Origin of the sequence: Butyrivibrio sp. XPD2006, from assembly GCF_000420865.1 — a bacterium.
GTDB lineage: Bacteria > Bacillota > Clostridia > Lachnospirales > Lachnospiraceae > Butyrivibrio.
On sequence record NZ_ATVT01000008.1, the window covers coordinates 115,343 to 173,013 of the forward strand.

Annotated in this window: 46 protein-coding genes, 1 tRNA gene and 1 pseudogene (2 of these 48 running past the window's edge); 46 read left to right on the forward strand and 2 right to left on the reverse strand. The window is 40.8% G+C overall.

Annotation, left to right across the window (positions count from 1 at the left end):
- From G590_RS0110755 to G590_RS0110785, 7 genes are all read left to right on the forward strand, one after another.
- On the forward strand, positions 1 to 140 hold the 3' portion of the coding sequence (locus G590_RS0110755; RefSeq protein WP_022765672.1) for an ABC transporter ATP-binding protein. The gene continues 1,591 nt to the left of window position 1, outside the view; 140 of the gene's 1,731 nt are visible here — the last part of the coding sequence; its start codon lies off the left edge, out of view; it ends in the stop codon at positions 138 to 140.
- A 46-nt stretch (positions 141 to 186) separates the two neighbouring features.
- Positions 187 to 1,065 carry a tRNA 2-thiocytidine biosynthesis TtcA family protein gene (locus G590_RS0110760; protein WP_022765673.1) on the forward strand — a complete coding sequence of 293 codons (879 nt, stop codon included), beginning with the start codon at positions 187 to 189 and terminating at the stop codon, positions 1,063 to 1,065.
- Between the two features lie 8 nt (positions 1,066 to 1,073).
- Positions 1,074 to 2,726: a putative manganese-dependent inorganic diphosphatase gene (locus G590_RS0110765; protein ID WP_022765674.1), complete on the forward strand. Its 1,653-nt coding sequence runs from the start codon at positions 1,074 to 1,076 to the stop codon at positions 2,724 to 2,726.
- A 32-nt stretch (positions 2,727 to 2,758) separates the two neighbouring features.
- Positions 2,759 to 3,055: a hypothetical protein gene (locus G590_RS0110770; protein ID WP_022765675.1), complete on the forward strand. Its 297-nt coding sequence runs from the start codon at positions 2,759 to 2,761 to the stop codon at positions 3,053 to 3,055.
- On the forward strand, positions 3,052 to 3,789 hold the full coding sequence (locus G590_RS0110775; protein ID WP_022765676.1) for a tRNA threonylcarbamoyladenosine dehydratase: 738 nt from the start codon (positions 3,052 to 3,054) through the stop codon (positions 3,787 to 3,789). The genes G590_RS0110770 and G590_RS0110775 overlap by 4 nt, the downstream gene beginning before the upstream one ends.
- A gap of 13 nt (positions 3,790 to 3,802) precedes the next feature.
- The gene (locus tag G590_RS0110780) at positions 3,803 to 4,402 is read left to right on the forward strand and encodes an NUDIX hydrolase (RefSeq protein ID WP_022765677.1); all 600 of its coding nucleotides are present in this window, start codon (positions 3,803 to 3,805) and stop codon (positions 4,400 to 4,402) included.
- Positions 4,403 to 4,440: 38 nt separating this feature from the next.
- A tRNA-Leu gene (locus G590_RS0110785) sits at positions 4,441 to 4,523 on the forward strand.
- A gap of 62 nt (positions 4,524 to 4,585) precedes the next feature.
- On the opposite strand, the gene G590_RS0110790 is transcribed toward G590_RS0110785, so the two are convergent.
- A complete protein-coding gene (locus G590_RS0110790; RefSeq protein WP_022765678.1) occupies positions 4,586 to 5,791 on the reverse strand; it encodes a tyrosine-type recombinase/integrase in 1,206 nt (401 codons plus the stop codon).
- A 323-nt stretch (positions 5,792 to 6,114) separates the two neighbouring features.
- Here G590_RS0110790 and G590_RS0110795 point away from each other — a divergent pair, with 323 nt between their 5' ends.
- From G590_RS0110795 to G590_RS21925, 7 genes and pseudogenes are all read left to right on the forward strand, one after another.
- Positions 6,115 to 6,354, forward strand: coding sequence for a hypothetical protein (locus G590_RS0110795; RefSeq protein WP_022765679.1), 240 nt, complete (start codon positions 6,115 to 6,117; stop codon positions 6,352 to 6,354).
- Between the two features lie 235 nt (positions 6,355 to 6,589).
- On the forward strand, positions 6,590 to 8,047 hold the full coding sequence (locus G590_RS20655) for a plasmid recombination protein (protein ID WP_022765680.1): 1,458 nt from the start codon (positions 6,590 to 6,592) through the stop codon (positions 8,045 to 8,047).
- Positions 8,048 to 8,471: 424 nt separating this feature from the next.
- The gene (locus G590_RS20660; protein ID WP_022765681.1) at positions 8,472 to 10,127 is read left to right on the forward strand and encodes a Rep family protein; all 1,656 of its coding nucleotides are present in this window, start codon (positions 8,472 to 8,474) and stop codon (positions 10,125 to 10,127) included.
- Between the two features lie 189 nt (positions 10,128 to 10,316).
- A complete protein-coding gene (locus G590_RS19230; protein ID WP_081641058.1) occupies positions 10,317 to 11,408 on the forward strand; it encodes an HD-GYP domain-containing protein in 1,092 nt (363 codons plus the stop codon).
- A 167-nt stretch (positions 11,409 to 11,575) separates the two neighbouring features.
- Positions 11,576 to 13,048 carry a DUF6937 domain-containing protein gene (locus G590_RS0110815; RefSeq protein ID WP_022765683.1) on the forward strand — a complete coding sequence of 491 codons (1,473 nt, stop codon included), beginning with the start codon at positions 11,576 to 11,578 and terminating at the stop codon, positions 13,046 to 13,048.
- 89 nt (positions 13,049 to 13,137) lie between these two features.
- A pseudogene (locus G590_RS21920) lies at positions 13,138 to 13,596 on the forward strand (MFS transporter); the annotation flags it as partial.
- 6 nt (positions 13,597 to 13,602) lie between these two features.
- Positions 13,603 to 14,931, forward strand: a complete 1,329-nt coding sequence (locus G590_RS21925; protein ID WP_442852345.1) for an MFS transporter — start codon at positions 13,603 to 13,605, stop codon at positions 14,929 to 14,931.
- Positions 14,932 to 14,936: 5 nt separating this feature from the next.
- On the opposite strand, the gene G590_RS0110825 is transcribed toward G590_RS21925, so the two are convergent.
- A complete protein-coding gene (locus G590_RS0110825; protein ID WP_022765685.1) occupies positions 14,937 to 15,689 on the reverse strand; it encodes a helix-turn-helix domain-containing protein in 753 nt (250 codons plus the stop codon).
- A 175-nt stretch (positions 15,690 to 15,864) separates the two neighbouring features.
- On the opposite strand from G590_RS0110825, the gene G590_RS20665 reads away from it, so the two are divergent.
- The 32 genes from G590_RS20665 to G590_RS19265 all read left to right on the forward strand — a co-directional run.
- Complete coding sequence (locus G590_RS20665) at positions 15,865 to 19,116, forward strand: carbohydrate binding domain-containing protein (RefSeq protein WP_022765686.1); 3,252 nt, start codon at positions 15,865 to 15,867, stop codon at positions 19,114 to 19,116.
- Between the two features lie 187 nt (positions 19,117 to 19,303).
- A complete protein-coding gene (locus G590_RS19250) occupies positions 19,304 to 19,612 on the forward strand; it encodes a zf-HC2 domain-containing protein (RefSeq protein WP_196802486.1) in 309 nt (102 codons plus the stop codon).
- 12 nt (positions 19,613 to 19,624) lie between these two features.
- The gene (gene polA, locus G590_RS19255) at positions 19,625 to 21,814 is read left to right on the forward strand and encodes a DNA polymerase I (protein WP_022765688.1); all 2,190 of its coding nucleotides are present in this window, start codon (positions 19,625 to 19,627) and stop codon (positions 21,812 to 21,814) included.
- Positions 21,801 to 22,430 carry a dephospho-CoA kinase gene (gene coaE, locus G590_RS0110845; protein WP_022765689.1) on the forward strand — a complete coding sequence of 210 codons (630 nt, stop codon included), beginning with the start codon at positions 21,801 to 21,803 and terminating at the stop codon, positions 22,428 to 22,430. The genes polA and coaE overlap by 14 nt, the downstream gene beginning before the upstream one ends.
- Entirely contained in the window at positions 22,430 to 24,613 is a 2,184-nt protein-coding gene (locus G590_RS0110850; RefSeq protein WP_022765690.1) for a cell division protein FtsA, read from the forward strand. The genes coaE and G590_RS0110850 overlap by 1 nt, the downstream gene beginning before the upstream one ends.
- Complete coding sequence (locus tag G590_RS0110855; RefSeq protein WP_022765691.1) at positions 24,613 to 25,410, forward strand: MBL fold metallo-hydrolase; 798 nt, start codon at positions 24,613 to 24,615, stop codon at positions 25,408 to 25,410. The genes G590_RS0110850 and G590_RS0110855 overlap by 1 nt, the downstream gene beginning before the upstream one ends.
- A 26-nt stretch (positions 25,411 to 25,436) precedes the next feature.
- Entirely contained in the window at positions 25,437 to 25,709 is a 273-nt protein-coding gene (locus G590_RS0110860) for an ACT domain-containing protein (protein WP_022765692.1), read from the forward strand.
- A gap of 36 nt (positions 25,710 to 25,745) precedes the next feature.
- On the forward strand, positions 25,746 to 27,110 hold the full coding sequence (locus G590_RS0110865; RefSeq protein ID WP_022765693.1) for a PFL family protein: 1,365 nt from the start codon (positions 25,746 to 25,748) through the stop codon (positions 27,108 to 27,110).
- A 24-nt stretch (positions 27,111 to 27,134) separates the two neighbouring features.
- The gene (locus G590_RS0110870; protein ID WP_022765694.1) at positions 27,135 to 27,890 is read left to right on the forward strand and encodes an SIMPL domain-containing protein; all 756 of its coding nucleotides are present in this window, start codon (positions 27,135 to 27,137) and stop codon (positions 27,888 to 27,890) included.
- Positions 27,891 to 27,913: 23 nt separating this feature from the next.
- A complete protein-coding gene (locus G590_RS0110875) occupies positions 27,914 to 30,244 on the forward strand; it encodes a glycoside hydrolase family 9 protein (RefSeq protein WP_022765695.1) in 2,331 nt (776 codons plus the stop codon).
- Positions 30,245 to 30,279: 35 nt separating this feature from the next.
- On the forward strand, positions 30,280 to 32,760 hold the full coding sequence (locus tag G590_RS19260) for an MMPL family transporter (RefSeq protein WP_022765696.1): 2,481 nt from the start codon (positions 30,280 to 30,282) through the stop codon (positions 32,758 to 32,760).
- Position 32,761: 1 nt separating this feature from the next.
- Entirely contained in the window at positions 32,762 to 36,829 is a 4,068-nt protein-coding gene (locus G590_RS0110885) for a hypothetical protein (RefSeq protein WP_022765697.1), read from the forward strand.
- A 39-nt stretch (positions 36,830 to 36,868) separates the two neighbouring features.
- Complete coding sequence (locus G590_RS0110890) at positions 36,869 to 37,543, forward strand: F0F1 ATP synthase subunit A (RefSeq protein WP_442852346.1); 675 nt, start codon at positions 36,869 to 36,871, stop codon at positions 37,541 to 37,543.
- Between the two features lie 15 nt (positions 37,544 to 37,558).
- Positions 37,559 to 37,777 (forward strand): ATP synthase F0 subunit C, encoded by a 219-nt coding sequence (gene atpE, locus G590_RS0110895; RefSeq protein WP_022765699.1) that lies wholly within the window; start codon positions 37,559 to 37,561, stop codon positions 37,775 to 37,777.
- A gap of 25 nt (positions 37,778 to 37,802) precedes the next feature.
- The gene (locus tag G590_RS0110900) at positions 37,803 to 38,294 is read left to right on the forward strand and encodes a F0F1 ATP synthase subunit B family protein (protein WP_081641060.1); all 492 of its coding nucleotides are present in this window, start codon (positions 37,803 to 37,805) and stop codon (positions 38,292 to 38,294) included.
- Positions 38,287 to 40,023, forward strand: a complete 1,737-nt coding sequence (gene atpA, locus G590_RS0110905) for a F0F1 ATP synthase subunit alpha (RefSeq protein WP_242829768.1) — start codon at positions 38,287 to 38,289, stop codon at positions 40,021 to 40,023. Before G590_RS0110900 ends, atpA begins: the two co-directional genes overlap by 8 nt.
- A 1-nt stretch (position 40,024) precedes the next feature.
- Positions 40,025 to 40,948, forward strand: a complete 924-nt coding sequence (gene atpG / locus G590_RS0110910) for an ATP synthase F1 subunit gamma (protein WP_022765701.1) — start codon at positions 40,025 to 40,027, stop codon at positions 40,946 to 40,948.
- On the forward strand, positions 40,935 to 42,326 hold the full coding sequence (gene atpD / locus G590_RS0110915) for a F0F1 ATP synthase subunit beta (protein ID WP_022765702.1): 1,392 nt from the start codon (positions 40,935 to 40,937) through the stop codon (positions 42,324 to 42,326). The genes atpG and atpD overlap by 14 nt, the downstream gene beginning before the upstream one ends.
- Positions 42,327 to 42,328: 2 nt before the next feature.
- Positions 42,329 to 42,754, forward strand: coding sequence for an ATP synthase F1 subunit epsilon (atpC, locus tag G590_RS0110920; RefSeq protein ID WP_022765703.1), 426 nt, complete (start codon positions 42,329 to 42,331; stop codon positions 42,752 to 42,754).
- 23 nt (positions 42,755 to 42,777) lie between these two features.
- Positions 42,778 to 43,302, forward strand: coding sequence for a hypothetical protein (locus tag G590_RS0110925; RefSeq protein WP_022765704.1), 525 nt, complete (start codon positions 42,778 to 42,780; stop codon positions 43,300 to 43,302).
- Positions 43,303 to 43,333: 31 nt separating this feature from the next.
- A complete protein-coding gene (locus G590_RS0110930; protein ID WP_022765705.1) occupies positions 43,334 to 44,419 on the forward strand; it encodes an acyltransferase family protein in 1,086 nt (361 codons plus the stop codon).
- Positions 44,406 to 46,871: a homocysteine S-methyltransferase family protein gene (locus G590_RS0110935; protein WP_022765706.1), complete on the forward strand. Its 2,466-nt coding sequence runs from the start codon at positions 44,406 to 44,408 to the stop codon at positions 46,869 to 46,871. Before G590_RS0110930 ends, G590_RS0110935 begins: the two co-directional genes overlap by 14 nt.
- A 20-nt stretch (positions 46,872 to 46,891) precedes the next feature.
- Positions 46,892 to 48,517 carry a biosynthetic-type acetolactate synthase large subunit gene (ilvB, locus tag G590_RS0110940; protein ID WP_022765707.1) on the forward strand — a complete coding sequence of 542 codons (1,626 nt, stop codon included), beginning with the start codon at positions 46,892 to 46,894 and terminating at the stop codon, positions 48,515 to 48,517.
- A gap of 18 nt (positions 48,518 to 48,535) precedes the next feature.
- On the forward strand, positions 48,536 to 49,021 hold the full coding sequence (gene ilvN / locus G590_RS0110945) for an acetolactate synthase small subunit (RefSeq protein ID WP_022765708.1): 486 nt from the start codon (positions 48,536 to 48,538) through the stop codon (positions 49,019 to 49,021).
- Positions 49,022 to 49,361: 340 nt separating this feature from the next.
- Positions 49,362 to 49,874, forward strand: coding sequence for an acetolactate synthase small subunit (gene ilvN, locus G590_RS0110950; protein ID WP_022765709.1), 513 nt, complete (start codon positions 49,362 to 49,364; stop codon positions 49,872 to 49,874).
- Positions 49,875 to 49,919: 45 nt separating this feature from the next.
- Complete coding sequence (ilvC, locus tag G590_RS0110955) at positions 49,920 to 50,948, forward strand: ketol-acid reductoisomerase (RefSeq protein WP_022765710.1); 1,029 nt, start codon at positions 49,920 to 49,922, stop codon at positions 50,946 to 50,948.
- 97 nt (positions 50,949 to 51,045) lie between these two features.
- The gene (locus tag G590_RS0110960; protein ID WP_022765711.1) at positions 51,046 to 53,463 is read left to right on the forward strand and encodes a YfhO family protein; all 2,418 of its coding nucleotides are present in this window, start codon (positions 51,046 to 51,048) and stop codon (positions 53,461 to 53,463) included.
- A gap of 87 nt (positions 53,464 to 53,550) precedes the next feature.
- A complete protein-coding gene (gene leuC / locus G590_RS0110965; protein ID WP_022765712.1) occupies positions 53,551 to 54,822 on the forward strand; it encodes a 3-isopropylmalate dehydratase large subunit in 1,272 nt (423 codons plus the stop codon).
- Between the two features lie 12 nt (positions 54,823 to 54,834).
- Entirely contained in the window at positions 54,835 to 55,323 is a 489-nt protein-coding gene (gene leuD, locus G590_RS0110970; protein WP_022765713.1) for a 3-isopropylmalate dehydratase small subunit, read from the forward strand.
- 140 nt (positions 55,324 to 55,463) lie between these two features.
- A complete protein-coding gene (locus G590_RS0110975; RefSeq protein WP_022765714.1) occupies positions 55,464 to 56,423 on the forward strand; it encodes a glycosyltransferase family 2 protein in 960 nt (319 codons plus the stop codon).
- 25 nt (positions 56,424 to 56,448) lie between these two features.
- The gene (locus G590_RS0110980) at positions 56,449 to 57,270 is read left to right on the forward strand and encodes an Mrp/NBP35 family ATP-binding protein (protein WP_022765715.1); all 822 of its coding nucleotides are present in this window, start codon (positions 56,449 to 56,451) and stop codon (positions 57,268 to 57,270) included.
- A gap of 30 nt (positions 57,271 to 57,300) precedes the next feature.
- Positions 57,301 to 57,671, forward strand: the 5' end (the start) of a protein-coding gene (locus tag G590_RS19265; RefSeq protein WP_022765716.1) for an AI-2E family transporter. Its footprint extends 982 nt past the window's final position; the window shows 371 of its 1,353 coding nt (coding positions 1-371); the start codon lies at positions 57,301 to 57,303; its stop codon lies beyond the right edge, outside the window.

Consider the following 57,671-nt stretch of genomic DNA (forward strand, 5'->3'; position numbering starts at 1 on the left):
CCCACAGGCTTTCGACCATTCGAGAGGCCGATCTTATCCTTGTCATGAAGGACGGACATATAATTGAACAGGGAATACATTTTGAACTGGTCGCCAAGAGAGGATTTTATTACGAACTATATACATCTCAGTTCGGATGATGTATTATTGTCGATACATCGCTTTATTTGAAAGGAAACACTATCTATGAGAAACCCTGATATATCCGGGGCATACGATGAGCAGCGATGCAAAGACATCGAGCGCAGCATCATCAAGAAATACAGAAAAGAAATATGGTGCAAGTTTACAAAGGCCATAAATACCTATAAACTTATAAATGACGGTGACAAGATTGCTGTCTGTATATCCGGTGGCAAGGATTCCATGCTGATGGCCAAGCTTTTTCAGGAGATTCTAAGGCATGGGAAAAAGAACTTTGACGTTATTTTCCTTGTTATGAACCCGGGATACAACAAGCTCAATTATGACCTGATCATGACAAACGCTACCATCATGAACATTCCGGTACAGGTTTTTGAATCGGATATTTTTGATGTCACCAGCAGCGTAGTAGAAGGGTCTCCATGCTATCTTTGTGCAAGGATGAGGAGAGGAGCTCTTTATGCCAAGGCCAAAGAACTTGGCTGCAATAAAATAGCTCTTGGCCACCACTATGATGACGTAATTGAGACAATTCTTATGGGAATGCTCTACGGCGGACAGATACAGACCATGATGCCCAAGCTTCACTCCACTAATTTCGAGGGGATGGAGCTTATAAGACCCATGTATCTTATAAGAGAAGAAGATATCAAGCACTGGTGCAATTACAATGAGCTGAAGTTCATTGCCTGCGCCTGCAAGATGACTGAAAAGAGAGATACCGCTGTAAATCCCGGCGATGTCAGTAAGAGGGCTGAAACAAAAGAGCTGATAAGACAGCTTCGGGAAAAGAGCCCCTATATTGAGTCAAATATTTTTAAAAGTGTGGAAAATGTCCACCTTAATGCGATAATATCATATAAGACGAACAAGACAGGCAGACATCATTTCCTGGATACCTATGACGAAGATGATTTGTAAGGAGATATATGAGCGAACAGGAAAACGTAAGACCAATATTTATAATAGGACACAAGAATCCGGATACGGACTCAATCTGCGCAGCTATTACATATGCCAATCTCAAGAATAAGGTTTTTGGCGGCAACTATATAGCATGCAGAGCGGGACATCTCAATGAAGAAACTCAGTTTGTGCTTTCACACTTCGGAGTGGATGTTCCGGCATATATTAAGGATGTGAGAACTCAGGTAAGAGACATGGAGATAAGGCGTCTTGACGGCACCAGCGGTAAGATGTCTCTGAAGAACGCCTGGGCCAAGATGCGTGATGCGGATGTTGTCACACTTTGTGCAACTGAGGGCGACGAGCTGGCAGGCATCATCACCACCAACGATATCGTTGAGACATATATGGATGTTATAGATCCGCATATCCTCTCACAGGCGGGGACTTCCTACAAGAATATTGTTGAGACGCTGGACGGAGAACTTATTGAGGGTGATATAAACGAAGAGCTGACAAGCGGTAAAGTTGTTATTGCTGCAGCAAGCCCTGAGATGATGGAAAACGTGATCGAAGCAGGTGACGTTGTAATCCTCGGTAACAGATATGAAACTCAGCTCTGTGCCATCGAGATGGATGCAGCCTGCATAATAGTCTGTGAAGGTGCTGAGGTAGCAAGGACCATTAAAGCGCAGGCTTCAGAGCATGGTACCAAGATAATCACAACTCCTCATGACACATTCGTTGTAGCAAGGCTTATCAACCAGAGTATGCCGATTGAGCATATCATGAAAAAAGACAATCTGGTTACCTTCCACATGGATGATTATATCGAGGATATACAGGAAGTAATGGCTTCCATGAGGCACAGATACTTCCCGGTTCTTGACAAGAATGATCACTATATCGGAATGATCAGCCGAAGGAATTTCCTTGGTGCTCACAAGAAACAGCTTATTCTTGTGGATCACAATGAGAAAAACCAGGCTGTAAACGGAGCAGATGCTGCTGATATCAAGGAAATTGTAGATCATCACAGACTTCGTACAATCGAGACTGCAGGACCGGTATACTTCAGGAATATGCCTTTGGGATCAACATGTACGATCATATATCTGATGTACAAGGAATACGGACAGGAAATTGATCCTACAACAGCAGGTCTTTTACTTGCAGCTATACTTTCGGATACTTTGATGTTCCGTTCGCCCACATGTACCAAGGTGGACAGGGACGCAGGAGAAGAACTTGCAAGGATTGCAGGAATAGACTACGAAGAATTTGCAAAAGAGATGTTCCATGCCGGATCAAATCTCGGAAGCAAGACAGCTGATGAGATAATCCATCAGGATTTCAAGAAATTCACTGTGGATGATATGACCATTGGAATCGGTCAGATCAATTCCATGAGCGCTGAGGAGCTCATAGAGATCAAGGATAAGATAATGCCGGAGCTCAAGGAAGTGGCAGAGTCAGACGGCCTTGATATGCTGTTCTTTATGCTTACAAATATCATTGACGAGTCTTCACAGGTTGTCTTCTCGGGGGCGAAGGCGCTTCATACGCTGAACTCGGCATTTGGTATAAATTCAGAGGGGGATGTGGTTTCACTTCCGGGAGTTGTATCTCGTAAGAAGCAGCTCTTACCGGCCATAGTTGAAACCATTCAGCAGTAAAACAAAACTATTTAACGGGGGTTAATGGGGATATGGAAGAACTGAGAACGCTTCTTCTGCACGAAATTGTAAGGGTCTATGGACCACTTCAGGGGCAGGGAATCGGTGCTATTGTAATACCTGCATTTATAGGAGATTTCAAAAAGGTATTGGATGGCAGCGAAAGCTTTGATGAAATCTCTGAGGAATATATGACAGAGGACAAGAAGGTGCATCTGATCCTGGAAGGCAGGAGAAAGCTTGGAAGAAAAGGCGTAAAACTGGAGATAACAGGAGCTGTTGTAAATGACAAACGGCTTCATCTTACAGAAGAACACTGTTACGTATGAAGGATGAACTTGTAAGAACAAAATTAGTTCTGGGAACACAGGCGCTTGAGAAGCTAGCCGGCTCAAGGGTCTGTGTTTTTGGTGTGGGCGGAGTCGGAGGATACGTCGTAGAAGCTCTTGCCAGAAGCGGCGTTGGTGCCATAGATATTGTTGATAATGATTCGGTGGCTGTTTCTAATATAAACAGACAGATAATTGCACTTCACAGCACTGTGGGAAAAGATAAAGTAGACGTAGCCAGAGACAGGATTCTTGATATAAATCCTGGTTGCAAGGTTGAATGCCATAAGTGTTTTTATCTTCCGAAGAACAGCATGGAATTTGAATTTGAGAAATACGATTATGTCGTGGATGCAATAGATACCGTTACAGCCAAGATCGACATAATCATGAAGTGCAAGGAACTTGGAGTACCTGTGATAAGCTCCATGGGAACCGGCAATAAGCTTGATCCGACCAGGGTTCAGGTTACTGATATCTACAAGACCGAGATTGATCCTCTTGCTAAAGTCATGAGGAGAGAACTCAAGAAACGCGGAATCAGAAAGCTTAAGGTTGTATATTCGAATGAAGAACCGATAAAACCGGATAAAGAGCTGGTACAGGAAGAACTCATTTCTTCCGGATCATCTAAGAGAACAATCCCTGGCAGCACAGCTTTTGTTCCGCCTGTTGCAGGACTTGTTATTGCCAGAGAGGTTGTAATGGACCTTATCAAAAATACAGAGAAGTAATTGAGGCGTAAAAATGAACGATGATAATTTAAGATGGAAACTGGTAAAGGAAGAGCATCTTAAGCAGGATAAATGGATTGATTTCAGACAGAACATATATGAGCTTCCGGATGGAACAGATATAGGTCCTGTTTACAATTTTTCCAAACACAGCTTTTCGGTTGTGGTTGCAAAAGACGAAAAGGGAAGATACATCTGCGTAAGACAGTATAGGCACGGAATAGATGAGATAACAACAGAATTCCCTGCCGGTGGCATTGAGTATAAAGAGTCTGAAGATCATCCGTACATAACAGTGAAGAATACTATAGCAACTGAAGATGAAGCATTTGAAGCAGCAAAAAGAGAGCTTGAGGAGGAGACAGGATATGTTTCCGATAACTGGAAGCATCTTTTGAGTCTGCCGGCCAATGCAACTCTTGCCAGTAACTATGTTCACATATATGCAGCAAAAAACTGCAAAAAGGTGACAACTCAGCATCTTGATGATTCGGAGTTTTTGAATGTTGTTCTTCTTTCAGAGGATGAGCTTAGAAAGCGTATCTTTGGTGGAGATTTCAAACAGGCGCACCATGTACTTGCGTGGTATCTGTCCAAAGAATTTGATACTTGAATATACAAAAACCCTGTGATAAACTAATAAAGTTGTTAGCCGGCATGTCGGAATGGCAGACGATGCAGACTCAAAATCTGTTGTGGGTAACCACGTGTGGGTTCAAGTCCCACTGCCGGCAGACTGAAGACCCGTATTTATGCGGGTCTTCTTTTTTATGCCTTGTGTGACTATGTGTGACCTTTAATCAAATATTTCATCAATATAGTCTTCTATGCCACTCTGAGCCGCATTCATATATCTCTGGGCTGTACCTTTATTCAGCCATGCACCAAGCTCTTGAGTAACAAGTATGCCGCCTATGCGTGCGCCTTTTGTAGCTGCCCATGCTCTTGCAGCATGTGTGCCGTGATACTTTCTGTATTTAATTCCCGTTTCTGCACATGCTTTTTTTAAGTGTTCCCTGATAGTATCTTCTCGAAGTGCTCTTCCCGTTCTGCTCTTGAAGACATATCCTGTATCATCATCAGGGCGCTCAGCTCTCCACTTTTTGAGAAGATTGATTCCTTTCTTAGAAAAATGAAAGACCTTTACCACTCCCGTTTTGGTGGCTTCTATTTCGGTTATGTATGATTCTTCACCTCTGACAATCTGTCTTTTTACATACATAACTTTCTTATCAAAGTCTATATCTTCCCATTTAAGGGCTCTGACTTCTCCAAGTCTGTCACATACATAGAAAAGAAGAGTTATCGCTTCATCATACGGGTCTGTAGAATCTTTAAAATAGTCAATAATCTTTCTTCTTTCTTCATCAGTGTAAGCCACTTCCCCGACTTGAGTTTCTGACTTGCACTTGATATTAGTTGTGGTTACTTGACGCGCCTTATTAAAAGTAACAATCTCTTTATCAATGGCATAATCGTATATCCCATTAATAATACTTTTGATATTCCCAAGAGTTGTCCTAGTTATGGAAGTACCAAAAGATGCAAGAAATACCTTTATATCATGAGCAGTTATATCTGTTATAGGCTTTGATATAAAGTCCTTATTCGGAAGATAATATCTCTTCCAAAAATAGAAATTTCTTCTCTCGGTCTGTTTGTTGTTTCCTATCTCATCCATGTGATAGGAAGTCCATAAAGGAAATAACTCTTCAAGGCTATATACCTGTGGTGAAGTATACCATGCAAGAAGCTTTTCACGTAAAAGAGGTAGATTGTTAGCTGTTATAGGCATCCTTCCATCAGGTCTAACACTTTTTGGAACTTTTACAAAAGTGCGAAATAAATAACCTTTATAATTCGGTTTCTCTGGTAATTCCTTTGGATGAAGTTCACTTATTAATTTTTCAATGTCCATAAAATCTGCAAGCTCTGCAGAGTCAATCATATCATTTTTTAATAAGTTCATCATCAGTTCTTTTTTACTAAAAATTTTATTCATAATCGAATATCTCCTTTCGGAGATATATGTTTCTGAATTAATCAAAAGGTAGACTAAAACGATTAATCCCTTAACCATGCGGCTTTCAAGCTCTAAAAATTCAAAAATTAATCCAATTCTTTAAAAAATATCAATTTAAAAATTTAAAAATAAAATCTATTTTTACCCCCTGATTAATAAAAACGCAAAAGTTAAAAATTAATGACTTTTTAAAATCTCCTCAAAATAAATTTTAAAAATTCAAAACATCACCACTTTTGCGAGAACTCCTTACATATATACATGAGGAAACTAAAAACACTTTTTAAAAGGAGATTAAAAATATGAAGAAAACAAGTGTTAAGGATTTACAGCGCATTCTTTCAGAGAAAGAAGCAGATATTGAGAAAACAAAAAAACAGCTTCAAGAAGCTATTGAGAAAGAAAGACAGGAAGAGGATAAGCAAATTGTTCAGTATATCAGAAAAGCATTTTCTGATTCACATACTGAAAAAGATATCCTCGCATGGCTTACTGAAGACTTTCAGAAGGCACTTGAAAAGGTATCAGAAGATGATATCTGACCCTCATAGCGTAGCGTGGAAATGTATTGGTTTCGATTCCTTTTTAAAGGAAGGGGGCCCCGAATCAATGTGTCGATGATGGCAAGCGTAGCGCAGACATCTTCGCACATTGGTTAAGGGGTTAACTCCAACAAGTTGGAGCGTATAAATAACCCGCTGATAAGGAGCGGTGTTATTTATGAAAGCGGAACGTTGGAGTTGTGTTTGTTCTCGAGAGAGAAGGAAGGATTGACTTATGGAATATACGACAATGACTCATACTGAGGGGGATAAGATGAAGCGTGACCATAATAGAAGAAAACACTATAAAAATCACACGCCTCAAAATATCCATCCTGATAGACCACATGAAACTGTGGTTGATAAAGATATTGCTTCTGTTTATGAAGAGATTTTTGAAGAAGTTATAAAAGAATATAACGCCAAGCAAATTAGGAATAGGCATCCTGATAAAGTCATCCCTGATGCAAAAGCTTACTATAAATCTTTAAAGAAAGATGATATACAACACGCTGTATATGAGCAGCTTGTTTATATAGGAAATAAAAATAATCATCCTGACTATGAGACTTCTAAAAAGATTTTAAAAGCATACCTTGAAGCTTTTCAGGAGAAGTTTCCTAACTTGAAAGTCATCGGATTCTATATACATGGAGATGAAGAAGGTGCTACACATGCTCATCTTGACTTTATCCCTGTATCTTATGAAGGCAAAAAAGGACTTTCTACTAAAGTGAGCTTTCATGGAGCTCTTAAAGAAATGAAAATAAAACCAAAAAAGCTTCCTGATGGCAGTAAAAGTAATCCTGTGGCTATGTGGGAAGCTTCTTGTTTACAGACCCTTGATGACCTCTGTGCAAAGTATGGGATATGTGTAAAAGAGCATACCCATAAACCTAAAGAAGAGCGTAGAGGCTGGCAGACTACAGAAGAATATGTAAAGCAAAAGCTACAAGCAGAAGTCCAGGAAATAAAGGAAGAAAAAAATAAGCTTGTGGATAAAACAACTTCACGGAATGCTACAGTACATAAAATCCCTTTAACTAATAAAGAATATATAACACGAGACCTTGATGAGGATTTAGCTCTTTTATCTGAAGTAAACGAAGCTCAGACTATAAAGGCTAATCAGAGTAAACGGGATAAGGAATTTAAAGCCAAGGAAGATGCTTTTCATAGAGAGAAAGCAGCCTTTAATCATCAAAAGGCTACTCTTCAATGGGAATTTGAAGGCAAGTATAAAGAAAAGGCTGAAAAGGCTGATACATGGAAAAAAGCCTTTATGAAAACCTTAAACAAAATGCCAGCTGGAAGTCTTTCTGAAGTCCTTGTATCAGACCTTGGCATCACTCCTGACAAGTACCTTAAAAAGAAGCTTGAAGCTCTTGATAAGCTTGACGCTTTTTATCATAAGTGTGTACCTGATGACCCGTATAAGTTCAGGAAAGTCATTATAACTGAGTATAAAAAGATAATAGATAATCCTGAAGACCGTTCTTTTTGGCATGATGATATCACATGGTTATGGGCTGACTGCAAGAAGAATATAAATTCCTATTATCAAGCAAAAAGAGATAAAAAAGAGCTTGATAAGATTATCCGTGAAGGAAAAACCACAGTAATACAGGCTTTCAAGTCATATAATCAGCTGATACAAGAAGCACAGAAACAATATGAAGACCATGAAAGATGATTCTATCTCGAGAAGGATGAATAAAACCATAAAATACATTGAATAAAACACTAATTATTTTATATTAAATGCTTTTGGGGTTCATGTTCTTTCCTCTCGAGAAGACCGCACGGGGAATATGATATGCAGTTTTTAATCCACATACCCCGTGCAAAAGACTTTTCTGAAAAATACTGTTAAATATTCCCCTCTATACAATAAATATATATTTTTATAATAGCGGGCGGAGTAGGGCTTGTCGATACTCCGCCCAGTATTTTCAAGGGTTCTCAGACTTTTAACTCTTTGAAAATTCTTTGTTTTTCTATGGGGATATTTAAAGGGTTATTTAGGGGCGATTTAAAAAAAATGAGCAAAAAATGAGAAAAATCAAAATTAAAATCACAGTATATAATATAAGGATTTATTTTAAGGAGGATATATTATGGCAAGAACTGAATCCGATTTAACTGCATGTGGTATAGCTCAAGAACTTAACCCTGAGTTATGGGACTGGACTGATGAAGAAAAAGCTGCCTTTCCTGACTTACAAAGGGTGACAGCCATTATTGCTAAAAGACTTGAAGACAAAGGCATTCAGCTTAAGTCTCTTCGTGGTGTTATTCATGACTCTGATACACAGCAAAAATGGAATGAAGCTATGAAAACTTATGATGTTACTCTAAAGCATTTACATGCTCATTGGGTAATTGAATTTAAAAAAGGAGCTAAGCTCACTGATATAGCCTTAGCTATTGGACTTGCTTCTCAGTATGTAGAAAAGCCTAAAAAGGGACGATATGCAGTAGATAACATGCTTGCTTATCTTATACATATCAAGTACCCTGATAAATACCAGTATAGTCCTACTGCTGTATATACTTATTGTGGTAGAGACTACATGGATATATATGCAGAAAGAGAATCTGTTTGGAAAAAAGGTATTGCTACGGTCAAAAAGTTAGCTGCTGCAGAAGATATTGACTGGCTTGAAGAGCAAATTCTTGAAGGAAAAATTAAAAAAACTCAGATTTTCCTTACAGACTCATACTTTAAGACATACTCACACTATCGTCAAAGATGTGAAGATGCTTTTGCTTGCTATACCGATAAAAAAATATACACAGCTATTGAAGCTATGAAAAATAAGGAATTTTTGCTTACTACTTATTTTATTACTGGAGCTTCAAGAAAAGGAAAGTCTCGTTTTGCTGAAGACCTTGCACAAAGAATCATAGATGAAAATGAAAAAAGAACAGGTATCACTTGGAGCTACTGTCGTACACCTACTTCTAATCCTTTAGATGACTACGCAGGAGAAGAAATTATTATCATGGATGACTCAAGAGGATGCACTCTTACAGCAGAGGCATGGCTGACTTTTCTTGACCCTAACTTCTGCAATCCAGCTGGTGCAAGGTATCATAATAAGCCTGGCATCCCTGCAAAAGTCCTTATCATTACAAGTACAAAGTCAATGCTTGAATTTTTCTTTTATACAAAAGGCATTGGTGGCGGTTCACGTTCAGAAGCGATGGACCAGTTTTTTGCAAGAGTTTTCAGTAGAATTGAGGTTATAGACTTTGATACATATATTATTGATAAGATTGAAGAAAAAGCTGAGTCATATACACTTACACAAGATGGAGAAGAACTTGAACTTCGCTATGCTCCTGTATCTCTTGGAACGGCTACTAAAGAAGAAGCTATATCTCTCCTTTCAGAAGCAGTCCTTGCAAGATGTGGTAAAGAAAATGTACAGCATATAAATTATGCATCAGATAAAAAAAGAGCTAAAATAAACGAAGAACGTGAAAAACACAAGGAAGAACAGGAACAAAAGAAAATAATTGTTGAAAACTCTAAAATTCAAGAAGTCCCATTATATGATGCAGTACGGACTAAAGAATTAGATACAGCTTATGCAATTTATAAGCTATATAGAGATGGACTGATGCCGAAAGAATCTTTTGAAAAATATCTTAAAGAAGAATATCATCCTACTCTTCAAGTCAAAACTATAGAAGATTTTGAAATATTACCTTATTGGGCTTCTCAGACTGTAAAAGAATTTTATGAAGATAAACCTTGCTTAGACTGATAAAACACATTTGTGTTACTTATTGTGTGACTTGGAGGAGCAGAGCTTGCAAACCTCCTTTCCATGCGGTTTTCATATACGTGTGTTCCTTCAAGTCCCACTGCCGGCATTATAAACCTCGGAGCATTGCTTCGAGGTTTTCTTTTATTGTTTTACGCAATTCCGTTAATAGTATGCTATAATTAGTTTATGAAATTAGTATCCGTAGACAAATTAATACCCGGAATGGTCGTATCAGAGAACGTCTATACTCTCGATGACAGGCTCGTAGCGCCAAAAGACACTGTTCTTACCCAAAAGGATATAGACAGGATAAGGTCTTTCTCCCTTTATAACATCTTTGTTGAAGAAGAGATGAAAGCGGTTCCTGAGGATAAGGAAGCGTCAGGAACAACCGATCTTGAGCCTTCATATTCCGAGAGACTTAGAAACACTCAGGAGTTCATTATTTTCAAGCAGCATATAGAGGATTGTGCTGAAGAGCTTGAGGAGTCCTTTAGAATGCTTGCCAATGAGTCCATTCCTCTTGATGTGGATAAGCTGACTGAACCTGTTTATCACCTGTTTGTAGAAGCCGGTGGTACAGCAGGTATATTTGATATGCTCCATAATCTGCGAGACAATTCTGATGCTGTTTTCATGCATTCTCTTAATGTATCCCTTATAAGCAATACGCTTGCAACATGGATGAGACTCCCTGAAGACAAGATTCAGGTTGCAACTGCTGCAGGTCTTTTACATGACATAGGCAAAATGCTGATTCCTTCATATCTGCTGAATAAAGACAAGCAGCTTACGGACTATGAGCAGAAAGCCATGAACGAGCATGTGCTTAAGGGTTATGAACTGGTCAAGGATAAGGACATTGATGTCCATATTAAAAATACAATCCTGATGCACCATGAGATGAGAGACGGAAGCGGATTCCCGCTCCATCTGAAGAATGAAAAGATTGATGAAATATCATCTATTGTTACCATTGCAAATGTTTATGACAATTTGACAGCCAGAAGAGCACACAGGGATCCGATATGTCCGTTTGCTGTTATTGAGCATTTCGAGAAAAGCGGACTTGAGAAATACGAGCCCAATGCAATCATGACATTTATGGGTAACATCGTTAATACATTTATAGCTAACAGGGTTATGTTAAACACCGGCCAGGTTGGCGAAATCATCTTTATAAATCCCGATCATCTTTCAAAGCCTACGATCAAATGCGGAGATGAGTTTATTGATCTTGCAAAAAAACGTGGACTTTCTATAGTTTCAGTCATCTGAAGTCAATTTGCACAAAAGCCGGAAACGAAATTTGTTAAAAGCGTTTCTTGTTATAAACATGGCGTTTTGTTACTATAAACATAAGGAAACCGATTGCTTAATACGGGTTTCCGAAACGTAACAATTTCTATTATAGCCGTCATGTTTCGGCAGAACGGAAGGCAAGAATGACTGATAAATCTAAAGTTATTTTCGGCAATGTGATCGATGCAAAAGATTACAATAAAGCACTGAAATCTAAAAAGAAATTCATAAGAAAATACGGAGATGACTCATCTGTAGATTACAAGATCCGCATATCCGACAATGAAGTGATAGGACCTATTCTTGGAGTAAAAAATATTGATGTTACTGCTAAGATAAAGGAAAACGAAGGAAATATCGATCCGGACAAGTCCATAATAGTAGGAAACATAAGAATGGGCTTCGGGCATTATCGTATTTCAATGGCTATGGCATCTTATGCAAAGCACCTGGGATATGTACCGTATTGGCTCGACCTTAATTCCTTCAAAGAAACAACCTGTACCAAAGTAATAAGTGCTCAGAACGATCTGTATTCACTGGGATCAAGACTTTCTAAAAACCCGATATTCAATAAGCTCGTATGGGAGCCTACCAATTATGAAGGATTCAGAGCTCTTACCTACAATTCATCAGATCAGAAGAACGCGGAGCTGATGGCTCCTGTTTATAAGAATATTGATAAAGACATTCCTGTTATTGCTACACACGTATGGCCTGCTCAGGCAGCAATCCATGCAGGAATGAAATACGTAGTTAATGCTATTCCTGACAACTGGCCTATGGCACTTCATCTTTCTGAAGGCTCACTTCATACTATCCAGTGCAGGAATGCTTACATGGGATATCGCATACTTAACGGAATGAACAAAAAGAAGGTATGCAGCCCGATGCCTCAGAATTCTCTTGTTTACACCGGTCATTACATCGACTATGAGCTTGTTTCCAACATCGAGAAAGACTGCGAAGCACGTGTGGCGAGAAGAGAGATGAGAAAGCCCATGAGATTTCTTTTGACCATCGGCGGAGCCGGAGCTCAGAAGGAGATATTTGCTGAGATAATCAAACACCTTATACCGTACATAAGAGACAATAAGGCAGCTCTTTATGTTAATGTAGGTGATTACAGAAATGTATGGGACGAGCTGATAAAAGAGATTCCTGAAATGAAGGAGCTTTCCAAAGAGCACATGGACAACTGGGAAGACACCTGCAGATTTGCTGAGGATGCTCTGGATGAGAGCACAACAGTAACAGGAATACACGGTTTTTATCACGCAGATATATTTAAGGCTGTTTACACAACCAACCTTCTTATGAGAAGCTGTGATGTTCTTGTTACAAAGCCCAGTGAACTCGCGTTTTATCCTGTTCCGAAGCTTTTTATAAAGAGAGTTGGCAAGCATGAGATGTGGGGGGCAATTCATTCGGCTGAGATAGGAGACGGAACTTTAGAGTGCAGAGACATACCTCACACAATTCAGATGCTTGAGCAGTTCCTTAAGACAGATCTGTTAAATGAAATGTGCAGCAACATCATTGAAAATAAAAAAGCCGGAATATACGACGGAGCCAAAAAAGTTGTAGAGCTGGCTGTAGCTATGAAAAATAAGTAAGCGTAAGGCTGAGGGAGACAATCGTGGAAAAGAGAACTTTAACAGGACTTGAAAAATTTGCATACGGAATCGGTGCAGTCGGAAAAGACATGGTTTACATGCTTTCTGCATCATATGTACTTTACTATTTCCAGGACATCATGGGTGTTAGTGCCATTGCAATGGGCATAATACTTCTGGTTGCCCGTGTATTTGATGCGTTCAATGACCCTATCATGGGTGTTATTGTAGCCAAGACCAAAACAAAATGGGGTAAGTTCAGACCATGGCTTATGATTGGTACGATAACCAATACAGTGCTGCTTATCATGATGTTTGCAGCACCACCTTCACTGTCACCTAAGGGACTTATAGCTTATGCAGCTGTTACTTATATCATGTGGGGCGTTACCTATACAATGATGGACATCCCATATTGGTCAATGGTTCCTGCGTTTACAGAAAGCGGTAAGGAAAGAGAGGGACTTTCAGCGCTTGCACGTTCCTGTGCCGGTGTTGGTTCAGCCATCATCACTATTGTTACCGTAATGAGCGTATCTGCCATCGGTTCAAGCATGGCAGCCCAGAGTACCGAAAATATTGTAAAAGAGTATGATGCATCAAATACCTCTTTTACCTACTATGTGATTGAGAGAGATGCAGACGGAAATGCAACATCAAATAAGACAGAGCTTAACGGTGAACGCGTAGATGTTGTTATCACAGGAACACAGAAAGTATTTGACGGCGCTGTGGGAGATGAAGACACAAAGGCAGGCGTCATTTATCTTAACAACGACAATACGGACTACACATTTACAGCTTCCGGATTAACAATGGCAAAGTCTGACGGAAATAATGCTATTGAGATTTCAATGGACAGTCAGGATTGCGGAGAAGGAGTTGTTGCAATTTACGTGCCTTCAGAGGAGTACAATGCAATTACATCGGCATCTGACACTAATCTTAAGATCATGGCTGCATCAACTCTTGAAGTAGAGAGACTTGGTTTCAAATATTTCTCAATCATCATAGGTATTCTGTTTGTTCTCTTTATCACGATCACATGTGTATGCATCAAAGAGAAGTCGACAGTAGACATGAAGACTGCATCCATCGGTGAAATGTTCAGAGCTCTTGTTCAGAACGATCAGGCTATGACTATCGTTATAACCATTGTTCTTGTTAACACTGCACTCTACATTACATCAAACCTTTTGATATACTTCTTCAAATATGATCTCGCAGGATCTAACTGGCAGGGCAATTATACACTGTTCAATACCTTTGCAGGCGGAATGCAGATTCTTGCTATGATGCTTCTATTCCCGCTTCTTAGAAAGGCGTTTACAACACTTAAGATATTCTATGTATGTGTAATTGCTGAGATTGCAGGTTATATAGTTCTTCTTACAATGGCTCTTAGCGGAGTTACCAATGTATTTGTATTCTTTATTCCGGGATTCTTTATCATGTCGGGCGCAGGAATCCTCAATGTAGTTGTTACAGTATTCCTGGCAAACACAGTTGATTACGGTGAGATCAAGAATTACAGAAGAGATGAGTCAGTCATATTCTCTATGCAGACTTTCGTAGTTAAGCTCGCATCCGGTATTGCAGCTCTGGTGGCATCTATCTGCCTCACAGTATTCAATATCCAGGAGAGCAGCTCTACAGTTCTTGATATGAAAGCTCTTTTAGACAAAATAGCAAATTCAGGTGTTCTTACATCTATTGATAACAGTGCTGTTGTCGGCCTTCGTATGATCATGACAATAGGACCTACAATCGTTCTTGTTATTGCACTTTTATTCTTCAAGGCCAGATATATCCTCAATGATGAGAAGCTTCAGGAGATATCAATGGAACTTGTAATGAGAAAATCAAAAGGAGAAGAGCAGTAAAATGCTTACTCAATAGAAAATTCATCTTCACTTCCTTTCCAATGAGTACCGTAATACATTTTACGGTACTTTTTTGGTGTAAGATTTGTCTCTTCTGAAAAGAGCTTTATGAAATGACTCTGGGATGAAAAAGAAAGGTATGAAGCGATCTCAACCATTGAAAAATCCGAGAATCTAAGCAGGTTCTTGGCTTTGTCAATCTTGACCTTTCTGATGTAGTCACTGGGTGATATGCCCATTTCAGACTTAAAAAGACGTGATATATAGCTGGCGGAGTTTCCTGTAAAGTCAGCCAGATCTTCAATGGTTATGCGCTCCTTGATATGCGCATAGATATAGTTGATGCACTCGGAAATGGGTCTTGAAAGAGCAGCGTTCTGCCTTAAAACCTGCATTCTTCTCGTGTAATCAAGGATCATTTTGTTATGCCACTGCTCAATCTCATCGAGTGTGAAGAGATAATCAAGTCTCTGTATATAATGATCGCTGAGCCTGAATGACATCTCCATTTCCATACCGTTTTCTGTACATATTCTTGAAACAAGCGCAGCAGTAACAATAAAGTGATATTTAAGATTAAGGACAGGGTCTTTTGACAAGACTCCGACACCTTCATTATCCATAAACCTGTGCTGTTTGCAGTTCTCTATAATTGCTTCCACATCACCTCCGGCAACCTGTCTGTAGAATAACAGTTCGTCGTTCTGATTTCTGTGGATCATTTCCTTATCCAGATTAAAAAGCTTTTCCGTATCCATAACATACTCCTTTTGCACATTCGGCTTTTTGTGATGATAACACATCCATGCTCTGTAATGCAATTTTATGTCATGAATATGATATTTTTTCTTCTCTTTTGATATAGAAATTCTAAAAAAAGTATTAACATGACCTTTGTGTTACAAACAATAAGTTATGGGTAAGGAGAAGCTTATGAAAAAGTTTAGACGCAGAAGTTTAAGTGTAGTTGCTATGTCAGCTATGCTTGCTTTTACCGGAATATCTTTTCCTGTAAATGCAAGTGCTGCAAAGGGGGCAGAGACTGACAGCGATGGTTATTCACTTGTGTGGGCTGATGAGTTTGACGGCGGAGAGCTGAATACATCAGACTGGAATGTTGAGCAGCATGAGCCCGGATGGGTAAATGCAGAACTCCAGAGATACACAGGACTCGATGAGGGTAACATTGAGGTAAATGATGGAAATCTTATAATCAAGCCTCATGTGACTGATTCTGAAGAAAATGCTTCAGAAGAGGACAATGAGGAGCCTGCAGAGGTAAAAGAAACAGATGTTGACTTTACAGTTGATTATGGCGCAGACACTTCTGAAACAATTGCAATACAGGTTAACTTCGGACTTATCGGGGACGGTTTCGAAGAAACATCAGCAGCTGCCAATGTAACAATTTCAGAAGTTTCATTAAAAGACATAACAGATGAAGAGAATCCTGTTGATATTATTACCGAGTTTGATGGGAACTGGATTGGAGGAGTAACTTCTCCTGCGGCAGGAAGCTTCTCTTTTAACAACGTATCAGCATTTCTTACAATTGAGAATGCCGGCGAGGCAAACTGGAACTTCCAGATTCAGAGACAGGGACTTACTTTTGAAACAGGTCATAAATATGCATTTCACATGAAAGCATCATCCGATGCTGACAGAGCAGTAGAACTCAGTGCACTTGATCCTGACAATAACTATGCATGGTACGGCGGAACAAAAGCTCTTATTGAGGGAAGTGCTGCAGAAGGCGGAAACAGTTCATCGGGTAGCGGAAAAAGAGAGATTACATCAGGCAGAATCACAACTCAGGGCAAACATGATTTCACATATGGACGTTTCGAGGCAAGAGCCAAGGTTCCTGCAGGCCAGGGATATCTTCCTGCTTTCTGGCTTATGGCTACAGATGAAGGACTTTACGGACAGTGGCCTAAGTGTGGCGAGATAGACATCATGGAAGTAATGGGACAGGACACAAGCAAGTCCTATCACACTATCCACTATGGTTACAGCTCGGGAACAGGACATAAAGAGAACCAGGGAAGTAAGACACTTTCAGACGGTTCATTTTCCGACGAATTCCATACATATACACTTGACTGGGATCCCGGCAAGATTACATGGTATGTGGATGGAGAGGAAGTTTACACAACAAGCGACTGGTATACAGGAACTGATGATGATAATCAGGTTACATATCCTGCACCGTTTGATCAGGATTTTTACATCATTCTTAATCTTGCGGTAGGCGGTAGCTGGGTAGGATATCCGGATGACGACGTCTATGCCAATATGAATGACCAGAGCTACGAGATAGACTATGTAAGAGTTTATCAGAAGTCTGCAGAAGAGTATGCAAGACTTGAAGAAGAGTGCAAGCGCCCTGAGAAGGAAATCAGCTTCAGAGAGGCCGATGAGAGCGGAAACTATATCATAAACGGCGATTTTTCTAAAGAGATCGGTATTGACGGGGATATCAATGCTGATAAGGACAACTGGAAGTTCCATACAGAGTCGGATGCGTCCGGTGCAACATACGCTATAAAAGATAATTCAATAAAAGTAACACCTGACAAAGCAGGTTCACAGAATCACAGTGTTCAGCTTAAGCAGGAAAATGTGCCTATGTACAAAGGATGGGAGTATGAGCTCACCTTTGATGCAGTGGCAGACGAAGAAAGGGATATTGTTGTAGATGTAGAAGGTCCGGACAGAGGTTGGACCAGATATATGCAGGATACAACTGTAAGAGTGGGCACTGAGAAACAGAGCTATTCCTACACATTTACCATGAACGACAAGAACGATCCAAACAGTTCTGTTGAATTTAACTTTGGTAAGAATACACCTACATCAGCCGTAACAATTTCTAATGTCAGACTTGTACATAAATCAGGAGATGAAATTGTAGACGACAATGCCAAGTCAATCAGACCCGACGGTAACTATGTCTATAACGGCTCTTTTGATCAGGGTGACAGAAGGCTGGGATACTGGGAATTCAGTGAGGATGATTCACAGTATATTTCAGTAACAAACGCAGGAACAAAGAGAGAACTTAAAGTGTCAGTACCGGAAGGAAAGACTGTAACAATAAGACAGTCTGCACTTTCACCAATCGGAAAAGGACAGTACGAATTATCACTTAATGCAAGGACTGAGGACGGTACAGCGGATGGGCTTACTGTTAATATGGCAGGAAATACTTATGTGCCCGAACTTACAGCTTCTGATACAAAGTTTGCCAAGAAGCTGAACTATGACGTTGATCTCGACAGAGATGCATCTAATGTAGAGCTCACCTTCAAGGGAGCAGGAACATATTTTGTTGATAACGTATTCTTTACAGAGTCAGCACTTATTAAGAATGGTTCATTTAATGCAGGACTTTCTAGCTTTAGTCCATACATTGATTCACAGGTAAAGGCAAATTATGTCGTAGATAACATGAACGGCAACGACAACACATTTGCAATTACAATTCAGGACACAGTTGCAGAGACTGATGCAAATAATTGGTACGTTCAGCTTAATCAGGACGGCGTTACTCTTGAACAAGGTAAGAGCTACAGATTATCGCTCCGTATGAAGTCTTCAATTGAGAGAAAAGTTAAATATTGCATGCAGCAGTTTGAAGGCGACTGGACTAATTATTCAGGAAACGGCCCTGTAACAATCGGACCTGAATGGAAAACATTTACAACAGAGTTTAAGATGGAATACCCGACAGATACAAATACAAGATTCAATGTGACTATGGGCTCCATCGACGGCGAGAGAATTTCAACTCAACATGACGTATTCATTGATGATATAAGCCTTATTGAGATAGATGAGGCATCAGTAGAGCCTCAGAATCCTGATCAGCCCGGAACAGATCCGACAGTTGAGCCCCAGAATCCGCAGAACCCTGATGAGCCCGGAACAGATCCGTCAGTTGAGCCCCAGGATCCACAGAATCCTGATGAGCCCGGAACAGATCCGTCAGTAGAACCCCAGGATCCGCAGAATCCTGATCAGCCTCAGGAGCCTGACCAGCCTCAGGAGCCGGATGAGCCTGAGCCTGAACCTCAGCAGCCTGTTATTGTACTGCCGATTATACAGATAATTGCCCCGGTTGTAAGGACAGTTAAGAAGGTTCTGTTTGCAGTAACAAGCATACTGAGAAGATTATTCTGGTAATAACATATATACCCTACACATAGCTCCCCGATAATAACACCTCTGTTATCGGGGAGCATTCACGTTGTAGTTTTCGTTGTAAAATCAGAGGATTTGTAGTATCCTATATCTTGTAGAATTGCTTGTAAAATGGCCTTTTTGGCATACAACATGTTGAAGACTAATTGATATGATCGAATGCAAACAGATGGAAAAGTTAATTCCGCAGTTTCTGGATGATGATCTGGATAATCAGGATCTTTCTGATTTTCTGGATCATATTGACTCATGTCCTGAGTGCAAGGAAGAACTGACAATCCAGTTTCTGGTACGTGTAGGTATGCAGAGGCTTGAAGACGGTAATACTTTCAACCTTGCACAGGAGCTTGAGAGAGAACTCACAGAAGCCAAAAAGAAAATGCACCGAAGGAAAACTTTGGTGCTTATTAGTTACGTACTTGAAATTTCGGTTGCAGCCTTATTTGCACTTTGCATTTTACTTACAATTGCGCTGTGATGTAGGAGATATATGTCAGATAATACAACTATCATTGATGGAAACAAATTAATAAGAGATGCTTTCTATGCTATTCCGGACTTTACCGATTCTGAGGGCAATCACATCAGCGGTCTTTACGGAGCTTTCTTTAAACTCAAAGAGCTTTTGGCAGCGCCTGATTTAAAGGCTTTAAAGCTGACATTTGATTCAGATACAAGCTCTTTTACGGAAGACGTTAAATGGCAGATCGGAAGATTTGCAGAACTTATCGCATCAATCGAAGGGGCAGATACAGACTCGGAATTAGAAGTGACAGAGTCTGTAAAATCTTCAGTTGATGAAATATTAAAGAGTCTTTCACCTTCCGGAAGCGTCAAAGAACTTCCGAAGTTTAAGCATACACTTACTGTGACATCTGATCTTAGTGAGGTCGAGAAGATATTCTCTAAGGCTGCTGAAAGCGCTGGGAGTAAGACTGACAGATTTGTTGGATATCATTTCGTTACTGAGAGAAACGGCAATGAAAAATCCTCTGTAGAAGCACTTGGACTATCGCTTTGCTTTGATGATGAGAATGCATACTATATACCTGTTGTGAATTTTATAACTGCTTCATATCTGGGACAGAAACTGTCAGAGCTCAGTCAGAAGGCATCTCTTTCAGGTTTTGACATGAAAGATGACTTCAGATTCTATGTTCCTACAGAGATGAAAGAAAGAACTTCCGGCTACAGCAAAGATGATACCGGCTATAAGAGCAGTGTAAGAGCCTTTGATGTTCTTATAGGTGCATATGTTATCAATCCTATCAAGAATGATTATCAGATATGGGACATTTGCAGCGAATATCTTGGAATCCCGCTTCCTAAAAAGAGTGATGTATTCGGCAAGGAGAAACTCTCTGTCTGCGATGAGAACATTGTTGCCGATTATGCAGGCAAGATTGCTGCTACATGTTATATGGCTGCTCCCATAATCAGGAATAAATTGGAAAAGACAGGTATGGAAGAGCTCTTTTACAATATAGAAATGCCTCTTTCATACATTCTCTATGCTATGGAAGATGAAGGAATCATAGCAAAAAGAGATGCACTCAAGGAATACGGTGACAAACTTCAAGTTCGTATCGAAGAACTTGAGAAACTGATATATGAAGCTGCAGGATGTGAGTTCAATATCAATTCTCCCAAGCAGCTTGGTGAGATTTTATTTGAGAAGCTTGGGCTTCCTGCCGAAAAGAAGACTAAATCCGGCTATTCGACGGCAGCTGACGTGCTTGAGAAGCTTGCGCCCGAGCATAAGATAGTTGCAGATATACTTGAATACAGAGGACTGGCCAAGCTTAAATCAACTTATGCTGACGGACTTGCTGCTTTCATAGAGAAGGACGAGAGGATACACACAAGCTTTAATCAGACAATAACTGCAACCGGACGTATCAGCTCAACAGAACCGAATCTTCAGAATATACCTATGAGAACAGAACTGGGAAGGCTTATCCGAAAGGTCTTTGTGCCCAAGGATGGTTATGTATTTGCCGATGCGGATTACTCACAGATTGAGCTAAGGATCCTTGCGCATATGTCAGAGGATCAGGGACTGATAAGCGCTTATCACGAAGGCGATGATATTCACAGAATAACAGCATCCAAGGTATTTCATGTTCCTTTTGAAGAGGTAACGCCACTCCAGAGACGTAATGCCAAGGCAGTTAACTTTGGTATAGTTTACGGGATCAGTTCTTTTGGCCTGTCTCAGGATCTTTCCATATCAGTTGGCGAAGCCAAGGAATATATGGAGAAGTATTTTGAAACATATCCGGGAGTAAGGGACTATCAGAACAGAGTCATTCAAGATGCCAAGAACAAGGGCTATTCTGAGACGATGTTCGGAAGAAGACGCCCTATTCCTGAACTAAAGTCCGGCAATTACATGATGAGACAGTTTGGTGAGAGAGTTGCGATGAACGCCCCTATACAGGGAACTGCTGCAGATATAATGAAGATCGCAATGATAAATGTCTTTTACAGGATTAAAAGAGAGAACTTGAAATCCAGACTGATTTTGCAGATCCACGACGAACTTCTTATAGAAACCGCACCTGATGAGATAGAGCAGGTTTCGGATATACTTACAAAAGAGATGGAGAAGGCAGTAGAGCTGTCAGTCCCGATGGAAGTAGACTGCCACACAGGAAGTGACTGGTATGAAGCAAAATAAGTTAAAATCCGGAGAGACGAATATAATAGGCATCACCGGAGGCGTTGGTGCAGGAAAGAGTGCTGTTCTCGGATATATCGAAGAGAACTACAATGCCAGGGTGATATATTCGGACAATGTGGCCAATGACATCAAGAAAAAGGGCTATCCTGCCTATGATGAGCTTCTTGCTCTTCTGGGAGACGGAATCCTTGATGAAACCGGTGAAATAGACAAAAAGAAAATGGCTGAAGCCATTTTCGGCAATGAAAAACTACTTTCCTCAGTCAATAATATTTTGCATCCTGCAGTAAATACATTTATTATTAATATAATAGACAATGAGCGGGAAAAGGGAGAGCTGGACTTTGTATTTGTGGAAGCAGCTCTTTTGATAGAGAACGGTTACAAAAATTTTGTGGATGAGCTTTGGTATGTATACGCGGATGAGTCCACAAGAAGAAAGCGTCTTAAGGAATCCAGAGGCTATACCGATGAGAAGATTGACAAGATATTCGGATCCCAGTTGGACGATAAAACTTTCAGGGAGAATGCGGATTTCGTAATTGATAATTCAAAAACCCTGAAAGAGGCTACAATGCAGATCGACAAAAAAATCGGGGAGTGGAAAGCATAATGGCAAGCTTAGAACAGGCAGATCAGAAGGTAGTATACGGACTGGACATAGGAACCAGAAGCGTTGTCGGAACAGTGGGTTACATGAATGACAACCAGTTTAATGTTATTGCTCAGGCTGTTGAGAAGCATGAGACAAGAGCTATGCTGGACGGACAGATCCACGATATAGGCAAGGTTGGAGCCACTATCAGGAAGGTGACTGACAAGCTTGAACAGCAGACAGACATTCATCTTACAGATGTCTGCATAGCTGCTGCGGGTCGTGTACTTCAGACAGTCAGGACCACATATGATTATGAGTATCCGGACAACCATACCATAACCGATGAAGATATCTATAACCTGGATTCAGCTGCTGTAGAGCAGGCATATTCAGAGTTTCTTAATAAGAACACATCCGACCTTAAGTTCTACCTGGTTGGTTATTCCGTTATGCATTATTATCTTGACGGCTATCAGATTGCAAATCTTGAGGGACATAATGCGGGCAAGGTGAGTGTTGAGCTTATTGCCACATTCCTTCCGGATGATTGTGTTGATGGTCTTTATAAGGCATGTGAGAGAGCAAATTTAAATGTTGCAAACCTCACTCTCGAGCCTATAGCAGCCATGATGGTTGCTATCCCCGACAGATTCAGGATGCTGAATCTTGCACTTGTTGATGTGGGTGCAGGAACTTCAGATATTTGTGTAACTGACGATGGTTCGATAACCGCTTACGGAATGCTTCCTATCGCAGGTGATGATATAACAGAGATAATTGCACAGCACTGTCTGGTTGACTTTAATGCTGCAGACGAGATCAAGATCAAGGCAAGTCATCAGGAACAGGTTGATTATGTCGACATCATGGGCTTAAATAAGACAATTTCTTCCAAAGAGATTGCAAGAATCATCAAGCCCAAGGTAGAGGAGATGGCTCAGAAGGCAACGGATGAGATAAAGCGCCTTAACGGTGATAGAGCTGTAAGCGCTGTATTCGTAGTCGGCGGAGGTGGATGCGTGCCAGGATATACCAAGGCAATTGCCAAGGATATGGATATTCCCGAGGAGCGTGTCGCACTTAGAGGCGAGGAAGTAATGAAGAACATTACTTTCCTTAATAATGACGGAATCGACAGAGATTCACTTCTTGTAACTCCTCTTGGCATTTGTATAAGCTACTATGAGGAAGCAAATAACTTTATCTTTGTTTCATTCAACGGAACACAGACCAAGATTTATGATAACGGTAAGCTCCAGATCGTTGATGCTGCCATGCAGGCTGCATTCCCCAACGAGGATCTTTTCCCTAAGCGCGGAGCGGAGCTCAAATATACTGTTAACGGCAAAGAGAGAACATCCAGAGGTGAGCCGGGTGAAGCTGCCGTAATACAGCTTAACGGTAAGCCTGCTGATATTCACTCCAAGATCCATGCAAACGATATCATCAACGTAACGCCGTCAACAGCCGGCGCTCCCGGTAAGGCTACAATCGAGAATATACCTGAATTCAAGACCAAGTTTAATGTCAATGTAAACGGCAAAAACGTTGAGGCATCAAGATATGCTACTGTAAACGGAGAAGCACAGACCGGTTATTATGACATAGCAGCCGGAGACGATGTCAAGATTCTTGATTATAATACAGCTGCACAGATTGCTGAGCTTATGGATATAAAGCTAACAGAAGATATGGTAATTATCGTCAACAATGAAAGAGGCGATGCCAATACTCCTGTTTACGAGAACTTCAAGGTTGAGTTCAAGGATCAGGAAGATATGATCATGGATTATTACAAGGATTTCCCGAGTGCCGATGAAATGGCTGTTTCTCAGGCTAATGAGGAATCCTATGAGAATATTGATTATGAAGCAAGGCTGAAAGCTGATAAAGACGGTCAGCTTACTTTCGATGATCTTCCGGATGATGACGGAACCTATGAGAAGTCTGAGAGTGAAGAATCTGAGACTGAAGTAGTAAGGAATATCCTTGCTCATGATCTTCACATTATTGTGAACAACGAAGCTATTACACTTCATGGCAAATCAGATTATATCTTTGTAGATATTTTCGATGCCATCGACTTTGATCTTTCAAAGCCAAACGGAAGGAGCATTGTGACTACACTTAACGGCTCTACACCGGATTATATGCAGCCTATAAAAGAAGGCGATAAGATAGAGGTTTATTGGAAATAATGCGATTTACAAGTATTGCCAGCGGAAGCAGCGGAAACTGTACTTATGTGGGTTCAGACAACACCCATATCCTTGTGGACGCCGGAGTTAGCAAAAAGAGAATCGGTGAAGGACTGGAGCAGCTCGATCTTAGTTTTGATGATATAAACGCGATCTTTGTGACTCATGAACATGCAGATCATATTGCTGCTATCCGTACAATCCTTAAAAAGCACCACATACCAGTATATGCCACAGAAGGCACCATTACCGGAATAAGAAATTCTGATAAAAAGGGTGAGATTGATTTTTCATCCTTTATTCCTGTCAGAGTAGATGAAGCCGTAGTAGTTGGTGACATGATAATAAATCCAATGAGAATTTCCCATGATGCCCTTGAGCCCTGCGGTTATAGGGTGTATTGCGGAGACAAGAAGGTTGGCATCGCAACAGACCTTGGCTGCTATGATCAGTATACAGTCAGCGCTCTGTCAGGTTGCGATGCACTTTTATTGGAAGCCAATCACGATGTGAGGATGCTTCAGACAGGACCTTACCCTTATATCCTAAAAACCAGAATCCTTGGGGATAAGGGACATCTTTCCAATGAAAAGAGCGGAGAGCTTCTGTGCAGTCTTTTAAATGACAGAATGAAAGGCATTTTCCTGGGACATTTGTCCAAGGAGAACAATCTTCCTGAACTGGCTTATGAAACAGTAAGGGTTGAGATTGAAATGGGAGATACACCTTATCATGGCAATGATTTCCCGATAATGGTCGCGGAGAGAAGCTGCCTTTCACCTGTGATTGAGTTCTGAGAACATATTAAACGGAGGAGAGTGTTATGAATAAAACTATTATTACTGTAGTAGGAAAAGACACAGTGGGGATCATCGCCAAAGTCTGCACATATCTTGCAGAGTCCAAGATCAATATTCTTGATATTTCCCAAACAATTGTAAGCGGATATTTTAATATGATGATGATCGTTGATATGTCAGGAACAGACAAGGAGTTTAACACTGTTGCTGATGATCTTGAGTCTCTTGGCAAGGAGATCGGAGTTGTTATCAAGTGCCAGAGAGAAGAGATATTTGATTCAATGCATAGGCTGTAAGCGCAACTACCTTGTGAAAAAGTAGAGGATTAAAAAATGATTAATATATACGAGGTCGTAGAGACCAATGAAATGATCGAGAAGGAAAACCTGGATGTCAGGACCATCACCCTTGGTATTAGCCTTATGGACTGCATTGACAGTGACCTTGATAAACTTTGTGACAATATTTACAACAAGATTTATGACACGGCAAAAGACCTGGTAAAAACCGGAGATCAGATTGCAAGGGAATTTGGTGTTCCGATCGTCAATAAGAGAATTTCTGTGACACCCATAGCACTTATAGGTGGAGCAGCCTGCAAGAAGCCTGAGGATTTTGCAAAAATTGCTGCCACTCTTGATAAAGTAGCCAAGGCTGTAGGTGTTAACTTCATAGGAGGTTATTCCGCACTTGTAAGTAAGGGCATGACTGAGTCCGACAGAATGCTTATTGAATCCATTCCGCTGGCACTCTCAACAACCGATGTTGTATGCTCATCAATAAATGTAGGTTCTACCAAGACCGGTATCAATATGGATGCCGTAAGACTCATGGGAACCATTGTAAAAAAGACTGCTGAAGCTACCAAAGAAAAAGATTCTTTGGGCTGTGCAAAGCTCGTTGTATTCTGCAACGCACCGGATGATAATCCGTTTATGGCAGGAGCCTTCCATGGTGTAACAGAAGCTGACAAGATAATAAATGTCGGTGTCAGCGGACCCGGAGTTGTTAAGACAGCTCTTGAAAAGGTAAGAGGTGAGAACTTCGAGGTACTTTGTGAGACTATCAAAAAGACAGCTTTCAAGGTTACAAGAGTTGGTCAGCTTGTTGCACAGGAAGCATCCAAGAGACTTGGAGTTCCGTTCGGTATCATAGACCTTTCACTTGCTCCTACACCTGCAATCGGAGACAGTGTAGCTGATATTCTTCATGAAATCGGTGTTGAGCATGCCGGAGCACCGGGTACAACCGCCGCACTTGCCCTTTTGAATGATCAGGTTAAGAAGGGCGGTGTAATGGCATCTTCATATGTAGGAGGACTTTCAGGAGCATTCATCCCTGTAAGTGAGGATCAGGGTATGATCGATGCGGTTGAAGCAGGTGCCCTTACACTAGAAAAATTAGAAGCCATGACATGCGTATGTTCCGTCGGACTTGATATGATAGCAATTCCCGGAGATACCAGGGATACTACAATAGCCGGTATCATTGCGGACGAGATGGCAATTGGTATGATAAACCAGAAAACAACTGCTGTAAGACTGATTCCTGTAATAGGAAAGGGAGTTGGTGAAACGGTTGAATTCGGTGGACTTTTGGGATATGCACCTATAATGCCGGTTAACAAGTTTTCCTGCGATGAATTTGTTAACAGAGGAGGAAGAATTCCGGCTCCGGTACACAGCTTCAAGAACTAACTGTATTGTAATGGAGGAGAAGATATGGAAAATACAAAGACAAGTAAGAGCTGGGTAACAGCTCTCATAATAGGACTTAGTATTGTTGCAAGTTGCTGTGTGATTGCACTTGGTCTTTCTCATTTCAGGTCAGAGAGTGTACATACAATTTCTGCAACGGGAAGTGCCAATGTAGACTTTGAGTCTGATCTTATTATATGGAGAGGCTCTTTTTCCGCAGCTGATTACACATCAAAAGCTGCCTATGACAAGATTAAGAAAGACAGTGCAGTTGTTAAAAACTATCTTCTTGCGAACGGAATCACCGAAGATGAGATCATCTTTAATTCAGTTGATATATGGAAGACTTACAGAGATATCTATGATGATAATGGCAACTATATAGGCAGGGAACAGGATGGTTACAGCTTATCTCAGTCTGTAAGCGTAACATCAACAGATATTGATAAGGTTGAGAAAATATCAAGAGACATCTCAAGCCTTCTTGAGACAGGAGTTGAATTTGAATCTCAGGCACCTGAATATTACTATACAGGCCTTGATGATCTTAAACTCTCACTTATTGAGCAGGCAACAGCCAATGCCAGAGAGAGAATAGATATTATGGCCAAGAATTCAGGCGCAAGAGTCGGCAAGCTTCGTAATTCCAATCTTGGTGTATTTCAGATAACGGCCACTAACTCAGGTACAAGCAGCTATTCATATGACGGTGCTTTTGATACAACTTCAAGAAATAAGACAGCTTCAATAACAGTTAAGCTGGAATATGATCTTAAATAAGGTTAAACGGGAGAGTTTGGGAAATGAAAAGGGATACTTTGAAAAGGATTTTTGCTGCAGGTATATCAGCAGTCCTTGTGTTTAGCATGACAGCCTGTGCCGGTAACAATGCACCTGAACCGGCGGCTACAGAGGAATCGTCACAGCAGGAAGTTCAGGAAGCTGTTGAGGAACAGCCGGCTGAAGATAGAACACAGGAGTCTGAAGAAGCTAAAGAGACTCAGGAACCTGAAAAAGAAGCGGAACCAATTGAACTTACAGGCGAGAACATGCTGGATAACGGCGACTTCTCAAATGGAGTGGATCCATGGATGACTTTCTGTCAGGACGGTCTGTGCGAGCTTTCTACTACAGGCGATGGTGAACTTGATGTTGATATCAAAAGCCTTGGAACCGTAGCGCATGGCGTTCAGCTTTATCATGACGGCTTTTCGCTGGATGAAGGCTGTGTTTACAAGCTGTCTTTTGACGCATATACAGATATAGACAGCAAAATTCTTGAAATCAGATTTCAGTTAAACGGCGGTGACTATCATGCATATTTTGAGAATCACCAGGAAATCGGAAAAGAGAAACAGACATACGAATACACTTTTACAATGACTGAAACCGGAGATCCTGCTCCGAGATTTTGTATAAATATGGGTGTTGTGGATGATACAGATCCCAAGACACCTGAGCATCACGTATATCTTGATAATTTCGATCTTACCCTGATAGATGCAACTAACAGAGTTGCAAGCAGTGGAGGAAATGATATGCCTGATATTGCAGTAAATCAAATAGGATATCTTCCCGGAGCTTATAAGAGCGCAACACTTAAAGGTTCTACTCTTGGAAAGACTGCCGTTCTTATCAAGGAAGATACCGGTGAAACCGTATTTGAGAAGGATATCAATAACAGCATTGATGATCCTGATACCGGTGAAAAAGAAGCTATATTCAATTTCTCGGACATCACGGATGAGGGAATGTATCACATTGAAGCAGGAGATGTTGTGTCTCATTCATTCAAGATATCTGATGATGTTTATGAAGATGCTTTAAAGGCTTCAATCAAAATGCTTTATTATCAGAGATGCGGCACAGAACTTACTGCTGATCTTGCCGGTGAATTTGCTCATGCTGTTTGCCACTCGGATTTGGCGGTTTTGTATGAAGATAATTCAAAAAAGCTTGATGTTTCAGGCGGATGGCATGACGCAGGAGATTATGGAAGATATTCAGTGGCAGGAGCTAAGGCTGTTGCAGATCTTCTTCTTGCTTATGAGAACTATCCGGATGTATTTGACGATGCTTTGGGAATTCCTGAGAGCGGAAACGGAATCCCGGATATCCTCGATGAAGCAAAATATGAACTTGACTGGCTCTTTAAGATGCAGAGAGATGACGGCGGTGTTTATCATAAGGTAACATGCAGAAACTTCCCCGGAGAGATTATGCCTGAGGAAGAGACGGACGAACTTGTGATCATGCCTGTGACAACAACTTCAACTGCTGATTTTGCCGGTGTTATGGCGATGGCTTATCGCGTATATGCTGATATCGATCAGGATTATTCAAATAAATGTCTTGATGCAGCCAAAAAGGCTGCTGAGTATATTGAAAAGACTCCGCGAGACAAGGTCGGTTATAAGAATCCTGAAGATATTGCAACAGGCGAATACGAAGATGTTTATGATGTTGACGAAAGATTCTGGGCATATGCAGAGCTCTTTAAGACAACAGGAGATAAGTCTTACGAGGAACTGCTAAAGAACGAGCTTCCTGATAACGGATATTCTCTCGGATGGCAAGGCGTAGCCGGTTATGGTGCTTATGCATATCTTACATCCGAAGGTGCAGATGCTGAATTGACTAAGCTTGTAAAAGACGAAGCTGACAAAATGGGTAAGAGTATAGTATCCAATGCTGCCAAGTATTCTTATGGTTCATCTATTGTAGGAGCTTACCCATGGGGAAGCAATCTTACTATAGCCAATAACGGTCAGTATATGCTCATGATGAAAGACCTTATTGATACCTACAACAAGAATGTTGCAGATATGCAGCTCAATTATCTCTTTGGAAACAATGCTACAGGATACTGCTTCTTTACAGGATTCGGAACTATTTATTCGGATCATCCTCATCACAGACCTTCCCAGGCTAAAGGAGTTACTGTCCCGGGAATGCTGGTTGGAGGACCAAACAGCGGACTTAACGATCCGTATGTTCAGAATGTATTAAAGGGTACTGCAAGTGCAAAGTGCTATGCAGACAATGCACAGAGTTACTCAACAAATGAAATAACAATTTACTGGAATTCACCTCTTATCTATCTTCTTGCAGGTGAAATTGCAGAAACTAAATAATTATAAAAAAATAAATCTTATGTGGGGTTAGGGTTATGGAAGAAAAAGAAAAAGCTGGTAACAGCTTTATGCTTAAGATTTGCGCTTTTATCGTTGATAAACGCAATCTGTTTTTCCTTATTTATGCAATTTTAGGTATTTTTGCATTTGTGGCCAGCAAATGGGTAAGCGTAGAAAACGATCTTGCTTTTTATCTGCCAGGTACAACCGAAACAAGACAGGGACTTGATCTTATGGAGGAACAGTTTACCACCTACGGCACTGCAAAAGTGATGGTGGCAAACATCTCCTATGATCAGGCTCTTGAAATACAGAAACAGGTTGAAGACATTGAGGGTGTGTTTTCTGCCGATGTTGATGATTCTAAAGACCATTACAACAATGGTTCAGCTCTTTTTAATATAACCTTCGACTATGACCAAAAAGATGAGCAGGCTCTGGTTGCTCTTGATAAGGTAAAAGAGTATTTTGAGCCTTATGACACATATCTGTCTACGGAACTCGGCGATGTACACTCAGCTCTTATCGAAAAAGAGATGAGTGTCATTACGGTTCTTGTTGTCTTTGTAGTACTTGCTGTACTTCTTTTTACCTGCGAAGCATATGCAGAGATACCCGTACTTCTCATTACTTTTGGAAGCGCAGCACTGGTTCAGATGGGAACGAATTTCTTCCTTGGAACCATTTCTTTTGTATCTGATTCTGTAACTATAGTATTGCAGCTGGCACTGTCTGTTGACTATGCAATTATTTACCTTAACAGATACAAAGAAGAACTGTCTAAAAATCTTCCCTACAGAGAAGCAACAGTTATTGCACTTACAAAATCCATTCCTGAGATTACAGGAAGTTCGCTTACCACAATAGGTGGTCTTGTTGCCATGCTCTTTATGCAGTTTGGCATCGGCGTTGATCTGGGTATTGTGCTTATTAAGGCTATTATTCTCAGTCTTATGTCGGTATTTCTTTTGATGCCCGGTCTTATCATGGTATTTTCCAAGCTTATGGAGAAGACCAAGCATAGGAACTTTGTACCTCCGATTCCTTTCGTAGGCAAATTTGCTTATTCATCAAGATATATTGTTGCCCCTTTGTTTGTAGTGGTAATCATCATCGCTAATATCGTTTCTTCAAAAACACCGTATGTTTACGGATATACCAAGATCCATCCGCCGCTTACCAATGAAGTACAAGTAGCGCAGAATCTTCAGGATGAAAACTTCCCTACAGATCCTATGGTTGCTCTTGTATTTCCATCGGGAGATTATGAAAAAGAGAAAAAACTTATCGATGAGCTTTTGACTTATGATGAAGTATCTTCCATAACAGGCCTTGCCAATACAGAGGCTATCGGTGGATATACACTTACAGACAAGCTTTCACCAAGACAATTCTCTGAGCTCCTTGATATAGACTACGAAATAGCAGAGCTTGTATATGCAGCATATGCTGTTAATGACAAAGATTATGCTAAGGCTGTCAACGGACTTGCCAATTACAAAGTACCTCTTATTGATATGTTTATGTTTGTGTACCAAGAAGTTGAGGAGGGCTATGTAACCCTTGATGATGAGCTTATGCAGAAGCTTGAAGATGCAAACAGGATGATGAATTTTGCCAAGAAACAGCTTCAGGGTCCTGATTACTCAAGAATTCTCGTTTATATGAACCTTCCCGAAGAATCGGACGAGTCTTTTGAATTTATACAGTGGCTTCACAAGATTACGGAGAAATACTACGACGAAGATAAGATCTATGTAGTAGGTAATACAGTAAGTGAGTACGATCTTTTGAAGTGTAATGCAAGGGATACCAAAGTTACATCTGTAATGTCGGTACTTGCAGTACTTGTAGTGCTCTTGTTTACATTTAAATCAGCAGGTATGCCGGTTCTTCTTATTGCTGTTATTCAGGGATGTATCTGGATCAATTTCTCATTCCCTGCAATTCAGCATGAGAATCTTTTCTTCCTTGGTTATCTTATCGTTAGTTCTATCCAGATGGGTGCCAATATTGATTATGCGATCGTTATTGCAGGAAGATATACTGAGCTGCGTGAGAGAATGGGTAAAAGAGATGCCATCATTGATACAATGAATCTTTCGTTCCCGACAATCATCACATCAGGTACGATGATGGCTGTTGCAGGTATTCTCATAGGTAAGATGACATCTGATGCCGTAATTTACGGAATTGGAAAGTGCCTCGGAAGAGGAACAATTATTTCCATTATTGTCACAATGTTTGTTCTTCCTCAGATTCTGCTTGTTGGTGATAAGGTTATTGAACTTACGGCATTTGTAATGAACATGCCTCTTCAGAACAGACAGGTTGCAGGTGCTATGAGGATTGACGGAGTTGTAAGAGGACATATCGACGGAACCATAAACGGTGTCGTACATGCTGTTGTTAAAGGCAATGTCAGCGCTTATATCGAAAATGGAGACGTCAAGATGATTGATGAGAATAATGAAGAGGAAACCGCCCCGAACGGTCCGGAAGGGGAGGGCATTTGAAATGAAAAAGAAATTAATTGCTTCGCTTTTAGCTTTAGCTTTGTTTACCACTTCAGGACTTGTTGTATTTGCTGAAAACGAACCTGAAAATGCTGAAACAACAGATCAGGATGTAATAACTACAGGAACACAGGAACGGGCACAGGAGAATAAGGTAGATGTAGATGCGGATATTGAAGATGATATCGCAGCTTCTGTACCCGAGGAGATTGAAACTGTTAAAATCTCCACAGCTGATGAATTTCTTGAATTCGTCAATAATTGCAAGCTTAATACCTGGTCGGACAATAAAAAAGTTCTGCTGACGGATGATATTTCTTTAGTTGGAAAAGAGTTTTATGGAATACCGGACTTTGGCGGTGTTTTTGACGGTCAGGGTCATACAATTTCAGAAGTGAATATTTCAAAAGGCCAGTCATATATCGGCATGTTTATTCACGTTGAAAAAAATGCTGTCATTCAGAATCTGAATGTATCAGGCAGTGTTATACCTTCCGGAAGCCCTGTTATAGTCGGTGGAATAGCCGGTGAAAACTATGGAACAATCAGGGAATGCTCTTTCAAAGGTGTTATTAAGGGTAACGACTACATTGGCGGAATCGTAGGAATGAACCAGCTTTCAGGAAATGTTTCTTTCTGTACATCTGAAGGCTTTATAAGTGGTACTCATTTTACCGGCGGAATTTGTGGCGAAAACATGGGCAATATCGCAAATTGCCGTAATGAAGCCATGGTAAACACAACAAATACCGATACCGAGATCACTGTTGATTCTATGGAAAGTCTCAATAAAGTACTTAATCTTATCAAGAACGGAATCAACAAAGAAGACGATGAGGCTAATTCAGATGTGACAGTATCCGATACAGGCGGTATTGCGGGTCTTTCAATAGGCATTATTTCCAGATGCATAAACAATGGTGAGATTGGATATGAACACGTTGGATATAACGTTGGAGGTATAGCAGGTAGACAATCCGGCTATTTGTTAGGCTGTTCCAATAACGGCAAGATTAAGGGAAGAAAAGATGTCGGTGGTATAGTAGGTCAGGCTGAGCCTTATATTCAGATTGACCTTGCATCAGATATTGCATATCAGCTTTCTGAAGCTATTGCCAAGCTTCATGATACCGTGTCAGCGACACTGGCAGATACCAAGAATCAGTCTGATGTTGTATCTGCAAGGCTTTCTGTTATACAGAAATTCACCGGACAGGCAGTAGAAGATACAAGATATCTTGCAAACGGTACGATCAATTATGCCAATGATATTTCGAGTGCAACAAATGAAGCATTTTCAAGAGTTGAGTATGTAATGGATGAGTCCTCTAAAGACGGAGGTCCTATTGATAATCTTTCCAGTGCTGCCGGTAATACCAAAAAGGCAAATGAAGACCTCAGAAAGGCCGTTGGAGATCTTGATATTGAAAGCTATATAAAAAGTGATGATGAGAGACAGCAGTATGAAACTGCCAAATCCGGTATTGCTGCAGGAACCGAGATTTATGAGAGAAGCTATAATAATTCGTATAAAGTTTACTATAATCTTTATGTAAAAAACCATAGAGATAACAGTGATTACAACAAAGAAGACGGTGGCACCAAGAGTGCAGATATTCTATACTACAATGTAAACGATGTTCTTGTTGATGATAGTAGCTGGCCTATTGATTCGGATCCTTCAGATTCAAGAGTTACAGAGATCATTGAATCAGGAGAAGGAGCTTTTACCGCCGGTTCATGGAAACATAGTGACGGTACTGCATTTCCTGCAACTGATTCCACTAACGACAGTTCATTAAGCTCGAAAGCAACTAAAAAAGCACAGCAGGATGCAAATCAGTATGCAAGAAGAACATATGTTAACCCTGTAACAGGTTCAACAAATTATGAAAAAGATATGCAGACTCAGGCTCAGGTACTGGCACAGATTTACTCAAATCATGCCGGTGAGATGCATGAGGCTACGCGTACAGATGCTCAGTCTGCAGTCGCTAATTTCGATGCAGCCTCTGAAAACCTGCAAACTGCCGGAGAGCAGACAAAATCAATAATCAGCGATATTGCCGGAAGGGATGATATAAGATTCCCAAGACTTGATGATGAGTACAGAGCCCATACCAACAGTCTTGCTGACAATATGGCAGCAATGAATGACAACTTTGGACTTTTGAATTCGGAGATGAATAATGCCACAGGCGTTATCGTGGGTGACCTCCAGGCTGTAAATGATCAGTTCAACAATATTCTTAATCTTTATACAGATGCGCTGGACGGTGTTCTGGACAAAGATTATACAACTATGTATTCAGATGAATCATACAAAGAAGCTGCATACACAACTGATGCAACTGTAGATTCGTGCTTCAACTTCGGAAAATGTGAAGGTGACATTGACATATCCGGTATTGCCGGAACAATGGCAATTGAATACGAGTTTGATAAAGAAAGTGATATTACCGGTATTAAAGATGCCAGTCTTAATTCGTCTTATATTACCAAATGTGTTCTCAGAAACAACAGGAACTACGGGAATATAGAGAGCCAGAAGGACTATGCGGGAGGTGTGTGCGGCCTTCAGGAGATGGGTACCATTCTTAACTGTGGAAGCTACGCCAAGATAGAGTCAACAGACGGAAATTATGTCGGCGGTGTTGCCGGATCATCAGTATCTTACATAATACAGTCTTACGCAAAAGGTGAACTTGATGGAAATACCTATGTCGGTGGTATTACCGGTGATGGTATGCACATCAAAGACTGCCTTACACTTGTAAGCGTTAATAGGGCAGAAAACTGGTATGGAGCAATATCCGGTCACATAGCGGAAAATGGTGAAGTAAGAAACAACTATTTTGTAAGTGACGAACTTGCAGGAATAGACAGAGTCAGCTATGCGCTGAAGGCAGAACCCATAAGCTATGCGGCTGTTCAAAAGAACGAAGTATTTGAAGAGATTCAACAGGATACTGACGAGAGTGAGAAAAAACTTGAAGTTGTTCCACTGAGTACCGGAAATGATGAAGAGATAGAAAATGAAGTAAGTTACAGAGATCTGCCTTATGAGTTTTCAAATATCACAGTAAACTTTATTCTGGAAGATGAAGATATTGATGGCGGAAGCGAAAATATCGACAGAATGAACAAGAAGTACGGTGAGAGCTTAAAGCCGGAAGAATATCCTGATGTTCCTGAAAAAGAAGGATATTATGTGGAATGGGATATTCCGGAAGTCGACAGGCTTGTCTGTGATACTACAGCAACTGCTACATACAAGCTTTATCGCACAACCATAGCAATTGATGATTCTGAGGATCGTCATCAATCGATTCTCCTTGTAGATGGTAATTTTAAGGATGATGATAAGCTTGAGGCCGTCAGGACAGTAAAATACAGTCCCGAAAACAGCAACAGTCTGGAAGATATGGAAGTAATCGAACTTAGTATTCCTGATGACGGACAAGCTGTTCACCGGATTCGTTTCAGACCTGACAGCGGTTACAACGGATTTGTAAATTTCTTCTCTAAAATCACCGGAGCAGGTAATTATGCGCTTTATGAAGTTACTGATAATACCAGAATAGAACTCGAGCCAACAGGCAAGATGGGTGCATATTCCACATATGAACTTGAAGGAAATACACATACTCTTTCTTATGGAATAAGCAATCCTGATAACATCGGACTTATAATTATTGCAATATTTCTTTTAGCTATTGTCCTGATTATTGTTATAATAATCATTGTGGTCAATATTATTAAGAGACATGGCGGAAAAGTTCCTAAATTATTCGGCATCTTCGTCATGAAGGTTTCTGACAGATTAGAAAACAAGGAATCAATATTCTTTGATGATACTGACCCGGTTCAGGCAAAAGTAAGAGAAAAGATTGTTGAAACTGCGGATGAGATAAAGGAAGAAAAAGAACTCAAAGAAATTACTGAAGAAATTTCAGAGTATAAAGAGGAGCTTGCAAAAGAAAGAGGTGAAAAAGCTCCAAAGAAGAAAGAGTTTGACAGTAAAAAATACAAGAAGATCCGTCGTAAAAACAAGAAAAACAAAAAGTAATAAAGCTTTAAGTCAGGGAGAAGATTTTCCATGAAAGAAATGCTAAATGAACTGTTGATGGCAGATAAGACGCTGATCCATGTACCGTTTGGAAACGGCTTTTTTGACATCTACAAATCGGTGGTGGTGTCCTGGATAGTATTGGCAGTCCTTATCACGCTGATACTAGTACTGACCAGTAACCTCAAGGTACATAACATATCAAAGAGACAGGCAGCTGTAGAAGCTTCCGTTCTTTGGATCAGAAAAGTTGTCGGAGAACTGCTTGGTGAAGAGGCAATGGCTTACTGTCCGTATATTGTGACTGTGCTGATATTTATTGCTTTTTCAAATATGATAGGTCTCTTTGGACTGGTTCCGCCAACTATGGATCTTAATGTAACACTGGCACTTTCGCTGATGAGTATTGTGCTTGTGGAGCTGGCAGGAATCATCAAAAAAGGCCCAAAGAAATGGCTTAAGAGTTTCACAGAGCCTATGGCAGTCATTACATTTATGAATGTTTTGGAGCTGTTTATCAGACCGCTTTCACTTTGCATGCGACTATTCGGTAACATTTTAGGTGCAACAGTCATCATGGAGCTCATAAAACATGTGGTACCAATAGTATTACCTGCCGCACTGAGCATTTATTTTGATATATTTGACGGTTGTATTCAGGCTTATGTATTTTGCTTTTTAACATCGTTATATATTAAGGAAGCAGTTGAATAAAAGGAGGATATAAAAATGAGTTTAACAGCAATCGGAGCAGCTATCGCTGCATTCACAGGTATCGGAGCAGGAATCGGTATAAGCCTTGCAACAGCAAAAGCTACCGATGCAGTTGCAAGACAGCCCGAGGCAGACGGCAAGATCATGAGACTTCTGATCCTTGGATGTGCTCTGGCTGAGGCAACAGCTATTTATGGTTTCGTAGTAGCGATCATGATCATTCTTTTCTCATAAAGCTGCATAGTAAAGGGGAAATAAAGTGTTAACTATTAGTGTGTTCAACATATTATTTACAGTAATAAATCTTCTTATATTGCTGTTCTTTGTGAAGAAATTCCTGTTTGACAAGATAGATGCCATAATCACAAAGAGACAACAGGAGGTTGACGAAGCTACTGAAGCTGCAGATAAGGCTACTCAGGAAGCGAAGGCGGCCAAAAAAGAGTATGAAAAGAAGATTGCGCTTGCCGATGAAGAAAAAGAGCAGATTCTCTCTGACATCAAGAAACTCGGATATGAAGAGTACGAGAAGATTGTTATGGATGCCAGAAAGACCGGCGATAAGATCGTAAAAGAGGCAAGACAAAATGCCAGAGCAGAGGCTGAAAAGGAGAGAGAACTCCATGCTGATGAGCTCAAGGATATGGTAATTGATGCTGCTGCCAAAATTGCAGCAACCAAGCACAGCTCAGAGGATGACAGCATGCTCTATGACAAATTCATAAATGAGGCAAGGGCTAATAATGGATAAGAAGATAAAAGCTACTCTGCGCTATGCCTCAACACCACCCAGTGAGTCACAGCTTGAGAGTATCAAACAACTCCTTATTGAGAAGGTCGGAAATCCGGACATCAAGCTTAAATGCATTTGTGACCCTGAAGTCGGCGGTGGATTTATCGTATCATGCGGTAATTTTGAATACGACTGGAGCGATAAGGGCAGAGCAAGACAGCTTCGAAGCGAACTGAAGAATGTTCATTCCCGGGATATAATACCCATGCTCAAACAGAAAGTTGATGATTTCGAACTTTCAATTAAGGGCAGAGAAGTTGGTATCGTTACATGGGTTGGTGACGGTATAGCCAATATCGAAGGAATTGAGCATGCTTTCTATGGAGAAATAATTGAATTTGAAGACGGAACCAAAGGTATGGCACAGGATATCAGAGATGATCATATTGGCTGTATCTTATTTGGCGACGAGCGAAACATAAGACAGGGTAGCAGAGCCGTACGTACCTATAAAGAAGCCGGTATTCCTGTCGGAGAAGCATTTATCGGAAGAGTAATTGATGCTCTCGGAGCACCGATAGACGGTAAGGGCGACATCAAAGAAAACGGTTATCGCGCCGTAGAAGAAAGAGCTCCCGGAATCGTTGAGAGACAGTCTGTCAATGAGCCTATGGCTACAGGCATCCTTTCTATCGATACAATGTTCCCCATCGGAAGAGGACAGCGTGAGTTGATCATTGGAGACAGACAGACCGGTAAGACTTCCATCGCACTTGATACCATAATCAATCAGAAGGGCAAGGGAGTCATCTGCATTTATGTTGCTATCGGACAGAAGGCTTCTACTGTAGCTCAGCTCATTACTACCCTGAAAAAGACCGGAGCTATGAAGTATACGATAGTTGTAAGCTCTACTGCATCCGATTCAGCTCCGCTTCAGTATATAGCTCCATATTCAGGGGCTGCACTTGCAGAGTACTTTATGTATCAGGGAAAAGATGTACTGATAGTATATGATGATCTCTCCAAGCACGCGGTTGCTTACAGAGCTTTGTCACTTCTTCTTGAAAGGCCGCCGGGACGTGAGGCTTATCCGGGAGATGTCTTTTACCTGCACTCAAGACTTCTTGAGAGGGCGAGTAAGCTTTCGGATGATCTGGGAGGCGGTTCCATTACTGCGCTTCCTATCATTGAGACACAGGCCGGGGATGTATCTGCATATATCCCTACAAATGTAATCTCCATTACAGATGGTCAGATTTTCCTTGAGAGTGATCTTTTCTTCTCGGGTATGAGACCTGCGGTAAATGTCGGACTTTCTGTATCCCGTGTAGGTAGTGCTGCGCAGACTAAAGCTATGAAGAAAGCAACGGGAAGCATAAGAGTGGATCTGGCTCAATACAGAGAAATGGCCGTGTTTACACAGTTTTCATCGGATCTTGATGAAGTTACCAAGAATCAGCTCAATCACGGTGCTGTTCTTATGGAGCTTTTAAAACAGCCACTGGAGCATCCGCTCGCTATGCATGAAATGGTACTTATTCTTCTGGCTGCAGGATCAAAGAGAATTGATCATGTTCCTGTAAGAAAGGTTCATGAATACAAAGAGAAACTCATTACATACTTTAATAAAGAACACAGAGATGTCTGTGATGAGATCAAGAAGACAAAAGATCTTTCGGATTCACTTAAGAAGAGAATCTATGATCTGATAGATGAGTTTAACGAAGAGATAAAGGTACAGTAATTTGGCTAATATCAAAGAGATCCGTGAGAGGATCGACAGCGTAGCTGATACACGAAAAATTACAAATGCGATGTATCTGATATCCTCTACCAAGATGAGGAAGGCCAAGAAAATACTCTCGGAAACAGAGCCGTTCTTTTATGCTACCAAGGCTATGATCGAGAGAGTTGTCAAAAACCTTCCTGAGGGTACAGAACATATCTTTCTTGAATCGAAGGATGATATCCCGGAGATTAAGAAAAAACGCGGATATATCATTTTTACTGACGACAAGGGGCTGGCAGGAGCATACAATCACAATGTGCTTAAACTTGCTGAAGAAGCTTTGGCCAAAGATAAGGGTGAACATAAACTCTTTGTTATAGGTGAAGTCGGAAGATATCATTTTAATGCTGAAAATGCTGATATTGAAGAGTTTTTCTCTTTTACATCTCAGAATCCTACGCTTCACAGAGCAAGAAAAATATCTGCAGAGATAATGGATTATTTCTATGACCACAAAATTGACGAGTTTTACATGATATATACTGTCATACACGGTAATACATGTGAGGCCAAGATGGAGAAGGTTCTTCCTTTGGATTTTATTACGGCACTTTATCAAAAACGCTCGCCGATAAGAGGCAATATGTATGAAGAATTCCTGATGGACCCTTCACCAAGCGCAGTTCTCGACAATATTGTCCCAAACTATGTAACAGGTTTTATTTATGGAGCAATGGTAGAATCATTCTGCAGCGTACAGCATTCAAGAATGATGGCAATGGACAACGCCAACAAGAATGCTGAGAAGATGATCATTGAGCTAAAAAAGAGCTATAACCGCCAAAGACAGGCTATGATCACTCAGGAGATCACAGAGGTTGTCAGCGGAGCAAAAGCGCTTAAACGCAGCAAGGAAATTAAGAAGCATGGAAAACGGTAAGATTATTCAGGTCATGGGACCTGTTGTAGACGTACAATTTAAGGATATACAGTTGCCATACATCAGAGATGCTCTGACAGTAACGGTCAATGGTGAAAAGAGAGTGATGGAAGTATCTCAGCATGTCGGCGGAGATATTGTCAGATGCATCATGCTTTCACCCAGCGAAGGTCTGTCAAAGGGTATGGAGGTTATATCCGAAGGGAGTCCGATAAGTGTTCCTGTCGGGGACGAAGTACTTGGAAGACTATTTAATGTATTCGGAGAGCCTATTGATAAAAAGGGTGATGTAAACAGCGCCGATAAATGGGAGATTCACAGAAAACCGCCAAAGCTTGAGGAGCAGAGCCCTGTTGTTGAGATTCTTGAGACAGGCATCAAGGTAATCGATCTTCTTGCACCGTATGCAAAGGGTGGAAAAATAGGTCTTTTTGGCGGCGCAGGTGTTGGTAAAACCGTTCTGATCCAGGAGCTTATACAGAACATTGCAACTGAGCACGGTGGCTATTCTATATTCACCGGAGTAGGTGAACGTTCAAGAGAAGGAAATGATCTTTGGACTGAGATGACAGAGTCAGGAGTTATCGAAAAAACCGCTCTTGTATTCGGACAGATGAACGAACCTCCGGGAGCACGTATGCGCGTAGCTGAAACCGGACTTACAATGGCGGAGTACTTCAGAGATGTCAAGAACCAGGATGTGCTTCTGTTTATTGATAATATTTTCAGATTTGTGCAGGCCGGTTCCGAGGTTTCATCTCTTCTTGGAAGAATGCCTTCAGCTGTAGGCTATCAGCCGACTTTGGCAACCGATCTTGGACTTCTTCAGGAGAGAATAACTTCAACAAGAAACGGATCAATAACATCAGTTCAGGCTGTATATGTTCCTGCAGATGACCTCACAGATCCTGCACCGGCTACAACTTTTGCACACCTTGATGCTACGACGGTTCTTTCACGTAAGATAGTTGAGCAGGGAATTTATCCGGCTGTTGACCCTCTTGAATCTTCAAGCCGAATTCTTGAAGAGAACATCGTTGGTAAGGCACATTACAGCACTGCTATGAAAGTTCAGGAGATTCTTCAGAAGTATAAAGAACTTCAGGATATCATTGCAATTCTTGGTATGGAGGAGTTGTCTGAAGAAGATAAGGCAACAGTTCACAGAGCCCGCAAAATCCAAAGATTTTTGTCACAGCCCTTCCATGTTGCCGAGCAGTTTACGGGACTTAAGGGCAAATATGTACCTCTTTCCGAAACAATAAAGGGATTTATGTATATTATAGGCGGAGAGATGGATAAATACCCTGAAGCTGCGTTCTTCAATGTAGGAACAATTGATGAAGTGGCTCAGAAAGCAAAAGATATTGAGGCTTAAAGATGCATGAGAATATTAAGGCCTTTCACCTCAAGGTCATTTCGATTAACGGAATATTCTATGATGATGAAGCTCTGGAGATCATTTTGCCCTGCTATGATGGGGAATTGGCACTGCTTTATGGGCATGAAGAAATGATCTATGCTATTTATGACGGAACGATCAAGATCAAAAAACCAGACGGTAAGTGGATTTATGGAGTTGTGAGTATCGGCTCTGTGCAGTATACTGTTGACAATGAGTGCATCGTTCTGGTAAACACTGCTGAGAAGCCGGCGGAAATTGACAAGAACAGAGCAAAGGAAGCATATGATTTTGCAATGGAACATCTCAATCAGAAGCAGTCGATGAAGGAGTTCAGGAAATCACAGGCCGGACTTGCAAGAGCTATGGCAAGGCTCAGTGCCGCTTCCAAGTATAAAGATTAAAAGAAAAGTTGGTGGGAATATTGTTGTTTAATAAGAGTTTTAAGGCTTTGATTATTGCATTTGCAGTAGTCTGCACGTTGCTTGCAGGCTGTGGCAAAAAGGAAGATCCTGAGCTTGAAACATACAGAGAGAGCATGACTTCTTTTTATGACAAGCTCAGTCTGTATGATAATCAGATAAATGCGCTGGATCCCGATGACGAAGCTGCCAAATTGCAATTACTTGATCTTCTTGATCAGATGAATGAGAGCTACAAGGCGATGGCTGCCACTACCGTACCTGATCAGTTTTCGGGAATTGCCGACATCTCGGTGGAAGCAGCTGAATATATGCAGAAAGCCAATGAGTTTTATCATATGGCTTATGACAACGAGTTTGATTCAGACTCTGAGATGCTGGCAGCTCAGTATTATGAAAGAGCCAATAACAGAGCTCAGGTGATTTTACAGGTCCTTCACGGAGAGGTACCGGAAGGTGAAGGCGTCTCTGTTGAAACCCAGAGCACCTATGAATTTTCGACAATAGATTCAAGCACTGATGGAGAATGATCAGTGCTTGTTTTGCATACAAGGAAATATTATGGAGAGAAATAACGACAATAGTTTTATATATGCCTTAAAATTCATAGCCTGTTTGTTTGTGATAACGATTCATGCGCCGTTTCCCGGAGTGTTCGGAGATATAGTTTACTCACTGTCAAGGTTTGCGGTTCCGTTCTTTTTTGCGGTTTCGGGAAGATATCTTTTGGTAAAAAGAGATGGTTCATACGCTCAAAATGCGCAGGAAATAAGGTCTTATACCTTGGGAAGGTTGATTAAACTCCTTAAGATAACAGGAGTGGTTTATTTAACATACCTGATCTTTTCGCTTTGTTATTTTATTCCGAAGGGATGGACTTTTAAATATTGGCTTCATGATAAATTCAATTTATTTGAGACAAGAACCTTCTTTTTATTCAATTCTGGAAGATACATTTATGATGAATCATATGTCTTTGATCATCTCTGGTATCTCTTCGCGTTGATCTATGTATTTGTACTTATTATCATTTTTGCATCGGTACTCAGAAAATGGTATAAGTGGCTGACTGTTGTTCTTCTTGGAATGATGTTTTTCGGAGAACTCCTGCAGACAGTATATCCGATAAGACCATTTGATATCAGCATAAACACCTGGTACATCCTTAGAAACTGGCTTTTTATGGGAATGCCTTTTGTGCTAATCGGAGTGATATTTGCTGATAAAACTCACGACAAGAGAGAAGGAATGGGCGAGGAGAGGTATAAAGAGACAATGAAAGCTCTTTTGCCAAGAAATATGATATTGCTCTCGCTTGGTTGCATAATAAGTATTGCAGAAGTATTTATATTTCAAAGAAAAGAAGTTTATATCGGTTCTGTTATTATTGTTTTTTCTCTTTTGTTATTGTCGGAATGCGGCTTGAATGCAGGAAGCATTCTTCCCGATCTTGGGAAAAGAGCTTCATCCTTGATCTATTTTTATCACGTTATGATAATTTCGGTACTTGATATATTATCTCAAAATGGCATAATACCATCATATACCATGTGGCAGAAGCCACTGATCGTAATGGTAATATCCGTTTTGTTATTCGCAGTAATTCCATATTTTATAGATAAGGTAAAAGTTAATGAACAGAAATGATTTTCTAAAGTTTTGCAAAAACAGAGTAGTATTTTTGGATGGTGCAACCGGAAGTAATCTGATGAAAGCCGGAATGCCTGCCGGAGTATGCCCTGAGAAATGGATATTGGAACATAAGGATGTAATGCAGAAGCTTTCAAAGGCTTATGCGGATGCAGGTTCCGACATCGTATATGCGCCAACTTTCACAAGTAACAGAATCAAACTTGAAGAATATGGCCTTGCAGAGAATATAGTTCAAATAAATACGGATCTTGTGAGCATTACAAGAGAGGCAGTCGGAGATAAAACACTGATAGCCGGAGATCTTACCATGACCGGAAGACAGCTTAAACCTGTCGGCGATCTGGATTTCGAAGATCTTATTGATGTTTACAAGGAACAGATACAGATTCTGGATAAAGCAGGTGTGGATCTTCTTGTTGTTGAGACAATGATGTCTCTTCAGGAATGCAGGGCAGCTCTTATTGCTGCAAAAGAGGTATCAGACCTTGCGGTAATTGTGACAATGACTTTTGAACCTGACGGAAGAACGCTTTTTGGTTCTGATCCCGCAGCTTCTGCTATATGCCTCGAGGCCCTTGGCGCTGCTGCTATTGGCGCCAACTGTTCGACAGGGCCTGATAAGATGACGGATATTATCGGAAGCATGGCGGAAGTTACGAGCATACCGATAATTGCCAAACCCAATGCCGGTCTTCCAAAGGTCGATGCAGACGGAAACACAGTATATGACATGGAAAGTGACGTGTTCGTTAGAGAGATGAACAAACTTATCGGCTGCGGGGCATCAATCCTTGGCGGTTGCTGTGGAACTACGCCTGAGTTCATAGCTCTTTTGAAAAAGACATATGGTGATCTTGACCCAGAGACTGTAAGAAAAGAAGACGGAAATCCAGTTCCGAGGAAAATATCCGGAAGACGCTATTTATCTTCAGAGAGAAGAGCTCTTTCGTTTGGCATGGATGATCTGTTCATGATTGTCGGTGAGAGGATAAATCCCACCGGCAAAAAGAAACTTCAGGCTGAGCTTCGAGAGGGGAATCTCGACATGGTCTGCGAATTTGCGGAAAACCAGGAAAAAGACGGAGCATCAATCCTTGACATTAATGTTGGGATGAGCGGAATTGACGAAAAAGAGATGATGCTGAATGTCCTTGAAGAGGTTTCCGGGGTTACTGATCTTCCGCTTTGTATTGATTCTTCAAGCGTAGAAGTAATGGAAGCTGCTCTCAGGATTTATTCGGGAAGAGCACTTATTAATTCGATTTCTCTGGAGAAAGGTAAAGCTGAAGCGTTCCTTCCTCTTGCACAAAAATACGGTGCAATGTTTGTTCTTTTACCGCTAAGTCCTGAAGGACTTCCAAAAGACCTTGAAGAGAAAAAGGAGAATATCCTTACACTCAGTCATAAAGCCTTTGATATGGGACTCGGAATAGAAGATATCGTAGTGGACGGTCTTGTGGCAACGGTTGGCGCTGATCCAAACGCAGCTTTAAATACTCTTGATACCATCAGATTTTGTTATGAGAGAGGCTATGCTACAATCTGCGGACTTTCCAATATTTCTTTTGGCCTGCCACAGAGAATGAATGTGAACACAGCATTCCTAACAATGGCGATTTCAAACGGACTCACTATGGCTATTGCCAATCCTTCGCAGGAGATGCTGGTAAATGCTGCCTTTGCTTCAGATCTATTGAAGAAAAAAGATGGTGCTGACCTCAGATATATCCAGAGAATGGAGAGATATAATACTGAGAATAATGCTTCTGTAAGCGGAAAAGAAGTTAAAAACGACTCTGTTAAAGAAGATAATTATATTGATATAATAAAAAAGGATGTGCTTAGCGGCTCTAAGAGAACGATTGTCAAGGACACTCAGAAAGCAGTCGAGTCGGGAGTAAGTCCCAAACAGATTCTTGATGAGGCACTTATGCCTGCAATAAATGATGTCGGAGAATTCTTTGATAAAGGGAAATATTTCCTTCCGCAGCTGATTGCAGGTGCTGAGGCCATGAAGATGTCAATCGGATATCTTGAACCTCTTCTTGCGGCAGATGCTGATAATTCACAGAAGCTTCCAACTATTATCATTGCTACAGTGCACGGCGATATACATGACATAGGGAAAAACCTTGTGGCTCTTATGCTCAAAAACTATGGCTTTAATGTCATAGATCTTGGCAAGGACGTTCCCAAAGAAGAGATTATAAAGGCTGCAAAAGATAATGATGCCAGTGTTATAGCTCTTTCAGCACTTATGACAACTACAATGAAGGAAATGAAGAATGTAGTTGAGCTGGCTAATAAAGAGAAGATAAAGGCCAAGATAATAATTGGCGGAGCAGTTGTAACAGAGGATTATGCATTTGAGATCGGCGCAGACGGATATTCATCTGATGCTGCGGATGCAGTTAAGCTTGTCAGAACGATTTTAAGTATTACTTAATATAGATTGGAGGAGCTTTCATGATTGGAGCAGAGGCCATAGTTAAATGCCTTGAAAAAGAGAACACCGAAGTTATTTTCGGTTATTCGGGAGTTGCCATTGATCCATTCTGGAACAAGATTTTGGACAGTGACATAAAGACTGTGCTTATTCGCACAGAACAAAATGCTGCGCACTGTGCCAGCGGATATGCAAGAATAAGCGGTAAGGTGGGAGTTTGTGCTGTGACTTCAGGCCCCGGTGCGACCAATCTTATAACCGGAATTGCTACAGCATATGCTGATTCTATACCTATGATAGCAATCACAGGTCAGGTCAACAGCGACATGATCGGTAGTGATGTGTTCCAGGAAGCTGATATTACAGGAGCTGTGGAATCTTTCGTAAAATACAGCTACCTTATAAGAAATGTAAATGACATCCCCAAGGTGTTCAAGGAAGCTTTTTATATCGCAAGCACCGGAAGAAAAGGACCGGTCCTGATAGATATTCCTTTTGATATCCAGAATGAAGAGATGACAGAGAAGTTTGCATATCCAGAGACCATCTCCATGAGATCGTATAAACCAACAGTTAAGGGCAATACGGTACAGATTAAAAAGGTTATCAAGGAAGTGGAAAAAGCCAAAAGGCCGATTATATGCGTCGGTGGTGGAGTACACCTCAGCGGCGCAACACAGGAGCTTATAAAATTTGCAGAGCTCAATGATGTTCCCGTTGTTTCTACAATGATGGGAATAGGCGCTATGCCCTCCGATCATCCTCTTTTCTTTGGAATGGTCGGCAATAACGGTAAAGCATACGCCAACAGAGCTATGAATGAGTCGGACCTTCTTTTGATGGTAGGTGCAAGAGTTGCTGACAGAGCTGTGAACAGGCCTGACCTTATCACTGAAAACAAAGTAATGGTTCACATCGATGTAGATCCTGCTGAGATTGGTAAGAATGTAGGACCTACAATTCCTCTGGTTGGAGATATCAAGCATATCTTTGCGGAGTTCCTGGCTCAGGATGATCATGCAGATGATCACAAGGAATGGATAGAGACTCTGCGCAGATACAAAGAGGAGATGATGACCCTCAGAGCACCGGCTGCAGAAGGCTTTGTTGATCCTGAAGCATTTATCAGAGCTCTTTCAAAGGCTATGAATGATGATGCCATTTACGTGGCCGATGTTGGTCAGAATCAGATATGGTCCTGTGCATATCACATTGTTAAGAACGGAAGATTTCTTACATCCGGAGGAATGGGAACAATGGGTTATTCGATACCCGCAGCTCTCGGTGGTAAGATAGCTGCTCCTGGAAAGCAGGTAGTAGCGGTTCTTGGCGACGGTGCTTTCCAGATGTCCATGATGGAACTGGCAACCATGCGTCAGTACGGCGTAAATCTCAAGATAATTGTTATGAATAACGGTTATCTTGGCATGGTAAGAGAACATCAGCACAATGCATACAACGATAACTATTCCATGGTCAAACTTGAAGGTGATCCGGATCTTTCGCTTATTTCTGCAGCTTATGGTATGGAATACTTTAAGGTTGACGGCAATTCGGATATGGAAAAATCCCTTAAGAAATTCCTTAAGGACGATTCTTCCAATCTCATGGAAGTAATGGTTGATCCGATGGCACTTACAAGATAAAACAGGCAGGTAATCACTATGAAGAGAATTTACTCGGTTCTTGTAGAAAACAGAGCAGGTGTCCTTTCCAAGGTTGCCGGACTCTTTTCCAGAAGAAATTTCAATATCGATTCAATGGTAGTAGGTGAAACAGCAGATAAAGCTGTTTCCTGCATGACTATTGTCTCAACCGGCGATGAGCGCACCATAGAGCAGATTGAGAAGCAGCTCAACAAAAAGATCGATGTCATCAAGGTTAAGACCTTCAAAGAGAGCATGAGTATCAACAGGGAGCTTATGCTTATCAAAGTAAAATACAACAAGGAAAACCGTCGCGACATCATGGAGAATTGTACCATCATGAACGCTCAGATCGTTGACATGTCCAAAAACATGATGATAATCCAGATCTGCGACACCTCCGACCGTATCGAGGTCTTCATCGAAATGCTAAAGAGTGTCAGCATCGTCGAAATCGCCCGCACCGGTACGGTTGCCCTCACCAAATGTCGTGAAGTGAATTGATTTGGCGGAATTTACGTTGTTGAGGAATTACGGGGCTTCCCGGATATAAATTATCATTACGTCTCGTGGTGCTGAGCACTGCGATGAGCCGATCTGATTACTTATATCCGGGAGGCCCCTTTTTCATGGCAATAATTTAATGGTGTAAAGCGATAAAATATTTTTGTTGACTTATGAGGTGATGGTGGTATAATTTGATTTAAATTGATGAAAAAACAGGACAATGAGTATCAAAATAATACGAAAATTAACTGTTTTTGAGCCAACAAAAGTTTACACTTTAAAGTGTAAAAGGATAGGCATAAATACTGAATTTATAAGGCATAAGTGGAGAGTAAAAATGAAAGAATTAAAGAAAAAAGTCTTTCAGCTTATCGTTGATAACAACCCCGGTGTTCTTTCAAGAATTTCCGGATTGTTTTCAAGAAGAGGCTACAACATTGAGAGTATAACAGCCGGAGTTACAGCTGATCCGAGATTTACAAGAATAACCATTGTTGCATCGGGAGATGACGTTATTCTTGATCAGATTGAGAAACAGGTTGCCAAGCTTGTAGATATCAGAGATATTCACGAGCTGCTTCCGGAGGATTCGGTTTACAGAGAGCTGGCTCTTGTTAAGGTTAGGGCAGAAGCAGCTAACAGACAGAGCATACTTGCTACAGCCAATATTTTCAGAGGAAACATCATTGATGTAAGCCCTGATTCACTTATCATTGAGATAACAGGAAGCCAGTCCAAGGTAGATGCTTTTCTTAAGCTTCTTGAGGGCTATGAAATCCTCGAGCTTGCGAGAACAGGTATTGCAGGACTTGGAAGAGGTACTGATAAAGTTATTTATCTGGATGAATAAGTTTTGTCCGGAGGATTATAAAAAACAAATATGGAGGATTTAGTTATGTCACAGGATGCAAGAATTTTTTATCAGGAAGATTGTAATTTATCATTGCTTGAGGGTAAGACCATTGCTATTATCGGCTACGGTTCACAGGGACACGCTCACGCACTTAACCTTAAGGATTCAGGATGCAACGTAATCATCGGTCTTTACGAGGGATCAAAGAGCAAGGCTAAGGCTGAGGCTCAGGGACTTAAGGTTTACAACACAGCAGAGGCTGCTAAGATGGCTGATATCATCATGATCCTTATCAACGATGAGAAGCAGGCTAAGATGTACAAAGAGGACATTGAGCCAAACCTTCAGCCCGGCAACATGCTTATGTTTGCACATGGTTTCAACGTACACTTTGGTCTTATCAAGGCTCCTAAGGATGTCGATGTTGCTATGATCGCTCCTAAGGCACCCGGACATACAGTAAGAAGTGAGTATCAGGCAGGTAAGGGAACACCTTGTCTTGTTGCTGTAGAGCAGGATGCAACAGGTAAGGCACTTGATCTTGCACTTGCTTATGGTGCAGGAATCGGTGGAGCAAGAGCAGGTCTTCTTGAGACAACATTCAGAACTGAGACAGAGACTGACCTCTTCGGTGAGCAGGCTGTTCTTTGCGGTGGTGTTTGTGCTCTTATGCAGGCAGGTTTCGATACTCTTGTTGAGGCAGGTTACGACCCAAGAAACGCATACTTTGAGTGCGTACATGAGATGAAGCTTATCGTAGACCTTATCTATCAGTCAGGTTTTGCAGGAATGAGATACTCAATCTCCAACACAGCTGAGTACGGTGATTACGTAACAGGTCCTAAGCTCATCACAGATGAGACTAAGAAGACTATGAAGAAGATCCTTTCAGATATCCAGGACGGAACATTTGCTAAGGAGTTCCTGCTTGATATGTCAGAGGCAGGTGGACAGGTTCACTTCCAGGCTATGCGTAAGCTCCATGCTGAGCATCCTTCAGAGAAGATCGGTGCTGAGATCAGAAAGCTTTACAGTTGGAACAACGAGTCTGATAAGCTCATCAACAACTGATCATCCGCAATTGAAAAACTGAAGAAATTGACTTAATATTTAAGAGTGTCATAAATATGGCACTCTTAAGTTTTTATCAGAGGAAAAGACAATAAATATGCTGCTTACAAAGAAAACTACAATTAAAGAAAATACTTCTGAAAGAGCCTATGCTCCTATAGTTGTCTTTGCCAGCAGCTTTCTTATGTATCTTATAGCGATACTTCCTATACTGATTTCCAGGGGACTTCCTTTTTTCTACTACGGAGATTATAACGTTCAGCAGATACCTTTCTATATTGTTGCTCACAGGGCGGTAAGAAGTGGAGAGTTTTTCTGGAACTGGAATATAGACCTTGGCGGAAGTATGGCGGGGGATTTTTCTTTTTATCTGTGGGGAAGTCCTTTCTTCTGGCTTACAGTTCTTTTTCCGGAGAATGCAATTCCTTATCTGATGCCTCTTCTCATGGCGCTTAAATATGCTGTGGCTTCACTTTGTGCATACATTTATATCAGGAAATATGTCAAAAGAGATATTCATGCAATGATAGGTGGCTATCTCTTTGGATTCTCCGGATTTAATGCATGCAATATAGTATTTAATCATTTCACTGATTCTGTTGCCTTTTTCCCGCTATATCTGCATCTGTTTGACAAGCTTATGGATGAAAGCACGGTGGATGCGCAAGGTCATATCGTTTTTCAAAAGAAAAACTTTATTGTGTTTGCGCTGATGACGTCATTTATGGCTATAGTCAATTACTATTTCTTCTTTGGCCAAGTTCTTTTTCTTTTGATCTATTATGTTGTGAAGTATGGTGTAAAAAACAGCCTTAGAGATAATCTGATTTTGTTTAACAGGGCTCTGGCCGGTGGAATAATTGGAATCCTGATTGCAGGTTTTTTCCTTGTTCCTGCTTTTGTCGGAGTGTCCGGTAATACAAGACTTGATAATTTTATTACAGGTTATGATATGCTCGTTTACCCCAGCGAGAAGCTTATTTGGGACATTTTTAAAAGTATGGCCATGCTTCCTGACATAATCGGAAAGGGTACACTCTTTTATACAAGTACAGTTAAAAATGCGTCGTTGGCAGCTTACATTCCTATGTTTGGTTTGTCGGGTGTTGTGGCGTTTATGATGTTTGAAGATAACAAAAAGAGCTGGCAGAAGAGACTTATGATTATCTGTCTTATTATTGCTCTGATACCTGTTTTCAATGCTTCTTTTTCTTTCTTTAACTCAAGCTATTATGCAAGATGGTTTTATATGCCAATACTTATTATGTGTCAGATGACTGCCGGAGTTCTTGAAAGAGGAAGAACAAGAGAGTTTAAGAAAGGTGCAATTTTCGCCGTACTTTTCTTCCTTCTGTTTGTGCTTATCTATTTTTTGCCAAGTACTGATGACAGTGGAAAGACCGTTTTCTTTAAGATGGCTGACAATAATACGATATTTCTGCGAGATGTGATCGGGACAGCAATATTATGTCTGTTTCTTGTAGGAACTGCTTTTTTCATCAGCAGCAAGCATCATGTGATAACTCTTTTTCTTGTTTTGATAAGCTGTGTTATATCGACATACATTCCGGTCAGGAACGGAAGTTCTATCATAAGTGACAGGGGAAAAGAAATGTGGCAGGAGCAGATGCTGGAGAACACTGTAAGAGTTGATATGACTGACTTTTGCAGAGGAGAAGTAGATTCAACATCCACCAATTACGATATGGTATGGGGAATTCCGTCAATCCACTGCTTCCTTAGTACAGTGCCATCCCAGATTTTTACTTTCCTTGAGGGAACCGGAGATATAAAGAGAACAGTTGAAACAAATATCCCGGTTGAAAGGGCGGGACTTCGTGCAATTGTATCTGCCAAATATTACTTCGAAAACGCTGAGATAAGCAAGAACAGGACATATTATAACGGCGAAGGAACCGACGGGTACAAGTATCTGGATACACAGAACGGTTTTGATATTTTTGAGAATATAAACTTTATTCCGATGGGCTTTACATATGATTATTATATTACAGAGTCCGAATGGTCTGATATTGAGCCCAAGGAAAGGGATTATGATCTGGCAAGACTTCTAATACTTCCTGATGATGTGGCAATGGAAGTAGAGAAGACAGTTGCTATGCGTGAGATAACGGCAGAAGATCTTTTTGAAGAAGATCTGTCATATCTGAAATTCACACAGGAATGTGAGAAGAGAAAAGAGACCTCGTGCGTGAGCTTTGTTCCCGATACTCTTGGGTTTACAGCAAGAACATCCAAATTAAAAGATGATACACTTGTATTTTTCTCTGTTCCAAACAGGAAAGGATTTAAATGCAAGGTTGATGGAAAGACTACGCCTATATATACAGCTGATTACGGACTGATGGCTATTCCGGTTGGAAGGGGAGAACATGCCATTAGAGTTGATTACAGACCGGAAGGGCTGTTTTTAGGGGTTATAATGTCCGCTTGCGGCGTGATATTACTTGCATTTTATGCTGGCATATTAAAAAATATCAAGAAAAACGATTAAATTTGTATGTGTTCGTAAAAAGATTGTTATGTTATATTTGCTATAAAGTTTTTGACTTTTATTAAGACATCAAAGGAGATAAACGGTATGAGTAAAATGACTATGAGCCAGAAAATATTGGCTTCTCATGCAGGACTTTCAGAGGTTTGCGCAGGCCAGCTTATTGAAGCGGACTTAGACCTTGTTCTGGGGAATGATATTACAAGTCCTGTAGCGATCAGAGAGATGACTAAGTTTAAGAGCGATGCTGTATTTGATAAGGATAAGATAGCTCTTGTTCCCGATCATTTTGTTCCCAACAAGGACATAAAATCAGCTGAAAACTGCAAATGTGTCAGGGAATTTGCCAAGAAGAATAACATAACAAATTATTTTGAAGTTGGTCAGATGGGTATTGAACACGCGCTTCTTCCTGAGAGTGGACTTACGCTTCCGGGCAACGTCATTATCGGTGCTGATTCTCATACATGTACTTACGGTGCTCTCGGAGCATTTTCTACCGGTATCGGCTCAACAGATATGGCTGCCGGAATGGCAACGGGTAAAGCGTGGTTTAAGGTTCCTTCAGCTATAAAGTTTAATATTGTAGGCAAGCCTTCTAAGTGGGTTAGCGGAAAAGACGTTATCCTTCATATAATCGGAATGATCGGAGTTGACGGTGCACTTTATAAGTCAATGGAATTCGTCGGAGAAGGAATAAAGAATCTGTCAATGGATGACAGGTTTACAATTGCCAATATGGCTATTGAGGCAGGCGGCAAGAACGGTATTTTCCCTGTTGATGAGATTGCAATAGAGTATCTTAAAGAGCATGCGCCCGGCAAGGAGTACAAGATATTTGAGGCTGACGAAGATGCTGAGTACGATGAGGAGTATACAATTGACCTCAGTACACTGAAATCAACTGTTGCATTCCCTCACTTACCTGAAAATACACATACCTTTGATGATATTACAGATACAAAAATTGACCAGGTTGTAATCGGATCATGCACTAACGGCCGTCTTAACGATCTTCGCTGCGCTGCAGAGATTCTGTCAGGAAGACATGTTGCAGAAGGAATGAGATGCATTGTCATCCCAGGAACACAGAAGATTTACCTTCAGGCAATGCAGGAAGGCCTTTTAAAGACATTTATTGAGGCTGGGGCTATTGTTTCAACACCAACATGCGGTCCTTGTCTCGGTGGTTACATGGGTATTCTTGCATCTGGTGAAAAGTGCGTTTCTACAACAAACAGAAACTTTGTTGGAAGAATGGGTGCGATTGATTCTGAGATTTATCTGGCTTCACCTGCCGTTGCAGCTGCAAGTGCTGTTACAGGTAAGATTTCCGAGCCGGCAGAGCTTGGACTTTAAGGAGGAAATAAGATGAAAGCTGCAAAGGGAACAGTTTTTAAATATGGAGACAATGTAGATACAGACGTAATAATTCCTGCAAGATATCTTGCCATATCCGATGCAAAAGAGCTTGCGTCTCATTGTATGGAAGATATCGACAAAGATTTTGTAAGCAATGTAAAAGAAGGAGATATCATTGTGGCCGATAAGAATTTCGGCTGTGGTTCATCCCGTGAACATGCACCTCTTGTTATCAAAACAGCAGGAGTAAGCTGTGTAATAGCCAAGAGTTTCGCGCGTATATTTTACAGAAATGCTATAAATATCGGACTTCCGATCATTGAATGCGTTGAGGCTGCAGAAAATATTAAGGCAGGAGATACTGTTTCAATAGACTTTGATTCCGGTGTTATTACAGACGAAACAACAGGAAAGACATTCCAGGGACAGGCTTTCCCAGAATTCATGCAAAAGATCATAGATTCTGAAGGCCTTATCAATTACATAAATAACAAATAAGAAAGTGGGGTAGTTCTTACATCAGTAAGAACTACCCCAAAACTTTATTCATTCGATAATTCCATCAAGAGCGTATGGCTAATTTCATGCAAATGTATTATTATAATGAATTGGTATTAAAATGATTTGGAGGAAAAAATATGGGAAGGCTTTTCTGCGTTATCCCTTGCTATAACGAGCAAGAAGTACTGCCTACAACATCATCCCTTCTTCGGGACAAATTACATAAATTAATTGAAGAAAATAAGATTTCTGCAGACAGCAGAATTGTATTCGTCAATGATGGATCAAAGGATGCTACCTGGGATATAATACAGACTCTACATCAGGAAGATGAGATATTTCAGGGAATAAATCTTTCCAAAAACATGGGCCATCAAAACGCTCTTTTGGCAGGTCTTATGACTGCAAAAGATCTTTGTGATGCAGCTATTTCACTTGACGCAGACCTTCAGGATGATATCAATGCGATTGATGAGATGGTTGATAAGTTCAACGCAGGTTTTGATGTTGTTTACGGTGTTAGAAGTGCGCGCAAGACAGATACATTTTTTAAGCGTACAACAGCAGAAGGCTTCTATAAGTTAATGGATTCACTCGGGGCCAAGACTGTTTATAATCATGCTGACTATCGTCTTATGTCGAGAAGAGCTCTTTTAGGACTTGCTGAATTCGGGGAAGTTAATTTATTCCTCAGAGGAATTGTTCCTATGATCGGCTATAAGAGCGATGTCGTGTATTATGAGAGAGCTGAGCGATTTGCTGGTGAGAGCAAATATCCTTTGAGCAAGATGTTGAGCTTTGCTATACAGGGTATTACAAGCCTTTCGACTAAACCCATTAAGATGATAACAGGTCTCGGCTTTTTCATATTTATTGTAAGTATAGCCGTTCTTATTTATTCTCTGGTCAGGTATTTTACAGGTAATACTATTCAGGGATGGACCACAACTGTGATTTCAGTTTGGGCAATCGGTGGACTTATTATGATCTCTCTTGGAATAATAGGTGAGTACATCGGTAAGATATATCTTGAGACCAAGAACAGGCCAAGATTTATCATAGAGTCTTATCTTGGAGACGAAAAAGACAAGAAATAATTTAGGTAGAAACAGAGGTTTTATTATGGCAAACGGACATGGCAAAAAGCCGGAAGATTTTAAGAAACAAATGGAAGACAGTATGAGAGCGCCGGAGAATGCAAACTCTCATATCAAGAAAGTGATAGGCATTGTAAGCGGAAAAGGCGGAGTGGGAAAGAGCCTTGTCACAGGACTTTCAGCTTCACTTATGAATAAAAAAGGTCACAAGACAGCAATTATGGACGCTGACATCACAGGTCCTTCAATTCCGAAGATGTTCGGCATAGGCAAACTTAACTATGCAGATGAGAACGGAAACATGTTACCTGCTACAACAGAGGGTGGTATGAAGGTTATGTCTCTTAACATGCTTATGGAGAATGAGACAGATCCGGTAATCTGGAGAGGCCCTGTTATTGCAGGAATTGTTAAGCAGTTCTGGAGCGATGTTAACTGGGGCGATATTGATTATATGTTTGTTGATATGCCTCCGGGAACAGGAGATGTTCCTCTTACAGTATTCCAGTCACTTCCTGTAGATGGAATAATAGTAGTCGCAACTCCTCAGGAGCTTGTCGGCATGATAGTAGACAAGGCTATCAATATGGCAAGAATGATGAATGTACCTGTGCTCGGCATAGTTGAAAACATGAGTTATATGGAATGTCCTCACTGCGGAGAGCCAATCTATATTTTCGGTGAGAGTAAACTCGATGCATATGCAGCTTCAAGAGGACTTGATGTTCTCGGAAGAATTCCTATGAATCCTGATTTTGCCACCAAGTGCGACGCAGGTAAGGCAGAAGATATTGAAGTAGACTGTCTTGACAGCCTTGTATATGTACTTGAAGGATTAAGTGAATAATATCCAAATATTTCTTTTGAGGGAAAAGAGATGAAGAACAGGCCTAATCAAAATCAAATAACATGGGGCATTACAATAGTCTGCTCAGCTATAGTAATCCTGATCGCATACTATCTGATGTTTAACGGCAAGGTAGTGATTGCTACGATCAATGATATGCTTGATTCTATATCCGGCGTTACTATGGGTGTGGTTTTAGCTTATATTCTCATACCGATGCTTAACGGTATAGAAAAGAATCTTCTTATTCCGATTTATAAAAAGCTCGGCTTTGATGTTTCTTTTTCCAAGACAGCTGATCGCAAAAAAAGAAAACAGATGCGTGGAATCGCAGTACTTATAACCATTGCTATTTTTATTCTGCTCATTTATACGCTGCTGATTATCATTATTCCTCAGCT

Coding starts and splice junctions, on each gene's coding strand:
- G590_RS0110760 (WP_022765673.1), top strand. CDS start 187: ATGAGAAACCCTGATATATCCGGGGCATACGATGAGCAGCGATGCAAA.
- G590_RS0110765 (WP_022765674.1), top strand. CDS start 1,074: ATGAGCGAACAGGAAAACGTAAGACCAATATTTATAATAGGACACAAG.
- G590_RS0110770 (WP_022765675.1), top strand. CDS start 2,759: ATGGAAGAACTGAGAACGCTTCTTCTGCACGAAATTGTAAGGGTCTAT.
- G590_RS0110775 (WP_022765676.1), top strand. CDS start 3,052: ATGAAGGATGAACTTGTAAGAACAAAATTAGTTCTGGGAACACAGGCG.
- G590_RS0110780 (WP_022765677.1), top strand. CDS start 3,803: ATGAACGATGATAATTTAAGATGGAAACTGGTAAAGGAAGAGCATCTT.
- G590_RS0110790 (WP_022765678.1), bottom strand. CDS start 5,791: ATGAATAAAATTTTTAGTAAAAAAGAACTGATGATGAACTTATTAAAA.
- G590_RS0110795 (WP_022765679.1), top strand. CDS start 6,115: ATGAAGAAAACAAGTGTTAAGGATTTACAGCGCATTCTTTCAGAGAAA.
- G590_RS20655 (WP_022765680.1), top strand. CDS start 6,590: ATGGAATATACGACAATGACTCATACTGAGGGGGATAAGATGAAGCGT.
- G590_RS20660 (WP_022765681.1), top strand. CDS start 8,472: ATGGCAAGAACTGAATCCGATTTAACTGCATGTGGTATAGCTCAAGAA.
- G590_RS19230 (WP_081641058.1), top strand. CDS start 10,317: ATGAAATTAGTATCCGTAGACAAATTAATACCCGGAATGGTCGTATCA.
- G590_RS0110815 (WP_022765683.1), top strand. CDS start 11,576: ATGACTGATAAATCTAAAGTTATTTTCGGCAATGTGATCGATGCAAAA.
- G590_RS21925 (WP_442852345.1), top strand. CDS start 13,603: ATGGCAGCCCAGAGTACCGAAAATATTGTAAAAGAGTATGATGCATCA.
- G590_RS0110825 (WP_022765685.1), bottom strand. CDS start 15,689: ATGGATACGGAAAAGCTTTTTAATCTGGATAAGGAAATGATCCACAGA.
- G590_RS20665 (WP_022765686.1), top strand. CDS start 15,865: ATGAAAAAGTTTAGACGCAGAAGTTTAAGTGTAGTTGCTATGTCAGCT.
- G590_RS19250 (WP_196802486.1), top strand. CDS start 19,304: ATGGAAAAGTTAATTCCGCAGTTTCTGGATGATGATCTGGATAATCAG.
- polA (WP_022765688.1), top strand. CDS start 19,625: ATGTCAGATAATACAACTATCATTGATGGAAACAAATTAATAAGAGAT.
- coaE (WP_022765689.1), top strand. CDS start 21,801: ATGAAGCAAAATAAGTTAAAATCCGGAGAGACGAATATAATAGGCATC.
- G590_RS0110850 (WP_022765690.1), top strand. CDS start 22,430: ATGGCAAGCTTAGAACAGGCAGATCAGAAGGTAGTATACGGACTGGAC.
- G590_RS0110855 (WP_022765691.1), top strand. CDS start 24,613: ATGCGATTTACAAGTATTGCCAGCGGAAGCAGCGGAAACTGTACTTAT.
- G590_RS0110860 (WP_022765692.1), top strand. CDS start 25,437: ATGAATAAAACTATTATTACTGTAGTAGGAAAAGACACAGTGGGGATC.
- G590_RS0110865 (WP_022765693.1), top strand. CDS start 25,746: ATGATTAATATATACGAGGTCGTAGAGACCAATGAAATGATCGAGAAG.
- G590_RS0110870 (WP_022765694.1), top strand. CDS start 27,135: ATGGAAAATACAAAGACAAGTAAGAGCTGGGTAACAGCTCTCATAATA.
- G590_RS0110875 (WP_022765695.1), top strand. CDS start 27,914: ATGAAAAGGGATACTTTGAAAAGGATTTTTGCTGCAGGTATATCAGCA.
- G590_RS19260 (WP_022765696.1), top strand. CDS start 30,280: ATGGAAGAAAAAGAAAAAGCTGGTAACAGCTTTATGCTTAAGATTTGC.
- G590_RS0110885 (WP_022765697.1), top strand. CDS start 32,762: ATGAAAAAGAAATTAATTGCTTCGCTTTTAGCTTTAGCTTTGTTTACC.
- G590_RS0110890 (WP_442852346.1), top strand. CDS start 36,869: ATGCTAAATGAACTGTTGATGGCAGATAAGACGCTGATCCATGTACCG.
- atpE (WP_022765699.1), top strand. CDS start 37,559: ATGAGTTTAACAGCAATCGGAGCAGCTATCGCTGCATTCACAGGTATC.
- atpA (WP_242829768.1), top strand. CDS start 38,287: ATGGATAAGAAGATAAAAGCTACTCTGCGCTATGCCTCAACACCACCC.
- atpD (WP_022765702.1), top strand. CDS start 40,935: ATGGAAAACGGTAAGATTATTCAGGTCATGGGACCTGTTGTAGACGTA.
- atpC (WP_022765703.1), top strand. CDS start 42,329: ATGCATGAGAATATTAAGGCCTTTCACCTCAAGGTCATTTCGATTAAC.
- G590_RS0110930 (WP_022765705.1), top strand. CDS start 43,334: ATGGAGAGAAATAACGACAATAGTTTTATATATGCCTTAAAATTCATA.
- G590_RS0110935 (WP_022765706.1), top strand. CDS start 44,406: ATGAACAGAAATGATTTTCTAAAGTTTTGCAAAAACAGAGTAGTATTT.
- ilvB (WP_022765707.1), top strand. CDS start 46,892: ATGATTGGAGCAGAGGCCATAGTTAAATGCCTTGAAAAAGAGAACACC.
- ilvN (WP_022765708.1), top strand. CDS start 48,536: ATGAAGAGAATTTACTCGGTTCTTGTAGAAAACAGAGCAGGTGTCCTT.
- ilvN (WP_022765709.1), top strand. CDS start 49,362: ATGAAAGAATTAAAGAAAAAAGTCTTTCAGCTTATCGTTGATAACAAC.
- ilvC (WP_022765710.1), top strand. CDS start 49,920: ATGTCACAGGATGCAAGAATTTTTTATCAGGAAGATTGTAATTTATCA.
- G590_RS0110960 (WP_022765711.1), top strand. CDS start 51,046: ATGCTGCTTACAAAGAAAACTACAATTAAAGAAAATACTTCTGAAAGA.
- leuC (WP_022765712.1), top strand. CDS start 53,551: ATGAGTAAAATGACTATGAGCCAGAAAATATTGGCTTCTCATGCAGGA.
- leuD (WP_022765713.1), top strand. CDS start 54,835: ATGAAAGCTGCAAAGGGAACAGTTTTTAAATATGGAGACAATGTAGAT.
- G590_RS0110975 (WP_022765714.1), top strand. CDS start 55,464: ATGGGAAGGCTTTTCTGCGTTATCCCTTGCTATAACGAGCAAGAAGTA.
- G590_RS0110980 (WP_022765715.1), top strand. CDS start 56,449: ATGGCAAACGGACATGGCAAAAAGCCGGAAGATTTTAAGAAACAAATG.